At 38.7% G+C, this 57,671-nt stretch carries 49 protein-coding genes and 1 other RNA gene (1 of these 50 only partly in view); 14 read left to right on the top strand and 36 right to left on the bottom strand.

Translation table 11 applies throughout. From position 1 onward, the window contains the following. Positions 1-688: 688 nt before the first annotated feature. The 4 genes from nrdH to nrdF are packed head-to-tail and all read left to right on the top strand — an operon-like array spanning position 689 to position 4,429. On the top strand, positions 689-913 hold the full coding sequence (nrdH, locus tag J7R13_RS05345; RefSeq protein ID WP_208437791.1) for a glutaredoxin-like protein NrdH: 225 nt from the start codon (positions 689-691) through the stop codon (positions 911-913). Next, positions 913-1,311 (top strand): class Ib ribonucleoside-diphosphate reductase assembly flavoprotein NrdI, encoded by a 399-nt coding sequence (gene nrdI, locus J7R13_RS05340; RefSeq protein WP_208437790.1) that lies wholly within the window; start codon positions 913-915, stop codon positions 1,309-1,311. Before nrdH ends, nrdI begins: the two co-directional genes overlap by 1 nt. Next, positions 1,293-3,443 carry a class 1b ribonucleoside-diphosphate reductase subunit alpha gene (gene nrdE / locus J7R13_RS05335; protein WP_208437789.1) on the top strand — a complete coding sequence of 717 codons (2,151 nt, stop codon included), beginning with the start codon at positions 1,293-1,295 and terminating at the stop codon, positions 3,441-3,443. The genes nrdI and nrdE overlap by 19 nt, the downstream gene beginning before the upstream one ends. An 11-nt stretch (positions 3,444-3,454) precedes the next feature. Continuing rightward, a complete protein-coding gene (gene nrdF / locus J7R13_RS05330; RefSeq protein ID WP_208432677.1) occupies positions 3,455-4,429 on the top strand; it encodes a class 1b ribonucleoside-diphosphate reductase subunit beta in 975 nt (324 codons plus the stop codon). Here nrdF and prmC read toward each other — a convergent pair. The 4 genes from prmC to secA form a co-directional block, all read right to left on the bottom strand. Next, positions 4,426-5,292, bottom strand: a complete 867-nt coding sequence (gene prmC / locus J7R13_RS05325) for a peptide chain release factor N(5)-glutamine methyltransferase (RefSeq protein ID WP_208437788.1) — start codon at positions 5,290-5,292, stop codon at positions 4,426-4,428. The genes nrdF and prmC overlap by 4 nt on opposite strands. Then, a complete protein-coding gene (gene prfA / locus J7R13_RS05320) occupies positions 5,289-6,368 on the bottom strand; it encodes a peptide chain release factor 1 (protein WP_208437787.1) in 1,080 nt (359 codons plus the stop codon). Before prfA ends, prmC begins: the two co-directional genes overlap by 4 nt. A gap of 193 nt (positions 6,369-6,561) precedes the next feature. Then, positions 6,562-7,059, bottom strand: a complete 498-nt coding sequence (locus tag J7R13_RS05315; protein WP_004858594.1) for a Fur family transcriptional regulator — start codon at positions 7,057-7,059, stop codon at positions 6,562-6,564. After that, positions 6,998-9,715, bottom strand: a complete 2,718-nt coding sequence (gene secA / locus J7R13_RS05310) for a preprotein translocase subunit SecA (RefSeq protein WP_208437786.1) — start codon at positions 9,713-9,715, stop codon at positions 6,998-7,000. The genes J7R13_RS05315 and secA overlap by 62 nt, the downstream gene beginning before the upstream one ends. A 421-nt stretch (positions 9,716-10,136) precedes the next feature. On the opposite strand from secA, the gene J7R13_RS05305 reads away from it, so the two are divergent. The 3 genes from J7R13_RS05305 (at position 10,137) to mutT (ending at position 13,000) form a co-directional block, all read left to right on the top strand. Next, a complete protein-coding gene (locus J7R13_RS05305) occupies positions 10,137-11,090 on the top strand; it encodes a peptidylprolyl isomerase (RefSeq protein ID WP_208437785.1) in 954 nt (317 codons plus the stop codon). 132 nt (positions 11,091-11,222) lie between these two features. Next, on the top strand, positions 11,223-12,455 hold the full coding sequence (argJ, locus tag J7R13_RS05300) for a bifunctional glutamate N-acetyltransferase/amino-acid acetyltransferase ArgJ (protein ID WP_208437784.1): 1,233 nt from the start codon (positions 11,223-11,225) through the stop codon (positions 12,453-12,455). A 131-nt stretch (positions 12,456-12,586) separates the two neighbouring features. Continuing rightward, positions 12,587-13,000: an 8-oxo-dGTP diphosphatase MutT gene (gene mutT / locus J7R13_RS05295; protein ID WP_208437783.1), complete on the top strand. Its 414-nt coding sequence runs from the start codon at positions 12,587-12,589 to the stop codon at positions 12,998-13,000. A gap of 1,237 nt (positions 13,001-14,237) precedes the next feature. Here the strand turns inward: mutT and J7R13_RS05290 are convergent. The 4 genes from J7R13_RS05290 to J7R13_RS05275 all read right to left on the bottom strand — a co-directional run bounded on the left by J7R13_RS05290 (position 14,238) and on the right by J7R13_RS05275 (position 18,761). Then, positions 14,238-15,104 carry a C40 family peptidase gene (locus J7R13_RS05290; protein WP_208437782.1) on the bottom strand — a complete coding sequence of 289 codons (867 nt, stop codon included), beginning with the start codon at positions 15,102-15,104 and terminating at the stop codon, positions 14,238-14,240. 159 nt (positions 15,105-15,263) lie between these two features. Beyond that, positions 15,264-16,637, bottom strand: coding sequence for a leucyl aminopeptidase family protein (locus tag J7R13_RS05285; RefSeq protein ID WP_208437781.1), 1,374 nt, complete (start codon positions 16,635-16,637; stop codon positions 15,264-15,266). Positions 16,638-16,650: 13 nt separating this feature from the next. Then, a complete protein-coding gene (gene coaA, locus J7R13_RS05280) occupies positions 16,651-17,595 on the bottom strand; it encodes a type I pantothenate kinase (protein WP_246786286.1) in 945 nt (314 codons plus the stop codon). A gap of 176 nt (positions 17,596-17,771) precedes the next feature. Continuing rightward, complete coding sequence (locus tag J7R13_RS05275) at positions 17,772-18,761, bottom strand: asparaginase (RefSeq protein ID WP_208437779.1); 990 nt, start codon at positions 18,759-18,761, stop codon at positions 17,772-17,774. 221 nt (positions 18,762-18,982) lie between these two features. On the opposite strand from J7R13_RS05275, the gene hslV reads away from it, so the two are divergent. Both hslV and hslU read left to right on the top strand, forming a co-directional pair. Further along, the gene (gene hslV / locus J7R13_RS05270; RefSeq protein WP_007551861.1) at positions 18,983-19,564 is read left to right on the top strand and encodes an ATP-dependent protease subunit HslV; all 582 of its coding nucleotides are present in this window, start codon (positions 18,983-18,985) and stop codon (positions 19,562-19,564) included. Continuing rightward, the gene (hslU, locus tag J7R13_RS05265) at positions 19,565-20,875 is read left to right on the top strand and encodes an ATP-dependent protease ATPase subunit HslU (protein ID WP_208437778.1); all 1,311 of its coding nucleotides are present in this window, start codon (positions 19,565-19,567) and stop codon (positions 20,873-20,875) included. 19 nt (positions 20,876-20,894) lie between these two features. On the opposite strand, the gene J7R13_RS05260 is transcribed toward hslU, so the two are convergent. The 3 genes from J7R13_RS05260 to rpsO all read right to left on the bottom strand — a co-directional run bounded on the left by J7R13_RS05260 (position 20,895) and on the right by rpsO (position 24,674). Further along, complete coding sequence (locus tag J7R13_RS05260; protein ID WP_208437777.1) at positions 20,895-21,890, bottom strand: class I SAM-dependent methyltransferase; 996 nt, start codon at positions 21,888-21,890, stop codon at positions 20,895-20,897. Between the two features lie 71 nt (positions 21,891-21,961). After that, on the bottom strand, positions 21,962-24,163 hold the full coding sequence (pnp, locus tag J7R13_RS05255) for a polyribonucleotide nucleotidyltransferase (protein ID WP_208437776.1): 2,202 nt from the start codon (positions 24,161-24,163) through the stop codon (positions 21,962-21,964). A gap of 241 nt (positions 24,164-24,404) precedes the next feature. Then, positions 24,405-24,674 (bottom strand): 30S ribosomal protein S15, encoded by a 270-nt coding sequence (gene rpsO, locus J7R13_RS05250; RefSeq protein WP_004858631.1) that lies wholly within the window; start codon positions 24,672-24,674, stop codon positions 24,405-24,407. 343 nt (positions 24,675-25,017) lie between these two features. Here rpsO and J7R13_RS05245 point away from each other — a divergent pair, with 343 nt between their 5' ends. Next, positions 25,018-26,646, top strand: coding sequence for an MFS transporter (locus J7R13_RS05245; protein WP_208437775.1), 1,629 nt, complete (start codon positions 25,018-25,020; stop codon positions 26,644-26,646). Between the two features lie 402 nt (positions 26,647-27,048). Here J7R13_RS05245 and truB read toward each other — a convergent pair whose 3' ends face one another. The 24 genes from truB to J7R13_RS05125 all read right to left on the bottom strand — a co-directional run bounded on the left by truB (position 27,049) and on the right by J7R13_RS05125 (position 52,170). Then, complete coding sequence (truB, locus tag J7R13_RS05240) at positions 27,049-28,008, bottom strand: tRNA pseudouridine(55) synthase TruB (protein WP_208437774.1); 960 nt, start codon at positions 28,006-28,008, stop codon at positions 27,049-27,051. A gap of 4 nt (positions 28,009-28,012) precedes the next feature. After that, positions 28,013-28,420 (bottom strand): 30S ribosome-binding factor RbfA, encoded by a 408-nt coding sequence (gene rbfA / locus J7R13_RS05235; RefSeq protein ID WP_004858639.1) that lies wholly within the window; start codon positions 28,418-28,420, stop codon positions 28,013-28,015. Between the two features lie 127 nt (positions 28,421-28,547). Beyond that, complete coding sequence (gene infB / locus J7R13_RS05230; protein ID WP_208437773.1) at positions 28,548-31,070, bottom strand: translation initiation factor IF-2; 2,523 nt, start codon at positions 31,068-31,070, stop codon at positions 28,548-28,550. Then, positions 31,067-31,702, bottom strand: a complete 636-nt coding sequence (locus J7R13_RS05225) for an RNA-binding protein (RefSeq protein WP_208437772.1) — start codon at positions 31,700-31,702, stop codon at positions 31,067-31,069. The genes infB and J7R13_RS05225 overlap by 4 nt, the downstream gene beginning before the upstream one ends. After that, a complete protein-coding gene (nusA, locus tag J7R13_RS05220; protein ID WP_208437771.1) occupies positions 31,703-33,334 on the bottom strand; it encodes a transcription termination factor NusA in 1,632 nt (543 codons plus the stop codon). It lies immediately after the preceding gene. A 47-nt stretch (positions 33,335-33,381) separates the two neighbouring features. Then, positions 33,382-34,008, bottom strand: coding sequence for a ribosome maturation factor RimP (gene rimP / locus J7R13_RS05215; protein ID WP_208437770.1), 627 nt, complete (start codon positions 34,006-34,008; stop codon positions 33,382-33,384). Between the two features lie 151 nt (positions 34,009-34,159). Beyond that, positions 34,160-34,861, bottom strand: coding sequence for a tRNA (guanine(46)-N(7))-methyltransferase TrmB (locus J7R13_RS05210; RefSeq protein ID WP_208437769.1), 702 nt, complete (start codon positions 34,859-34,861; stop codon positions 34,160-34,162). Beyond that, positions 34,858-36,126, bottom strand: coding sequence for a methionine adenosyltransferase (metK, locus tag J7R13_RS05205; protein ID WP_208437768.1), 1,269 nt, complete (start codon positions 36,124-36,126; stop codon positions 34,858-34,860). Before metK ends, J7R13_RS05210 begins: the two co-directional genes overlap by 4 nt. A 128-nt stretch (positions 36,127-36,254) precedes the next feature. Then, entirely contained in the window at positions 36,255-36,668 is a 414-nt protein-coding gene (locus J7R13_RS05200; RefSeq protein WP_208437767.1) for a helix-turn-helix domain-containing protein, read from the bottom strand. Between the two features lie 146 nt (positions 36,669-36,814). Beyond that, positions 36,815-38,431 (bottom strand): apolipoprotein N-acyltransferase, encoded by a 1,617-nt coding sequence (gene lnt / locus J7R13_RS05195; RefSeq protein ID WP_208437766.1) that lies wholly within the window; start codon positions 38,429-38,431, stop codon positions 36,815-36,817. After that, entirely contained in the window at positions 38,412-39,431 is a 1,020-nt protein-coding gene (locus J7R13_RS05190; protein WP_208437765.1) for a hemolysin family protein, read from the bottom strand. Before J7R13_RS05190 ends, lnt begins: the two co-directional genes overlap by 20 nt. Positions 39,432-39,531: 100 nt before the next feature. Beyond that, a complete protein-coding gene (gene ybeY, locus J7R13_RS05185; RefSeq protein ID WP_208437764.1) occupies positions 39,532-40,008 on the bottom strand; it encodes an rRNA maturation RNase YbeY in 477 nt (158 codons plus the stop codon). Positions 40,009-40,020: 12 nt separating this feature from the next. Beyond that, entirely contained in the window at positions 40,021-41,130 is a 1,110-nt protein-coding gene (locus tag J7R13_RS05180) for a PhoH family protein (protein WP_208437763.1), read from the bottom strand. 161 nt (positions 41,131-41,291) lie between these two features. Further along, entirely contained in the window at positions 41,292-42,677 is a 1,386-nt protein-coding gene (gene miaB, locus J7R13_RS05175) for a tRNA (N6-isopentenyl adenosine(37)-C2)-methylthiotransferase MiaB (protein WP_208437762.1), read from the bottom strand. Between the two features lie 31 nt (positions 42,678-42,708). Further along, complete coding sequence (gene rimI, locus J7R13_RS05170) at positions 42,709-43,203, bottom strand: ribosomal protein S18-alanine N-acetyltransferase (protein ID WP_208437761.1); 495 nt, start codon at positions 43,201-43,203, stop codon at positions 42,709-42,711. Continuing rightward, complete coding sequence (gene tsaB, locus J7R13_RS05165) at positions 43,196-43,888, bottom strand: tRNA (adenosine(37)-N6)-threonylcarbamoyltransferase complex dimerization subunit type 1 TsaB (RefSeq protein WP_208437760.1); 693 nt, start codon at positions 43,886-43,888, stop codon at positions 43,196-43,198. Before tsaB ends, rimI begins: the two co-directional genes overlap by 8 nt. Before the next feature lie 565 nt (positions 43,889-44,453). Beyond that, on the bottom strand, positions 44,454-45,482 hold the full coding sequence (locus J7R13_RS05160; protein ID WP_208437759.1) for a YeiH family protein: 1,029 nt from the start codon (positions 45,480-45,482) through the stop codon (positions 44,454-44,456). Positions 45,483-45,551: 69 nt separating this feature from the next. Further along, positions 45,552-46,157: a recombination mediator RecR gene (gene recR, locus J7R13_RS05155; protein ID WP_208437758.1), complete on the bottom strand. Its 606-nt coding sequence runs from the start codon at positions 46,155-46,157 to the stop codon at positions 45,552-45,554. Positions 46,158-46,193: 36 nt separating this feature from the next. Next, positions 46,194-46,517 carry a YbaB/EbfC family nucleoid-associated protein gene (locus J7R13_RS05150; protein WP_208437757.1) on the bottom strand — a complete coding sequence of 108 codons (324 nt, stop codon included), beginning with the start codon at positions 46,515-46,517 and terminating at the stop codon, positions 46,194-46,196. 14 nt (positions 46,518-46,531) lie between these two features. Then, positions 46,532-48,472, bottom strand: coding sequence for a DNA polymerase III subunit gamma/tau (locus tag J7R13_RS05145; protein ID WP_208437756.1), 1,941 nt, complete (start codon positions 48,470-48,472; stop codon positions 46,532-46,534). A 223-nt stretch (positions 48,473-48,695) separates the two neighbouring features. Continuing rightward, positions 48,696-48,793: signal recognition particle sRNA small type (ffs, locus tag J7R13_RS05140), an RNA gene on the bottom strand. A gap of 952 nt (positions 48,794-49,745) precedes the next feature. Continuing rightward, entirely contained in the window at positions 49,746-50,153 is a 408-nt protein-coding gene (locus J7R13_RS05135; RefSeq protein WP_208437755.1) for a hypothetical protein, read from the bottom strand. Positions 50,154-50,578: 425 nt separating this feature from the next. Beyond that, entirely contained in the window at positions 50,579-51,442 is an 864-nt protein-coding gene (locus J7R13_RS05130) for a prephenate dehydratase (RefSeq protein ID WP_208437754.1), read from the bottom strand. Then, positions 51,439-52,170, bottom strand: coding sequence for a 3-deoxy-manno-octulosonate cytidylyltransferase (locus J7R13_RS05125; RefSeq protein WP_208437753.1), 732 nt, complete (start codon positions 52,168-52,170; stop codon positions 51,439-51,441). Before J7R13_RS05125 ends, J7R13_RS05130 begins: the two co-directional genes overlap by 4 nt. 106 nt (positions 52,171-52,276) lie before the next feature. Between J7R13_RS05125 and J7R13_RS05120 the strand changes: the two genes are divergently transcribed. Further along, positions 52,277-52,840, top strand: a complete 564-nt coding sequence (locus J7R13_RS05120; RefSeq protein ID WP_208437752.1) for a c-type cytochrome — start codon at positions 52,277-52,279, stop codon at positions 52,838-52,840. 480 nt (positions 52,841-53,320) lie between these two features. On the opposite strand, the gene J7R13_RS05115 is transcribed toward J7R13_RS05120, so the two are convergent. After that, on the bottom strand, positions 53,321-54,067 hold the full coding sequence (locus J7R13_RS05115) for a molybdopterin-synthase adenylyltransferase MoeB (RefSeq protein ID WP_208437751.1): 747 nt from the start codon (positions 54,065-54,067) through the stop codon (positions 53,321-53,323). An 88-nt stretch (positions 54,068-54,155) separates the two neighbouring features. Here J7R13_RS05115 and gshB point away from each other — a divergent pair, with 88 nt between their 5' ends. From gshB to pstC, 3 genes are all read left to right on the top strand, one after another. Beyond that, complete coding sequence (gene gshB / locus J7R13_RS05110; protein ID WP_208437750.1) at positions 54,156-55,094, top strand: glutathione synthase; 939 nt, start codon at positions 54,156-54,158, stop codon at positions 55,092-55,094. 157 nt (positions 55,095-55,251) lie between these two features. After that, positions 55,252-56,295 carry a substrate-binding domain-containing protein gene (locus J7R13_RS05105; protein ID WP_004858699.1) on the top strand — a complete coding sequence of 348 codons (1,044 nt, stop codon included), beginning with the start codon at positions 55,252-55,254 and terminating at the stop codon, positions 56,293-56,295. A 62-nt stretch (positions 56,296-56,357) separates the two neighbouring features. Next, positions 56,358-57,671, top strand: partial view of a phosphate ABC transporter permease subunit PstC gene (pstC, locus tag J7R13_RS05100; protein WP_208437749.1) — the 5' portion only. Its footprint extends 147 nt past the window's final position; the window shows 1,314 of its 1,461 coding nt (coding positions 1-1,314); the start codon lies at positions 56,358-56,360; the stop codon falls past the right edge of the window.

The following is a 57,671-nucleotide window of genomic DNA, read 5'->3' as shown; positions in this document are numbered from 1 at the left end:
ACCTTTGCTTATTTAGCTCGGGAATCTATGTAATAATATAACGTTTGTCAACAAAATGTTATATTATTACATATGTTTTAGAAGTTGAGAATCTCAGTGGGAAGATCGTGGAAAATTCAAAATAATGGTTGAATTCTCCTTGACGAAAGAGAGAGGGTGTATACTATATATAGTATCAAAATGATTGGTGATTCTAAATAAGCACAAGTGAGGGTATAGTGTGTTTCGTTTGGTGTCTAAATTATTTCCATAATATGATCGCGAAGAGTTTATTGACCAAGAGTAGAGTGGTGTTTCTGTTCGAATGTTTCTCTTGGGGGAATTTCCTTTCGTTTTTGTGAGTTGATTTTATCATGAAAGAGTAAGACTAAGCATTGGGGAAGCAGCTGCTGGGGACATTAGTTTTTAGACAGCAGGAGGGAATTGTAATGCAAGCAAAAGATTGTTTTATAACTGGGATGCTTTGCCATTTAAGTTATAGAATGATCATTTATTCTCATCATAATTTTGAAATTATTTGATGGGGATTTCAGTTATGTTCAGAAAGCTATGTGTTGTTTGAACAAGAGTATGACCGTATGTGTTTGTGTACAATCGCTGTTTTTTGTTATTCTTGAGTATCTATTAAAATTATCAGAATTAATACCCTTTGAGGGGTGTCTTTTTAAAATTATGAAAGTTGAAAAAAATGTCGATCACTATTTATAGCAAGCCATCTTGCGTTCAATGCGACGCTACGCGTCGCGCCTTTGATGCTAAGGGCATTAATTATCGTGTTGTAGACATTTCCCGCGATGAACAAGCGTATATTTTTGTTCAATCTCTGGGCTATCGTCAGGTTCCTGTCGTCGTTTGTGGTGAAAATCATTGGTCTGGTTTTAGACCGGATATGATTAGTGGTATTTGTGTTTAATGGGGCTTATTGTTTATTATTCGAGCGCAACGGGTAATACTGAACATTTTGTCTCTCAACTTGATCAACGAATCCTCAAGATTGATAAAAAAAAGCCGTCTGTGTTAATTGATGAACCTTATATATTAGCTGTTCCTACATATGCAGATGGTGAAGGGAGAGGGGCTGTGCCGAAAGCGGTTATTCGTTTCCTCAATGAGAGAGAGAACCGCAAGTTTATTCGTGGTGTCATTGGTGGTGGGAATCGCAATTTTGGTTGCTATTATAATTTAGCGAGTAAAATTATTGCTGAAAAATGTTTTGTGCCTTGTCTGTATCGTTTTGAGTTACGTGGAACTGATGAAGATGTTATTTGTGTGAAGAAGGGATTGGAAAGATTTTGGAAACAATCGGTATAGAACAATCACAGAAATCAGGTCAGATCATGGATTATCATGCGTTAAATGCAATGCTTAATCTTTATGACGAAGATGGTCATATCCAATTTGATATGGATCGGCTTGCAGCACGGCAATATTTTCTTCAGCATGTTAATCAAAACACGGTTTTTTTTCATAATCTTAAGGAAAAAATAGATTACTTGATAGAAGAAGGTTATTATGAAAAAGCTTTGTTTGAGCTTTATGATTTTTCTTTTATCAAAAGACTTTTTAAACGCGCTTACGCATTTAAGTTTCGCTTTCCTACTTTTTTAGGCGCATTTAAGTACTATACGAGCTATACACTGAAGACTTTTGATGGAAAGCGCTATCTTGAGCGTTATGAAGACCGTGTTTGTCTTGTCGCTTTATATTTAGCACAAGGGAATAAGGCACTTGCTGAAATTTTTGTGGATGAAATTATTACAGGCCGGTTTCAACCCGCAACACCGACATTTTTGAATGCGGGAAAAAAGCAACGTGGTGAATTAGTATCGTGTTTTTTGTTACGTGTTGAAGACAATATGGAATCGATAGGTCGTTCAGTCAATTCAGCTTTACAGCTTTCGAAACGCGGTGGGGGTGTGGCACTTTGTTTAACCAATTTGCGGGAAGCAGGGGCACCAATTAAGCAAATAGAAAATCAATCTTCAGGTGTATTGCCTGTGATGAAACTTTTGGAAGATTCCTTTTCTTATGCCAATCAACTTGGTGCACGGCAAGGGGCTGGTGCTGTTTATTTACATGCACATCATTTAGATATTATGAAGTTTTTGGATACAAAGCGCGAGAATGCTGATGAAAAAGTCAGAATTAAAACGCTTTCGCTTGGTGTGGTAGTTCCTGATATTACTTTTGAGCTTGCACGTAATAATGAGGACATGTATCTGTTTTCACCTTATGATATTGAGCGCGTTACAGGTAAACCTTTTAGCGATATTTCTTTAACGGAGCATTATCGCTCTTTTGTTGATAATGCAAAGATTCGTAAAAAGAAAATAAGTGCGCGCGTTTTTTTCCAGACATTAGCAGAAATTCAATTTGAATCAGGTTATCCCTATATTTTGTTTGAGGATACTGCCAACCGAGCTAACCCGATAGCTGGGCGTATAAGTATGAGCAATTTATGTTCAGAAATATTGCAGGTAAATGAGGCGAGTGAACTGGAAACGGATTTAACTTATCGCACTGTTGGTAGTGATATATCCTGTAATCTTGGTTCAATGAACATTGCAAAAGCGATGGAAAGCAGTGATTTTGGTCAAACGGTGGAAGCTGCTGTTCGTGCTCTTACTGCTGTTTCCGATATGAGTGATATTGCTTGTGTCCCTTCCATTGCGAAAGGTAACGCTGAAAGCCATGCAATTGGTTTGGGACAAATGAATTTGCATGGTTTCTTAGCGCGGGAGCGGATCTATTATGGGTCTCCAGAAGCGATAGATTTCACCAATATTTATTTTTATATTGTGACATACCATGCAATACGTGCTTCCAATTTAATTGCACGCGAACGTCAGGAAATGTTTGCAGGGTTTGAGAAATCAGCTTACGCAGATGGCAGTTTTTTTGCAAAATATATTGAGAAAGAATGGAAGCCACAATTTGCGCTTGTGCAAGAGCTCTTTACACGAAATAATATTATTATACCAGACCAAAAGGATTGGCAGGAACTCAAGAATTTAGTTGTTGAGTACGGGCTTTATAATCGCAATCTGCAGGCCGTTCCCCCTACAGGGTCTATTTCCTATATTAATCATGCGACATCTTCTATTCATCCGATTGCTTCAAAGATTGAGATTCGCAAAGAGGGGAAGATTGGACGTGTTTATTATCCTGCTCCTTACATGGATAATACGAATTTAAATTTCTACCAAGATGCTTATGAGATTGGTCCTGAAAAAATTATTGATACCTATGCTGCTGCCACACAACATGTTGATCAAGGTCTTTCATTAACGTTGTTTTTTCCTGATACTGCTACCACGCGCGATATTAACCGCGCACAAATTTATGCTTGGAAAAAAGGTATAAAGAGTATTTATTATATACGGTTGCGGCAAGTAGCGTTGAGTGGAACAGAGGTAGATGGCTGTGTTTCGTGCAGTCTATAGGAGATAATCATATGACAAAGATTACAACCAAAAATCCTGTTGTGTGTGCTATCAATTGGAATAGATTGCATGATGAGAAAGATCTTGAAGTATGGAATCGTTTAACTGGAAATTTTTGGTTACCTGAGAAAGTTCCTCTTTCTAATGATATTCCTTCATGGTCAAGTTTGACAGAGGAAGAACGTAAGCTGACGATTCGTGTTTTTACTGGATTAACTCTCCTAGATACGATTCAAAATACTGTAGGAGCCATTTCACTTATGGCTGACGCAATAACAGAGCACGAGGAAGCAGTATTGACGAATATTGCATTCATGGAAGCGGTTCATGCACGGTCTTATTCTTCTATTTTTTCAACCTTATGTTCGACGGTAGAGGTCGATGATGCGTTTAGGTGGTCAGAAGAAAATATTCATTTGCAAAAAAAGGCTAGATTAGTGCTTGAGCGTTATGAAGCGGATAATCCGCTAAAGAAAAAAATTGCTTCGACTCTGCTGGAAAGCTTTTTATTTTATTCTGGTTTTTATTTGCCCATGTATTGGGCCAGCCGTGCTAAATTGACCAATACAGCTGATCTCATTAGGCTTATCATCCGTGATGAGGCTGTACATGGTTATTATATAGGCTATAAATTTCAATTGGGGTTTGCAAAACTTGATGACGTTCAAAAGCAGGAAATTAAAGATTTTGCTTTTAACTTACTCTTTGACCTTTATAATATTGAATGCAAATATACTGAAGATCTTTATGATGCACTTGGATTGACAGAAGATGTTAAAGTTTTTCTTCATTATAATGCAAACAAGGCCTTAATGAATCTGGGTTTTGAAGCTCTTTTCCCTCCTGAGGTGTGCCGTGTTAATCCCGCTATTTTAGCAGCTTTGTCACCAAGCGCAGATGAAAATCATGACTTCTTTTCAGGGTCTGGCTCTTCTTATGTTATTGGTAAGGCGGTTGCTACCACAGACGATGATTGGGAATTTTAATGATTGCATACAAAAAGAAGTGCGCGGGGTATTCCACTTAAGTCTTTGCGCATTTCTAGACATTGGAAACCATTCTTTTCAAATAAGTCGCAGACTTCTTTTTCTTGAGAGCGACCGATTTCAACAGCAATATAGCCGTTGTCTTTTAGATATTTTTCTGCTTCAAGAGCGAGCTTTCGATAAAAATCAAGACCATCTTTCCCACCGATCAGTGCGCCCAATGGATCATATAGACGCACTTCCTTTGCAAGGTTTTTGATATCCGTTTCCGGAATATAGGGTGGATTGGAAATAATAAGATCAAATTGACCTGTGACAGAGTGAAACCAATCGCTAAGAAGAGGTGTAAAGCGGTGCATAACATCCGCATTCTTTGCATTTTTTGTGGCTGTTTTAAGGGCATCTTCAGAAATATCGACAGCTACGGCATAAGATTGGGGAATTTGTTTGAGAATCGCAATGGCAATAACGCCACTTCCTGTTCCCATATCAAGCAGTGTTGTTTTTCCTGATTTTTCACACTGTTTTTTGAGGAGAGGTAAAACAAGATCCACCAGTGTTTCTGTGTCGGGACGTGGTTCTAATGTATCTTGAGATAATGTGAAGGATATGCCATAGAATTCCCGTTTTCCGATAATACGGTAAACTGGTTCACCAGCAATACGTCGTTTGATAGCGTTTTCTAAGTGTATTCTTTGCTCAAAAGACAAACAAAGATCTGGTTGGAGAATTCTATCAGATGTATTTGTACCTGTTATCCATTCAACGAGTATTCTTGCATCAAGGTTGGCTTCAGAAACTCCTTGGATACGTAATTCTTCTTGAGTTTGTCGGATGATATTGTTGAGAGAATGTTTGGTCATCCATGATTGTCCATTTTCATAAGGAGTGCTGTCTGATGGTCGGATATGAGTGCATGAATAAGTTCATCAAGATCTCCTTCCAATACGCGGTCAAGCTTGTAAAGAGTGAGATTAATACGGTGATCCGTGATACGTCCTTGTGGAAAATTATAGGTACGAATTCGTTCTGAACGATCACCAGAACCGACTTGATTTTTACGGGAGGCTGAACGTTCACTTTCCGCTTTTTGTCGTTCGATATCGAACAAGCGCGCCCGTAGAATTTGAAGCGCCCGTGCTCGGTTTTGGTGTTGTGATTTTTCTGCTTGTACAACCATAATTCCCGTTGGAATATGCGTAATACGAACAGCTGAATCAGTTGTATTGACATGCTGTCCTCCTGCTCCAGAGGCGCGCATCGTATCAATACGAATATCTTCTGGACGAATTTCAATATCAATTTCTTCAGCCTCAGGAAGTACTGCAACGGTGGCAGCAGACGTATGGATACGTCCACCTGTTTCTGTTTCAGGTATGCGTTGCACACGATGAACACCTGATTCAAATTTTAGTTTAGAAAAGACACCTTTTCCTGAAATGGTTGCAATAATTTCTTTATATCCACCAACTTCCCCTTCATTAAGCGAAACGACTTCAACTTTCCAGTTATGAGAAGCGGCATAACGTTCATACATGCGAAAAAGATCACCGGCAAAAAGCGCTGCTTCTGATCCTCCTGTTCCTGCTCGAATTTCAATAATAGCACTTTTTTCATCAGCAACATCTTTAGGCAAAAGAAGAATTTGAAGTTCTTGCTCAAGTTGTTCCGTTTTCTGATATAATAATGGTAGCTCTTCTTGAGCAAGGTTACGCATTTCTATATCTGTTAGTTTATCACTGATCATAGTTTCGAGTTCTGTTATTTCTGTATGGAGAGCATTTAATGTTCGTATGAAGGTAACGATTGGCTGTAATTCTGCATATTCAGAAGCTAATTTTACATAAGTTTCAGCATTTGGATTTTTAGCCATTTGGCTTTCAATTATTTCAAAGCGTTTTTCAAGCTGTTTCATACGATCTTGTGGCAAAGAAACCATGATAATATTGGCCTAATTTGTTATAATACTTTTATTGTAATATTGATGATTGAGTATTTATAGCATCATATAAAAAGGAGTAATAAAGCAGAAAAACTTTCTTGCCAATGAAAACTGTAGGTTCTTAAGGAGAACTTGTGAAAAATTTGCTTTGCATGAAGAGATTTTTGATTATACGTGCGAAACCGTCACTTTAAAAACTGCGTTTTTTCCCATAAAGTTCAAGGCGATGGTGAATAATATCATAGCCAAGAGATTTAGCAATTTCCTCTTGCAGTTTTTCAATGATATCAGAATGAAATTCAATAACTTGCCCTGTTTCCACATCAATGAGATGATCATGGTGTTGCCCATCTGCTTGCTCAAAACGGGATGGTCCACCACTAAAAGTATGACGATGAATTGTCCCGTTTTCTTCTAATATTTTCATGGTTCTATAAACGGTCGAAAGCGAAACGCTAGAATCTATTTTGTGAGCGCGCTGAAAAATTTCAAACGCATTTGGATGATCATTTGTGTCGGCCAAAATATCAAGAATAATGCGTCTTTGACGTGTTACCCTTAGACCTGCGGTGCGTAATTCCTGCTCATAGTTTCGCTTTTTATTCATCTTCTTAATTGTTTGTTTTTCAAACGAAGGCGCCATGACAATGTTTGTATTTTTTCTCTGAACCACAAGGACAACGCTCATTACGTCCCACCTTTCCCCAAGTGGTTACATCGTTTGGATCACGGTCTTCTGGGTTAACAATTCTATTTTCTTGTGTTTGTGCCCACAGGATTGGAGCATTTTCTTTATCTTGATCATTTGGAACAGAGTTATCAGCATCTTCTTGCTCAAGGTTGAGTGGTTCTGTGGATTGCTGAACGATCTCGAAACGCATGAGTTTGGAAGTAACGATTCTGCGTAAATTTCTAAGCATGCTCTGGAAAAGTTCAAATGACTCCGTTTTATATTCGTTGAGGGGATCCCGTTGTGCATAACCACGGAAACCAACGACAGAACGTAAATGGTCTAAACTTACCAGATGTTCACGCCATAACATGTCAATGGTTTCAAGTAATATAGCTTTATGAAAATAAGCCATAATTTCTGGAGAGTAGCGTTCAGTACGTTCGTTTTCAAGTTTGGTAACAGCATCTGATATGCGTTCTAAAATTTGTTCTTCAGCAATTCCATCTTCTTTTGCCCATTCTTCTACTGGAAGCTCAAGATTGAAGAGTTGGTGAATTTCCCCTTGTAGTGCTTTCACATTCCATTTCTCAGAATATGTTCCAGATGGGACATAGGCTTCTACGAGATCTTCGACCACTTCATTGCGCATTTCAAGGATCATGTCTGTTAAATCATCTGCATTCATGACTTCCATACGCTGTTCAAAAATAACTTTGCGTTGGTCATTCATGACATCGTCATATTTTAACAAATTTTTACGAATTTCAAAATTTCGTGCTTCAACTTTTTTTTGCGCTTTCTCGAGGGCTTTATTAATCCATGGATGTATAATAGCTTCATCTTCCTTCAATCCAAGCTTTTGCAACATACCATCCATACGGTTGGAGCCGAAGATACGCATGAGATCATCTTGAAGAGAAAGAAAAAATTTGGAACGACCAGGATCGCCTTGACGACCAGAACGTCCACGCAGCTGGTTATCAATACGACGGCTTTCATGGCGTTCAGTAGCGATGACGTAAAGACCACCAGCAGCTAATGCCTTTTCTTTGAGTTGTTGAACATCTTTTTTAATTTCTTCAACTTTAGCTGTCCGCTCTGCTCCATCGGGCATATCCTGTAATTCTTGCCGGATACGCATTTCAACATTACCACCAAGCTGTATGTCAGTACCGCGACCAGCCATGTTGGTTGCAATGGTTAAAGCTCCAGGAACCCCTGCTTGCGCAATGATGTAGGCTTCTTGCTCATGATAGCGGGCATTTAAGACTCTAAAATCGGAAATACCCTCTTTGCGCAAACGTTCTGCTAATTGTTCTGATTTTTCAATAGAAGTTGTTCCAACAAGAATAGGCTGCCCTTTTTCATGTGCTTGACGGATATCACGCACAATAGCACGATATTTCTCTTCTGCTGTTCGATAGATTTCATCATCTTCATCACAACGTTGTACTGGTAAGTTTGTGGGAACTTCTACAACCTCAAGACCATAAATATTACTGAATTCTTCGGCTTCTGTTGCGGCAGTTCCAGTCATTCCCGACAATTTTCTATACATACGAAAATAATTTTGGAAAGTAATGGAAGCAAGAGTCTGATTTTCTGGTTGAATAGCAACATGCTCTTTAGCTTCTAGGGCTTGATGAAGCCCTTCAGAATAACGCCGTCCTGGCATCATACGACCTGTAAATTCATCAATGATGACAATTTCACCATTGCGAACAATATAATCTTTGTCACGGACAAATAACTTATGGGCTTTTAGAGCGTTATTGATATGATGGACGATAGCAACATTTTCTATGTCGTAAAGACTTTCACCTTTAAGATGTCCGGCTTGTTCGAGCATTCTTTCGATTTTTTCAGTACCGACTTCGGTAAAGGTTGTTGTTTTTTGTTTTTCGTCTATTTCATAGTCTTCTGGAGTCAATGCAGGAATAAATGTATCAATAAGGTTGTAGAAGTCGGTACGATCTTCTAGAGGACCAGAAATAATAAGGGGAGTCCTTGCTTCATCAATGAGGATCGAATCAACTTCATCAACAATTGCGTAATGATGTCCACGCTGGACCATTTGACTACGATCAAAAGCCATATTATCGCGCAGATAATCGAAACCCAGTTCATTATTTGTTGCATAGGTGATGTCGCATGCATAGGCTGCTCGGCGTGCTTCATTATCAAGATCATGAAGAATCACACCGGTTGTTAGCCCCAAAAAACTGAAGATTTTTCCCATTGTTTCAGCATCACGACTAGCAAGATAATCGTTTACCGTAACGACATGAACGCCTTTTCCTTCTAATGCATTGAGATAAATTGGCAGAGTTGCCATTAATGTTTTACCTTCACCGGTGCGCATTTCAGCGATACCGCAGTCATGAAGCACCATTCCACCAATTAGCTGTACATCAAAAGGACGCATATCATAAACACGTTTAGCCGCTTCACGAACAGTTGCAAAAGCTTCTGGTAGGAGTAAATCAACGGTTTCACCTTCCATAAGACGTTTACGAAACTCATCAGTTTTTTGGCAGAGTTGTGCATCGCTTAATTTCACGAATTGCTCTTCCAATGCATTAATTTGTACAACTTTTTGGCGAAGTAATTTGAGACGTCGCTCATGAGCTGAACCAAAAAATTTACGTGCAAAGACACCTAAACCGACCATCTCTGGCCCTTTCTCTTAATTGTTGTCACTTTTTTTGGGTAGTCCATATGCTATCCTCATACTCTGCAACCCCCAAGACATTTAATATAACTGGATGAAAAGGGTACAGTTATATTTGTTGGTGTGCAATTTTTCATTTTAATTGTAAAGTAGAGATAAGAGGCTAAGAGCACTGTGTCAACTTTAGTAATGCTGTTTAGTTGAGACAATACAAAGTAATTTAGGATATAATACGTCATTTTCCTATATTATTATGTTTTCTATGAGCACTAGATAGGGTAGAATAAACTAAGATGAAAGGACAAGTTTATTCTTTTTTAAATAAAATTACTGATTTATTTATCTACGTTTAGAGATTAGAATGTCACGGTCAAAGAAAATAAGAATCTTAAACCTGCCTTCATTTTTAAGGAGTATATTTATGAAATTCAACTTTATCACACTGTTTTTGGCATCAACCTTATTGACGAGCACAAGTTTAGGGGTGATAGCTCAAGAAAGTTTGAATTCACCGTCGAATGATTTAAAGACTTTGGAGAAAACTTCTGAAAAAACAGTTGCTCCTTCTCATGTTATGGCAGTTATTGATGGGAAGGATATTACAGCAGGGCAATTGGATGAGTTAGCGCTTGAAATAAATCCTAATTTAGGGCGTTTTCCTGATGAACAACGCCGTGTAATGGTGTTAAAAGCTTACTTAGATATGCAGGCGCTTGCTAAAGCAGCAAAGAACAAGGGTATCGATAAAACTGAAGCTTACGATAAACGTATGGCAGTTATGCGTGATAATGTTTTGCAGCAACTTTATTTTAAACAGACGATAGTTGACCAGATTTCTGATACTGATTTGGAAGCTCTTTATAATAAAGAAGTTGCGGCTTTACCCAAAGAAGATGAAGTTAAAGCACGTCATATTTTAGTTAAAACGAGAAAAGAAGCAGAGGCTGTTATTAAGCGTTTAAATAAGGGAGAAAGTTTTGAAGAGATTGCAAAAAAGAGTTCAACAGATGGTTCCGCCGCTGTTGGAGGCGATCTTGGTTATTTTAGTCATGGTCAAATGGTTAAGCCTTTCGAAGATGCTGCGTTTGGTTTGAAAGTTGGAGAATACACTACAAAGCCTGTTGAAAGCCCTTTTGGCTGGCATGTTATTAAGGTGGAAGATCGTCGTTTGAAACAACCTCCTGTATTTGATGATGTTAAAGAGGTATTGCGTACACAACTGATAAAAGAGCGCTACCAAAAACTGATTGTTGATTTGCGCAGCAAGATAGATGTGAAATATCCTGATCCTAATGTTATAAAACTTATGCAATCACTTAATCAAAATGGGACGCCACTTCCGGATGAAACATCTAATGAAGAAGACACGGAATAGTGAGGAAGCAGCGGATAGTATCTTTGCTGAGTGATCTGATAGATTAGTTTTATTCAAAAAGCTCAGCAGTTGTTTAGGAGAGATCATCTATCTATAATCGTTCATCTTATTTATTTTTATGGAAAGCATACAGTGGCTTTTAAAATATCTCCTTTATCTCCTCAAAACATACAGGATCTTCCGCCGTTATCTGGTGTGCGGATAGCAACAGCTGAAGCTGGGATTAAGTATAAAGATCGTATAGACCTTCTTTTCATCGTATTCGATAAACCAGCAAGTGTGGCTGGCGTTTTTACGCGTTCAAAATGCCCGTCTGCTCCTGTAGAACATTGCCGTGCTTCGCTTCCTCACGGGATTGCAAGGGGTGTTGTTGTTAATTCTGGGAACGCAAATGCTTTTACGGGACGTAAAGGAAGGCACACAACAAATGAAATCATGTGTGCAGCAGCGAGCGCTTTGAAGGTTAGAGAAAATGAAATTTTTATAGCTTCTACAGGTGTTATTGGTGAGCCAATGGATGCATCGGGTATTGTGAGTCTTTTACCAAGTATGGCACAGATAGCAGAAGAAGGGAATTGGTTGGAGGCTGCAAAAGCCATTATGACGACCGATACGTTTCCAAAACTTGCAACGTGCAGATTTGATTGTGGGGGGGAGACTGTTACTATTAATGGGATTGCAAAAGGTGCTGGTATGATTGCACCAGATATGGCAACGATGCTTTCTTTTGTCGTAAGTGATGCAAAAATTTCTTCGGATATACTTCAATCCATGTTATCTGAAGCGGTTCAGGGTTCTTTCAATTCGATTACTGTCGATAGCGATACCTCAACATCAGATACACTCATGGTGTTTGCGACAGGAAAAGAAAGTTTTCCCTGCCTTACTCATAAAACCGATCCGCGTTATGAGATATTTTTAAAGCACTTGAGCACGCTTTTGCATGAACTTGCATTACAAATTGTTTGTGATGGTGAAGGTGCTCGTCATTTAATTGAAGTTAATGTGACAGGTGCGACAACAGATAATGCTGCGAAGATTATTGCCCGATCAATTGCAAATTCACCACTTGTAAAAACAGCTATTGCCGGTGAAGACGCTAACTGGGGGAGAGTGGTTATGGCAATTGGTAAGGCAGGTGTTGAAGTCGATCGTGATCTATTGACTATTTGGTTTGGTGAACATCGTTTGGCTTTCAATGGCGAACGTGATCCTGAGTATTGTGAAGAGACAATAGACGCCTATATGCAAGGGAAACATATCGTAATTCGCGTTGATATTGGTCTAGGCAGTGGTAAGGCGACAGTTTGGTCTTGTGATTTGACGAAGGAGTACGTTATGATCAATAGCGATTACAGAAGCTAACTAGTGTACCATAAATTTGACATCGCATATCTGGATATTTTTTTAGAGGATGAAATGTTTTAATTCTTTCGTCTTAGAATAGAGGGGATTATAAGAAGAGATGGTTGTCTTTATCCCTTTTGGAAAGTTATATGCGTATGAAAAGTTCACTTCTTCTTGTTGTTGCATGCGCATTGTTAGATAAAGATAGTCGTATCTTGCTTACAGAACGTCCTCAAGGGAAGTCACTGGCTGGTTTATGGGAGTTTCCTGGTGGAAAGATTGAGCAAGGTGAAACTCCAGAAGCATCATTGGTTCGTGAGTTAGAAGAAGAGCTTGGTGTTCATGTTCAGCCAGGTGATTTGTTACCCTTAACATTTGCAAGCCATAGCTACGAAACATTTCATCTTTTAATGCCATTGTATCTTTGTTCTCATTATGAGGGTATTGCGCAAGGACGAGAGGGACAAAATTTGAAATGGGTTTTTATTGATGATCTTGATAAATATCCTATGCCTGATGCTGATAAACCATTGATTCAAATATTAAAAAAAATCCTTCTTTAATAAGTCTGTGAGAAGAAAATATTGTGTGCAGATCAGAGGTGTGTATTTTATAAACATTGATGATGGGGAAGAGTCAAAAGGATTTTTTTGCTTAATAAACTGTTCACTCATTATTATAATATATATTAAAATCAACATATTGATTTATAATCATAAATTATCCTTTTTGTATTAAACTATTTACCTTAATGCTGCACTATTTTATTGTTTTAAAGGCTCTTTCTCTAAATAAAAAAAATATTCGAAAACAAGTCAATAGAGGGATCAGTATATTAGTTTTAGAAAAAGATATAACCATAAAGGTAGAAGTTATTGCATGGTTTATTCGCTTCTTTTTTTGTATAGCGTTACAGATTTCAAAAGTATGCAAAGCAATATTTTGAAATAATAAAGGATATGCATTATATTATGGTTTATTTTCTCGTATTCTATAATAGAATATAAGGCCTTCATAAACATCAGCATGCTGCTATATTATTCATCCGCATATTTATTAAAAGAATTTTACCTTATGTTCATTTTATCTCTTAGCATTATCGATGCATGTATAATACAAATACACGGATAGTTGCTATTTTTATGTTTGTAAAATTATAAGTTAATTTTATCATATTTTTTTACCCTTAAATATTATACATGCTCTTATATTTTAACAGTTTATGAGTCATCTATTTTATTTGTCTGACCGCTACTTTTCAAATTACACGCAAACCTATTTACTAAACTGCCATGGAACAATTTTTTTATTCAAGATGAGGATGTGTGGAACAGTAACCAATATCAAGAGATCTAATTCAAGCTATATAATGATATTTTATGTTTAATATCAATATATTATATGTAAAATACGATGACTTTAATGAAAACTACTCAGGAAACTGGCTGACAAATTTTTTCAATATCCGAAAAACAGTGAATGTTGATAAAAATTTTGAACAAATGCTATTGTCAAAACATTAATAGAGAAAGTTGGTAAAAGAGGATGCGTTCTGTAGAGTGCACGTTGGAAAATCTTATTCTCTAACCTCTATTTGCACGTCCAACACTTTAAAAAACACACAAAATCAAAAAACTTTATGTATAAAAAAGTACAATACTCTTAAATATCAAAGTTTAGGAAATGACTGAGCAATGCATCGCATTTGATATAAATTCAATTTATGAAAGTGTTCTCACGTCGATACGAAGCAAACAGCTAACAATAGCCCACATCATTATATTCATGTAAAAGCATGCACTATATTCCCAGCGTGGGACGGCGTCTTTCTATGGGATATCGTTGATATTTTTGAGCAATACGTGTAACTGCTTTTTCCAGTGGTTCGACCATAACATCCATAGAGGAACCATTTGCATGAATGATATTTTCATGATCAACCATAATAGCGACATGACCTTTCCAGAAAATCAAATCACCTCGTTGAAGTTTATCATTGTCTGAGAGTTGATTTCCTATAGTTTTTTGTTGCATGTCAGTATCGCGTAAAACCACTTGACCAGCCATGATCATAGAAAGCTGGACCAGTCCTGAGCAATCAACTCCAAAACCACTGGTTCCACCCCAAAGGTAAGGTGTATGGATCAACATTTCAGCAACCGTAACATAATCTTTATACACTTGGCCAATCGGACTGAGATGACTGCTAATGATTGCTTTCCCGCTTTCAAGTATAGAATACTTGGTTTCACGGACTTCAACTTCGTTAACAACGTTTACCTTACTTCCTATGGATAAAGGACATTCCACTGGCCCACGCAAGTCAGCTTGCAAATATAGAAAAGTACGGGGGGCTGAAACAACATGTGTTTGTTTTACGGTTGATGTACAAAGCGCTTTTGTATCAATATAGCCAACATAACCATCTTTGAGAGATTGTCCCCACGACATAACGTTCCCGTGTTCAAAGATACGAAGTTCTTCTCCCAATAAGCACTCTGTCTGCATTTCACTTTTTTTATTATTTTCTTTAAACAGTCCAGCAACAGGTACATTAACGCGTCTTATTTCACCTTGCACAAAACGCTGAGCTTTAACTTCTTTTTCAAGACGTTTGTCTGCTATATCATCTCTGAATGCATTTAATCTCCGATCTTTAGAGAACATTTTTTTATCCTTCATTTTTTGTTTTTTACCTTTAAATGGGCTCATGATAATTGATATTAGTAGGACTTTTATCCTGAAATAAATTACAGAACACAATTAAAGGTGAAGAAAAATCGCTCTTAAAGTTCAAGAATTGTCCATTTATGTGTTTATTTTATGTCAAAATTCTTTTTTAAAGAGATTATAAAGGGCACGAATAGCTTGTGCAGAACCACCGACAGGATAGCCTGGTTTTTCTTTTGGAATCCATCCATAAAGATCAAAATGTGCAAAATGTTCAGCTTTTTCAACAAAAGAGTTAAGAAATAAAGCAGCGACTATGGAGCCAGCAAAGTTATTTCCAGTTATATTGTTAAGGTCAGCAATTGGTGATGATAACATTTCTTGATAAGGTTTCCAAAGTGGCATTTGCCAAAGAGGATCGAAAACAGAATGAGAAGATTGTAAAATTTGTTGCGCCCATAGTGAATCATTACAATAAAATGCGGGAAGATCTGGTCCTAGTGCTATACGTGCTGCTCCTGTTAAAGTGGCCATACAAAGCATGAATTGTGGACTTTCTTCATCACCATAGGCAAGTGCATCGGCAAGAACAAGCCGCCCTTCAGCATCTGTATTGCCAACTTCAATACTTAAACCTTTACGACTTGGAAGAATATCACCTGGTCTGTAAGCATTGGCAGAAATTGCATTTTCAACGGCTGGAATCAAAACTCGTAGACGGAAAGGTAATTTTGCATCCATAATAAGTTTAGCTAACCCCAAAACATGAGCTCCTCCTCCCATGTCTTTTTTCATGAGCAACATGTTATTGGCTGATTTAATATCAAGACCTCCAGTATCGAAGGTTACGCCCTTGCCAACCAACGTTATTTTGGGGTGATTTTCTTGCCCCCAATGTAACTCAATTAGTCGTGGGGCAGTGCTGCTGGCGCGCCCTACGGCATGAATCATCGGAAAATTATGTGTTAAGAGGTCATCTCCACAAATGCTTTGAACATGAGCACCGTAAGTTTTTCCCAGTTGGCGTGTTTTTTTCTCGAGGGTATCAGGATTCATATCATTGGCTGGAATATTGATGAGATCACGGACAAAAAAGACAGTTTTATAAATTCGTTGAAGCTCATCGAGATCAACCGTATCGTTGACGTAGATTGATAACGATTTGGAAGAAGAATTTTGACGATAGCAGTTAAATTGATAACTTCCAAATGCCAATCCAAGATAGCTATTTATTTCATTGGAGGCTATTCCTCCTAAATGCCAATGTCCAGCAGGAAGGTTTTTAGCGAGAAGTCCTGTGATAAAAGGTTCGTCTCCATTGCCAAGTCCAAAGAAAACTTTTTTTAAATGCCCTGTTTCATCAGGAACGAAGAGTATTTGACCCGCTTTGCCAGTGAAATCATTAACTTTCATCCAGGCTGTTGTTGCTGGATCAAGAGCTAAATCTGTAAGACATCTCGGATTTACCAATAAGATGGGGTAACTATTATCGACACGTGTTGAAGTAAAATGAATGTGATGTAAATGCATATTTATGAAATCCCTATAGTCGTCGAAGTGCAACATATTCGACCAAGTGGTTTTTTCCCTTTCGTAGAATGAGATTAGACCGTGGTCGTGTTGGTAATATATTTTCTTGTAAATTTTTCAAATTAATCGTTTGCCAAAGGTCCTCAGCGATTTTTGAAACTTCCTTTTCATTGAGGTGTGCATAACGATGAAAATAAGATTCAGGATTTTGAAAAGCTGTTTTACGTAAGCGTTTGAAGCGTTCCAAGTACCAGTGACGAATGACTTCTGTGTCAGCATCTACATAGATTGAAAAATCAAAAAAATCTGACACGAAAGGAATGATTTTTCCATCCTTAGGAAGGTCATTGACCTGTAACACATTAATTCCTTCAACAATTAAGATATCAGGACGATCAATGATAATTGTTTGATTTTCCAGAACATCGTAGGCCATATGCGAATAAAGTGGCGCACTAACATTGCCAATACCGGCTTTTATAGCAGAAAGAAAGCACAGCAATTTTTTAATGTCATAGGAATCAGGAAATCCTTTACGATTCATACGATTTTTTTGCTGTAAGACAGAGTTGGGATAAAGAAAACCATCCGTTGTAATTAAATCAACTTTAAGACTGGATGTCCAACGTTTCAAAAGTTCTTGAAGAATACGAGCGGTAGTTGATTTTCCTACCGCAACAGAGCCAGCAATCCCAATGATAAAAGGAGTTTTCCTAGTTCCTTCTTGATGTAAAAATTCTTGACGCTTATGAAAAAGTTCCTGTACTGCTTCAACATGACATGATAATAGACGCGATAAGGAAAGGTAAATACGTTGTACTTCTTCAAGATCAATGGGATCATCAATGGAGCGTAAACGTTTAATTTCATCAAAAGTCAAAGTAAGCGGTGTATCCGCACGAAACTGAGACCATTCTTGTGCAGTAAAGATACGATAGGGTGAATATCTATCAGAAATGGATTTGACCAAGTTATCTTTCTGATCAATTTTTGAGAGGATCGTATCAATCATTTTATTGGTCGAGAACCTTTTTGCTACAGTAATTGATTAAGGATAGACAAACAGGCATGTTTTATCTTCAAATGAATTTCATTTTGCATGTTTCCTTCTTTAAAATAATAGATAAGCTTTTGTTAACTTATAGTCCAGTCATTCCAGTGTGCATTGATTTGCGCTAATGAGTGTCCTTGTGCCAAAAAAGCCCATAAAAGTAAACGTGCTTTTACTGCTGATAAATAACCAGACATGAGGGCGCCAGAAGCAATCATATCGACTTCTGAGCCTTTATAGCCATAAGTTGAGCGGGTTGTTGAGCCAGTATAAGTCCGACTAGCGATAATGATTGGCATTTTTTGTGTATATTGTCGCACGATGTCTGCTTCTTCAAAACTGCAGTGTCCTGATCCAAAACCAGCAATGACAAGCCCAGCATAATGCCCACTTTCAAGGCAAAATTTTATTAACTGCGTATCAGAGGATAAAGAGGAGTATAAGAGTGCAACTTGGTGATCATAGTTTTTGGGAAGGTCAAATGTTGTCGGGAAAAAATGTCGATCATTAAAATAAACCAGTTTTCCTTCCAAAATAGTGCCTAGAACACCTGCCAGACCTGACTGAAATGTCTCAATTTTGACAGTATGGCTTTTCTGGACCCAATAAGGTGAGTGAATGGTATCATTGATTACAACCAAAACGCCTCTGTTTCTACTTTGTGGATGAGCAGCGACGCGAGTTGCTGCTAAAACATTAGCTGGTCCATCAGCACCTGCTTCACTAGGTATACGCATAGCACCAGTTATAATGAGCGGTTCCACTTTATCCCAATAAAGGGAAAGAAAAAAAGCTGTTTCTTCCAGTGTATCAGTACCTTGGGTTAAAACAATACCTTCTGCGCCAGCATTTATTTGTTGTGTTGCCCACTCTATTATTTCAAAAAGAATGTTGAAAGATAAAGATCCACTTGGTAATTGTGTGAGTGTTTGCGCATGTATATTAGCAATTTTATTTAAATCAGGGACACTTTTTATGAGGATATCTGAGGTTAATGTAGGTTGCATTTGGCCAAAATTGTCAGCGGCCATTGCAATTGTTCCTCCCAATGTTCCTATTGCTATTTTTTTCATAATTTTTCCTTTAAAAAACGCAAATAGTATACAAAAACTATTTAGCAACAATTTGCATTGATAACAATGATATCATTTTTTTATTTCAACAAATTGAATTGCACTGAATCATTGTGTTTTGCAGTATATGTTCTTAAATAGAGACGATAGTGATTGGATTTTACATTTGATGGAAAGAAATCAGTATTTAAGAACAGAGATCAATATTAAGGAGTCTCCTTATGGCAGAACATAAGCCAGATATAATGTATGGTACAACTATTATTACCGTACGAAAAGGTGGCAAAGTTGTGATGGCCGGTGATGGACAGGTTTCACTTGGGCAGACAATTATGAAAGGCAATGCACGTAAAGTTCGTCGTCTTGGGAAGGGCGGAGCGGTTATCGCTGGTTTTGCAGGTGCTACAGCAGATGCTTTCACTTTGCTGGAAAGATTAGAAACGAAGCTCGAACAATATCCTGATCAGCTCATGCGTGCTTGTGTAGAACTTGCAAAAGACTGGCGAACAGACCGCTATTTGCGTCGTCTCGAGGCTATGATGCTCGTGGCTGATAAGAAAATAACTTTAGCTTTAACAGGGCTTGGTGATGTCTTAGAACCGGAGGATGGAGTGATGGCAATTGGTTCTGGAGGCAATTTTGCTCTTTCGGCTGCTCGGGCACTCATGGATATAGATTTAGATGCAGAAACTATTGCCCGTAAAGCTATGAATATTGCCGCTAAAATTTGTGTTTACACCAATGATCATTTTACGATTGAAACATTGGATGCAGAATTATCTTCTTTAGAGAAAGCTATTTGAATGTGTGTTGTATTTTCCCCTCGTGAGACTGTTTCTGAACTTGATCGTTTTATTATTGGCCAAAATGATGCCAAGCGTTCTGTTGCCATTGCATTGCGCAATCGATGGCGTAGACAACAGCTTGATGGTCCAATGCGTGAAGAGGTTATGCCAAAAAATATTTTGATGATAGGACCAACAGGTGTTGGTAAAACAGGTATAGCGCGTCGATTAGCAAAACTTGCTGGAGCACCTTTTGTTAAAGTAGAAGCGACTAAATTTACTGAAGTTGGTTATGTAGGACGTGATGTTGAGCAAATTATTCGTGACCTTGTTGAGATAGCTATTTCTCTTGTGCGTGAAAAAAAACGGGATGAAGTTAAAGTAAAGGCTCATGTTAATGCTGAAGAACGTGTTTTAGATGCCCTTGTTGGTAAGACCGCAAGCCCCGCTACCCGTGATAGTTTTCGCAAAAAGTTGCGTGAAGGTGAATTGGATGAGAAAGAGATTGAAATTGAAGTAGCAGATAATAACAGCAATAGCGCTTCAACCTTTGATATTCCTGGTATACCTGGTGCGCAAATGGGAATTATGAATTTGTCAGATATTTTTGGTAAAATGGGAAGTCGTACAAAGGTCCGCAAAACGACAGTAAAGGATGCTTTTAAGCCTCTCATTGATGATGAATCTGAAAAGCTCCTTGATCAAGATCAAATTATTCAAGAAGCACTCCGTGTTACTGAAAATGATGGAATTGTTTTTATTGATGAGATTGATAAAATTGCAACCAGAGATGGTGGAGCTGGTGCTGCCGTTTCGCGTGAGGGCGTTCAACGGGATCTTTTGCCTTTGGTTGAAGGAACAACAATTGCCACAAAATATGGTCAAGTCAAAACAGATCATATTCTCTTTATTGCGTCAGGTGCCTTTCATGTTTCCAAGCCATCTGATTTGTTGCCAGAACTTCAAGGGCGTTTGCCTATTCGCGTGGAGCTAAATGCTTTGACAAGGGAAGATTTACGACGTATTTTAACTGAACCTGAAGCCAGTCTGATTAAGCAATATATTGCTTTAATGGCAACAGAGGAGGTTCATTTAGAAATTACCGATGATGCGATTGATGCTTTAGCGGATATTGCTGTGGATTTAAACGCAAGGATTGAAAATATAGGAGCACGTCGTTTGCAAACGGTGATGGAGCGCGTTTTAGATGAGATTTCTTTTACGGCGCCAGATAAAGCGGGTACATCATTTAAAGTTGATGCCGCTTATGTTAGGCAATCGATAGGTGAGCTTGCTGCTGATGTCGATCTTTCACGTTTTATTCTGTAGAATTATCACTTGTTTTCGTTTAACGGCATGCTTCGATAATTTTGAAGCCATGGGTTTGTTCATGTATCAATACCGAGCGGAAAATATTTTTTAACAATGTTTCATAAGGTAGATGGCGGTTAGCAACAAGAAGCAGATTGCCACCTAGCTTTAGGCATTTTGCAGCATTTATAATAAAATGCTGCCCTAATGAAACATCTGTAGTCTGTTGCGTGTGAAACGGTGGGTTTGAAATGATTGTATCATACAGATCTGTGATTGGCTCATGTACAAGATCATGCCAATAAAAATGAATCTGACGAGAATCCGTCATTTGTTCGAGGTTTTGTTTGGCTGCTCTCAAAGCGTTATAATCGGCTTCATAGAGGTCGAGAGTCGTTAGTTTTTCACTTCCAAGTGCAGCGTAAGAAAGAAAACCCCAGCCAGCTCCAAAATCGGCAGTTTTTCCAGAAATAACTTTGCACATATGGGAAGCAAGTGTGGCGGATCCCAGATCAATACGACCATGTGAGAACATGCCAGAAGCTGTTTGAAATTTATTTCCAAAAGTGAGAGGTGGTGAACGCCACTGTGCAATATTCTGCTTTTTTATTTGTGGTGGAACCTGAAGCCAGAATACCAATCCATGGTTTTTGGACAACTTTCCAACGATGGGGACAAGCGTTTTGACCCATTTCATCATTGAAGCAGCACCAGCAGTTTTATTTCCACCGATAACAATCCACCCATTAGGTTTAACACATTCTAATAAATCAAGAAAGCAATTTTGGTTAAAACCACGATATTTGCTTAAATGTAAAAGTGCACCATCATAGGTAAAAGTTTTATCTATTTGAGGGGAGCAGTGAAATCGAGCATTGGTAAATTTTAAAAAGTCCGGTCGCCAAGGGGTTATAACTTTCAAGTTTTGCGCCCATTCTGGAGCAGGGACTTCCGCTAAACCAAAACTCACCCAAGATTGGCCTCGATTGGGAAGAGGAAGATCATGGTTTTCAAAAGGTAAAAACAGTAACACATGTAGCTCTTTTAAAGAAAAATGCCATTCTGTTATTAGGATGGCATTTTATTTCATAACAAGAGGGAAGATCACTCTTTTTGTTTTTTATGACGGCGCTTATTTTCGGATTTATTTTTTTCATCCATGCCTTTTTCGTTTTCTTCTTTTATTGACCTATCACCTGCAATTTCTTCACCGGTTTGTTGATCGACAATTTTCATCGATAACCGAACTTTACCGCGCTCATCAAAGCCCATTAATTTAACCCAAACTTTATCACCTTCTTTAACAACATCTGTTGTTTTTGTAACGCGTTCTGATGCAAGCTGAGAGATATGGACAAGCCCATCACGTGAGCCAAAGAAATTTACAAATGCACCGAATTCTGCAGTTTTTACAACTGTTCCTTGGTAGATAGCACCGACTTCGGGTTCATCAACAATGGAATGGATCCAACGTTTTGCTGCCTCAATAGTTTTAGCATCAGCAGAGGCAATTTTAATTGTACCATCATCTTCAATATTGATTTTCGCTCCAGTTTGTTCAACGATTTCTCGAATAACTTTACCGCCAGAGCCGATAACATCGCGAATTTTATCAACAGAAATGTTCATAACTTCGATGCGTGGAGAAAACTCGCTGAGCTCAGCACGTGCACTGGTCAAAGCTTTAGCCATTTCGTTAAGGATATGGATTCGACCACCTTTGGCTTGTTCCAGTGCGATTTTCATAATTTCTTCAGTAATGCCATCAATTTTAATATCCATTTGCAAGGCAGTAATACCATTTTCTGTTCCCGCTACTTTAAAATCCATATCTCCAAGATGATCTTCATCTCCTAAAATATCAGACAGAACAGCAAAGCGTTCACCTTCTTTAATCAACCCCATAGCAATACCTGCAACAGGGCGTGCCAAAGGAACACCGGCATCCATAAGAGCAAGTGAAGTACCACAAACAGTTGCCATGGAAGATGATCCATTTGATTCAGTAATCTCTGAGACAGCACGAATAGTGTACGGAAAGGATTCCTTAGTTGGCAACATAGGATGAAGTGCACGCCACGCCAATTTGCCATGTCCAATTTCACGGCGTCCAGGAGAGCCAAGACGTCCTGTTTCACCCACTGAAAATGGCGGAAAATTGTAATGAAGAAGGAATGTTTCCTTATACATACCTGTTAAGGAATCAACATATTGTTCATCTTCACCAGTTCCTAGTGTTGCGACGACAATTGCTTGTGTTTCTCCACGGGTAAAGAGAGCTGAGCCATGTGTACGGGGCAAGATACTCACTTCTGATTGGATGGGACGTACTGTTGAAAGGTCACGCCCATCAATACGTTTTTGTGTATCAAGAATGTTTCCACGAACAATTTTTGCTTGCAACTTTTTGAAAACGGTTGCAATTTGGTCGGCACTGAATTTACAATCTTCTTCTGTTTCTGGCATAAATTTATTGATGACTTCTGTTTTTAGTGCATCAATCGCGGTATAACGTTCTTGTTTATCGGTAATTGTGTAAGCCTTTCGTATATTTTGTTCTGCCATTTCCAGCATAGCTTTTTCGAGATCAGAGAGATCTTCAGGAACAAAATCGCGTGGATCTTTTGCAGCAGCTTCGGCAAGCTCGATGATGGCATCAAGAACAGGTTGAAAGCCTCTATGCCCAAACATAACGGCACCCAACATAATGTCTTCTGGTAATTCTTGTGCTTCTGATTCAACCATCAACACAGCACTTTCAGTTCCGGCTACAACAAGATCAAGTTTTGATTCGGGCATTTCATCAATATGGGGATTGAGAACGTATTGTCCGTTACAATAGCCAACACGGGCACCAGCAATGGGGCCCATAAAAGGAACACCTGACAAGGTTAATGCTGCAGAAGATGCAATCATTGCAAGGATATCGGGATTATTTTCGAGATCATGCTGTATAACGGAAACAATGACCTGCGTATCATTTTTATAACCATTGGCAAAGAGAGGACGGATTGGACGGTCAATCAAACGTGAGATCAATGTCTCACTTTCGGTTGGCCGGCTTTCACGCTTTAAATAACCACCTGGTATTTTACCAACAGCATATAGTTTTTCCTGATAATTAACGGTGAGAGGAAAAAAGTCTTGATCCGGTTTTGGATTTTTTGCTGACACAACGGTTGCTAAGACAATGGTCTCTCCGTAAGTAGCAATCACTGCACCATCAGCTTGACGTGCTATTTTTCCTGTTTCAATGGTCAGTGGACGACCGGCCCATTCAATTTCTATCTTGTGCGTTTTGAACATTTCTTATCCTTAATGACCAGTGTTCACATCTTTGAGAGCTCACATTCTGGGTTTACGTGGCATATTTTAAAGCTATAGGCAGGACAACAAGACACTTCTGTTTTTTGCGAGAAGAGAGAAGTAAATCGCAATTTAAACACGAAGAAACTAGCAATCCTGCCCCATGATGATTACTTGTCAGTTTTTAGAGTTTTAACTAAAAAAATGGGTGGTTTTTTTAATACCACCTCTCATTTTTCTTTTAGCGACGCAAACCTAACTTTCTGATAAGTGTTTGATAACGATTTTGGTCAACCCCTTTAAGGTAATCAAGAAGGCGACGGCGTTGAGACACCATTTTTAAAAGACCACGACGAGAATGGTTATCCTTTTTGTGAGATTTAAAATGGTTAGTTAAATTAGAAATACGTTCAGAAAGTACAGCGACCTGCACTTCTGGTGAACCTGTATCACCGACTTTATTTGCATATTCTGCGACAAGAGCTTGTTTACGTTCAGCTGTAATCGACATCATATTATCCTTTCAAAAAACAAAGAAACAAAAGTCACCCACAGCCGAGATGTCGTTCAGCAAGGGTCTGCGAGGAAACAAGAAGAGTTGAAGACTCTTACCTGCTTTAGCATTTATACAGGAACGGAGGTTAAAATACTAGTCCTTAAAAGCATCTTGAAAACCTTCTTTCAATAAAGGATTTTGTTTTGAAATATTGATTTTAACAGGATTTTATGAGAAGTCTTAAAGAATTATGCATCCTTTTGATACAAAAGAAAATAAGACTTCCCCTATAAGGTTACTGCTTTACAAAGTGTGTGTATGATAACAAAAGCGATAAATACCGATTTGGAGAAAAAAGATGCAGAGCATTTCAACATTAGAACTTTTTCGTAATTCGGTATTTCGAAATTTATGGTCGTCCACACTCATTTCTAATTTAGGGGGGCTTATACAAGCTGTAGGGGCAGGGTGGTTAATGGCGTTGATTAGTTCTTCGCATTCTATGGTTGGACTTGTTCAAAGTGCTACAACATTACCACTTGTTATGTTTTCTCTGATGGCAGGAGCATTAGCTGACAATTTTAATCGTCGCCAAATTATGTTGTACGCGCAGATTATGATGATGGTTATATCAATGAGTTTAGCTATTTTATCCTATATGGGCTTTCTAACACCTTGGCTTTTATTATGCTTTACGTTTTTGATTGGGTGTGGAACTGCTTTTTATAATCCTTCTTGGCAGGCAACAATAGGAGACATCGTGAGCAGGGAAAATATTCCTGCTGCTGTTAGTCTAAACAGTGTTGGCTTTAATTTGATGCGTAGTGTAGGTCCCGCTATTGGTGGTGCCATTATTGCTACTTTAGGCGTAGCCGCCGCTTTTTTGTTCAATGCGATAAGTTACATTCCTTTAATTGGTGCTTTGTTTTTCTGGAAACCGAGCTATGAAAATAACACATTGCCACGGGAAAGAATTTTAGGAGCTGTTTCAGATGGTTTGCGTTATGTTGCGATGTCGCCTAATCTTCTGAATATTATGGTCAGGGCGTTCCTTTTTGGTATTGGAGCGATTTCTATTTTAGCACTTCTGCCAATTGTTGTGCATAAAATTCTCGGGGGAAGCGCACTTCTTTATGGTACATTGCTCGGTTGTTTTGGTTTAGGAGCAATGACAGCTGGTATTATTAATGCATCTGTACGGTATTATTTTCGTTCAGAGACGATTGTTGCAAGTGCATTTATTGGTTTTGCCTTGTCTTGCTTTTTTTTAGCAATAAGCCGTTCACTGATTATAAGCCATATTGCCTTATTTCCTGCAGGTTTATGTTGGGTTTTAGCGTTGTCACTGTTTAATACATCTGTACAGCTTTCTACACCGCGTTGGGTTGTTGCACGTGCTTTAGCACTTTATCAAACAGCTTCTTATGGAGGGATGGTTGTTGGAAGTGCAATTTGGGGAGTCTTGGCTGATGGTTATTCCCCAACTATTGCTTTGAGTGTTTGTTCTCTATTCTTGATTGTTGGAGCTTTTGCGGGAATAAAGTTTAGAATTCAGGAAATTCCCCAGATAGATCTAGATCCACTTGATCATTTTAGAGAACCGGAGCTTTTATTGGATCTAAAAGCACGAAGTGGTCCAATTATGATTATGATCGATTATCAAATTCACGAAAATGATCTTGAAGAATTTCTTAAAGTAATGACACGTCGTCGCCATATTCGTTTACGTGATGGTGCTCGCCAATGGGTTCTCTTACGCGATCTTGAAAGACCTGAATATTGGACAGAAGCTTATCATATGCCAACGTGGGTCGATTATTTGCGCCATAATCATCGTCGGACAAAAGCAGATGCAGAGGTCAATAAGCTTCTGCGACACTTAAATCGTATGCCAAATGGTATAAGAGTACATCGTATGATTGAGCGACAAACAATACCACATGCCAGCGAGATGCATTTAAAGCCCTCCGCTGATCAATTACCTTGATGGCAAGAGGGCTAAAACAGTTGTTTTGCAATCTATTAAATATATGTAATACTATTGTATGAATAAATTTGTTAGGATGAACAGGACAGCAGAAATTTTAAGATGCTCAATGAGTGTTTTATACAGTTGGTAAATTGAGGACAGATTTTTACTGAACGAATAGTCTAAGGTCATCAGTATTGCAATTTGTTTAAACTAAAGCCTAAGTTTTCTATCCTGCAGAATCTTCTTAACACTACAGCATATGCACGTATATCTAGTAATGATTAAAGAAACGATTTAAAATGACAAAGACAAATTCTTGCACTTTATTGTGCAAGCTAAGTTTGGGTTTACGAACACATCACTGCTTTAGATTCTGATGCACGTTATCATAAAAAGGTGATTGTGAGCAAGAACGGATTAAATTGTGAAAATCCGCTTTGGCTTGAACAAACTTTTATCAAGAGTACCTATAGCAAGAAGTTGGCCTTTGTAGATGACGCAAACCTCTCCTTCATTAATAGATGCATTGTAATCATGGAGGGGAACTGGATTGCCCATCATAACTCTCTGTGCTTCGATTTCGCTAAGTGTATAATGAGAAAGACAATCCAGTGCAGCACCTGTTTTAATTAAAAGTGCATCAAGTGTTGAAAAATCTCTTTTGGGAGGAGCATCATTTTCATTTGTTAAACTTTTATCCAGTGTTACTGCTTTTAGTTCCTCCCATTTGATGAGATCATTTTCACAAAAAGGCTCTACTGCGATACGTCTTAAATCAGCAATATATCCATAACAACCGAGGTCACGTCCCATATCGCGTGCTAAGGAGCGCACATAGGTTCCTTTTCCGCAGGTTATTTCAAAGATAGAACGCTCGCTGGTAGCAATTTCTATTAATTTAAAAGTTTTTACTTCCACTTGGCGTGGTGGAATTTTAACAATTTCACCCTCACGTGCTAGATCGTAGGCACGGTTACCGGCAATTTTAATTGCCGAAAATTGTGGAGGTGTTTGCAAAATAATACCTGTATATTGAGGGAGAAGGGCGAGTATTTCTTCGCGTGTTGGACGTTTGAGAGATGTCTTTGTTACCTCACCTTCTAAATCGTCTGTTGAACGCTCTTCTCCCCAAACGATATGAAAACGGTAGGTTTTTGTACCCTGCATAACGTAGGGAACGGTTTTTGTTGCTTCACCCAATGCAATTGGCAGGAGACCAGAAGCAAGAGGATCAAGTGTACCTGCATGTCCTGCTTTTTGCGCATGAAAGAGCCATTTGATTTGTGAGACAGCTTCTGTTGATCTCATTCCTTTTGGTTTATCAAATATGACCCAGCCAGAGACGGAACGGCCTTTTTTTTTGCGTTGCCGTGCCATATTTTTAATCCTCAAGTTCATCACTATGGTGAAGATCGCGTGCTACCTCAGGTGAGCGAAGCAGAGCATCAATTTTTGAAAAATTATCAAAACTACTATCAAGTCGAAAACGTAGTTCAGGCATATATTTCATCTGTCGCAACGCGTGACTGATTTCTCCACGGATAAAACGGCTGTGTTTATTGAGGATATCAACGACATCAACATGAGATGTGCTTTTAACAGTGCTGAGAGGAGAAACAAAGCAGATAGCAATTTTTAAATCTGGTGACATGCGCACTTCAGAGATAGAAATCACCATACCTTTCAAGACATCATCGAGTAAAATACCACGCTGTAGTATATGAGATACTGCGTGGCGTACTTGTTCTCCTACTCTTAGCTGCCGTTGTGATGGTTCTGCATTTTTCATCGAAGTCTTACCTTTGTTACAATTCCTCTTCCTTTGATTACCTTAAAGGATAAGAAAGAACAGAGGCATTGTGCATAAAATTCAATAACTTTTCTCATTTTACAGGGAATAAAGCCACCGGATTATTTTACAATGTGCGATTAATATGTTCGATGCGGAAGGTTTCAATAGTATCTCCTGCACGTATATCGTCATAGTTTTCGAATGCTATTCCACATTCTTGACCACTTTGTACTTCATTGACTTCATCCTTAAAGCGTTTGAGTGTTTTAAGTTTTCCTTCGTGAATGACAATATTATCACGGATAAGGCGAACACCAGCTCCCCGTTCTATTTTACCGTCTGTAACGCGACAACCAGCAACTTTACCGATTTTTGTGATATTAAAGACTTCCAGAATTTCAGCATTACCAAGGAAAGTCTCACGCTGTTCTGGTGAGAGTAATCCTGACATGGCAGCTTTTATATCGTCAACAAGATCGTAAATAATGTTATAATAGCGAATTTCAATTCCTTGTGTTTTAGCACAATCACGCGCCTGTTTATTGGCTCGAACATTAAAGCCAATCACAGCAGAGTTGGAAGCTTCAGCAAGAGAAATATCACTTTCAGTGATACCTCCGGCACCAGAATGCACAATGCGTGCACGTACTTCTTCATTTCCTAGTTTTTCTAATGCTGATGCGATTGCTTCAATTGACCCTTGTACGTCTCCTTTAATAATAAGGGGAAATTCTTTAATGCCAGTGGTTTGTAATTTGGTCATCATCTGTTCAAGAGAACCGCGAGAACTCGTTTGTCGGGCTACAGCTTTATCACGTGCTAATCGCTGACGGTATTCAGCAATTTCGCGTGCTTTTGCTTCATGAGTGACAACGGCAAAACGGTCTCCAGCTTGCGGTGTTCCTTGCATACCTAAAATTTCAATGGGCGTAGAAGGAATTGCTTCTTTAATGTGACGACCATGATCATCAATCAAAGCACGTACACGACCCCATTCATTGCCGGCGACAATAATATCAGAAGGATGCAATGTTCCTTTTTGAACAAGAACTGTTGCAACAGATCCACGTCCTCTATCCAGTTTTGCTTCAATAACAACGCCCTCTGCGGTTCGTTGAGGATCTGCTTTCAGATCAAGAATTTCAGCTTGGAGGAGAATAGCTTCGAGAAGTTTATCAAGATTTTGACCGGTTTTAGCAGAAACTTCGACTTCTAAAGTCTCCCCCCCCATGGTTTCAACAAACACTTCGTGTTGTAGAAGTTCTGTACGCACTTTTTGCGCATCAGCAGCTGGTTTATCAATTTTATTGATAGCAACGATAATCGGTACACCAGCTGCTTTGGCATGATTAATTGATTCAATCGTTTGTGGCATGACACTATCATCAGCAGCTACAACTAGAACGGCAATATCCGTAACACGAGCTCCACGAGCGCGCATAGCCGTGAAGGCAGCATGTCCAGGTGTATCAATAAAGGTGATTTTTTGACCATTTTGCTCCACTTGATAAGCGCCAATATGCTGTGTAATACCACCTGCTTCACCAGAAACAACATTTGCTTTTCGAATAGCATCAAGCAGAGAAGTCTTTCCATGGTCGACATGGCCCATAATTGTTACGACAGGTGGACGCTGCCGCATGTTTTGAGAATCATCAGCTATATTAAAAATGCCTTCTTCTACGTCAGATTCCAAAACACGTTTAACAGTATGACCAAATTCAACGGCGATGAGCTCAGCAACATCTGCATCAATAACATCGCCAGGTTTCATCATTTGTCCCTGTTTCATCAGAAATTTAATTACATCAACAGAGCGCTCAGTCATACGCTGCGCAAGTTCTTGAATAGTAATGGTTTCAGGAAGAATAACTTCGCGAGAAATTTTTTCCCTTGGCTCTTGGTTTTGTGCACGTTTAAATTTCTCTTGCCTACGACGCATTGCAGCCATTGAACGTCCACGTGCGTTACCTTCTTCGTCTAAAGCGCTATTGAGGGTTAACTTTCCACGGCGTCGCTCATCAGCACCTTTTACAACTTTAGGGGCACGCACTTCTGGTTTAACAGGGCTAGTCCGTCGGTTATGGCGTTCGTCTTCTTTATTGTCATCTGCTCTACGTTTTTCAATCACAGTTGTATTTTTAGGCGTGATAGGAATGTCTATCGGTTCTATAATAGAAGGAGTAGAGCTAAGAGGTGGAGACTCTACTAGCAGACTTTTTTCTTCTTGCTGTATTTCTGTGTCTTGAATCGACTGCCGCAAACTTTCTTCACGTTCTTTTGCACGTTTTGCTTCTTCTTCAGCTCGTTCACGCGTTATTTTTTCTTGGATATGTGCTTCTTCTAACGCACGAAGTCTTGCTTCCATTTCAGCCGAGGAAAGATTGCTTTTAGCGACAGGTTTACTCGGATTTGCTTCTTCGAATCGTGGTTTAGAGCGTTGAGGAGCCACATGTGGTTTGGTAATTGGCTGTTGTATTTCAGTTTTTTCATCAGGTCGTGTAATTTTGCGTCGTTTGGTTTCGACAACCACAGCTTTTGTACGGCCATGGCTAAAATTTTGTTTGACCGTGCTCGTTTCTAGGACTGACCGCTTTAAGGTTAGTGTCCTCTTAACTGTTATTTTGTCGTTATTATTTTCACTCATTGTACTTCCTTCACGGCTTGAGCCGTCATCTCACCAGGCTTGCTGTGCTTGTCATCACGATAGGCGAGCAGTTTATGTATTGTTTTGAGAAATCCTTCAGCAGCCTTAGTATCCAATAAGGCTACGTGCATTACAGGATTAGCGCCAAAAGCCACCCGCATTTCATCAATTGTAAATAAAGATATGGTTTTTATATTCCGGTTTGTTTGTTGTTGCATTGTATGGATAGCTTGTGCAATTTTTCGTTTTCCATCTTCTGTTGATTCCTTGGCATGAAGTACGAGAACGACTTGACCAGAGCGGATAGCAGCATAAACTTTTGTTGCTCCCATGACAACGGCACCCGCTTTCCTCGCCATAGAAAGACTTGAAAGGGCAGATTTTAGCAAAAGTGTATCAACAATACGTGCAAGATTTGGTACAACCTCAACATCTGTTTTAAAACTTTTATTAAAAGCTTTCTGTTTAGTTGCTGCTTCAATGACAGAATGGCGAGCAGAGACCCAAACACCACGCCCAGGCAATCTGGCTTTAAGATCAGGGACAATTTGATTATTGGGACCAATAACAAAACGGATCAGCGTCTCTACTGAAGCGTTTTTTCTTGTCACAATGCAGGTCCGTTCATTCATTTAAAGTGTATCCACGTTCAAATTATCTATTTTTTCATCTTTTGCAGAGTTTTCACTTTCTGCGGGAGTTTCTGTAACAAGATCAACTTGATCTATCCAGCCTGCTTGCACACGTGCGGCTAAAACCATAGCCTCTGCATCAGCACGTGTAATATCAAATGGGGTTAGGACACCAGAAAAATTCTGTGTTTGCCCTTCTTTACGTTCTCTCCATCCTGCCAAATCGTCAACTGCATAGCCTGCAAAGTCCTCCATTGTTTTTACACCATCCTCACCAACAGCAACCAACATAGCACTTGTCATGCCAGGAAGTGTCCGCAATTCATCAGAAACACCGAGTTTCTTGCGTTTTTCATCAAGTTCTTTTTCTTTACGTTCGAGATATTCGCGCGCACGGCTTTGGATTTCAGCAGCAGTTTCATGATCAAAACCATCAATAGAAGCGATTTCTTCAAGATCAATATAGGCAATTTCCTCAATAGAAGAAAAGCCTTCTGAGGCCATAACTTGTCCGATCATTTCATCAACATCTAAGGATTCCATAAACAGTTTACTGCGTTCAGTAAATTCTTTTTGACGGTTTTCAGACTCTTCCTGTTCCGTTAAAATATCAATATTCCATCCTGTTAACTGTGAAGCTAAACGAACATTTTGTCCACGCCGTCCAATAGCAAGACTGAGTTGGTCATCAGGTACAATGACTTCGATACGTTCTGCATCTTCATCGAGGACGACTTTAGAAACTTCAGCGGGTTGTAGCGCATTGACGATAAATGTTGCAGCATCAGGAGACCAAGGAATAATATCAATTTTTTCACCTTGTAATTCTGCAACAACAGCCTGTACGCGACTTCCTCGCATTCCAACACACGCACCAACAGGATCAATGGAACCATCGCGTGAAACAACAGCAATTTTAGCACGTGAACCAGGATCACGCGCAACGGATTTAATTTCTATAATACCATCGTAAATTTCTGGTACTTCCATGGTAAAAAGCTTTACCATAAATTGAGGATGTGTGCGTGAAAGGAAAATTTGCGGACCACGCGATTCACGGTGCACGTCATTGACATAAGCACGAATACGGTCTCCATAGCGAAAGGATTCACGTGGAATTAATTCATCACGGCGTACGATAGCTTCACCACGACCTAGATCAACGATAACATTACCATATTCTACACGTTTTACTGTACCAGAAATAATCTCACCAATTTTATTTTTAAATTCTTCGTATTGTTGGTCACGTTCCGCATCGCGTACTCTTTGTACAATAACCTGTTTAGCAGATTGCGCTGCGATACGTCCAAAGTCCATAGGAGGTAAAAGATCAGCAAAAAAATCACCAATTTTTGCATCTGCTTGGCGTTTAAGTGCATCGGAGAGAGTAATTTCAGTTGTATAATCTTCAACGACATCAACAATTTTAAGCAGGCGTTGTAACTTAATTTCACCTGTTTTGGAATTGATTTCGGCGCGAATATTAGTTTCTTGACCATAACGAGAACGTGCTGCTTTCTGAATAGCATCGGCCATTGCAGAAATGACAATGTCACGGTCAATTGACTTTTCACGTGCAACAGCGTCTGCAATTTGCAGAATTTCAAGCCTGTTAGCGCTTGTAGCCATCAATTTTCTCCTTCTTTGTGCCACACGACGGGCATTTCCCAGTGATATTAATTCTTGCGATTTGACGTCTGTTTTGAGACGTTAAGACTATCTTCGGGAATGAGTTGTTGATTTAAATCTTTATTTTTTTTCAACGCGTCGCGAATAAGTTCATCAGTAAGCACCAAATGCGCATTTGTGATATCACAAAAGGGAATAAAGGTGTACATATTTTCTCCATAAGCGGCTTTATCGGTGTTTAAAATAAATCCATCTTGCGTGATATTTGTAAGTGTTCCCCGAAATTTTTGGCGCCCATCAATTTTTATTTTGGTTTCAATTTTTGCAATATGCCCTTGCCATTGAAAAAAGTCAGATTTTCTTACCAGTGGACGATCAATGCCAGGAGATGAAATTTCTAAATGATATTTGCGTTCAATAACATTTTGTACATCAAGAAGGGGTGAAATAGTTCGACTAACAGTTTCACAATCTTCTACGGTCATAGAGCCATCAGCACGCTCAATCATAATCTGAAGCGTTAAACCATTTAAACCAAGAAGTTTTACGCGCACCAAACGAAAACCTAAAGGTTTAAGCAATGGTATGATAAGAGCGGCAACGCGGGCTTCAATACCATCCTCTCCAAATAGGCGTGGTTCGTCAAGATCGCTTATTTTTTCAGCTTCGTTCATACAATCTATCCAAGTCATTTTCATCAGTTTTATGATATTAAAAAAGAGCGGGTCCAACGGCCCACTCTTCATCATAAGACCAAGAATTTAGTTATTGATACTCTTAAATTCAAAATTTTTCAAGTTGTTTATAAGAAAAGCATTTTATCGATTATTTCTTGATAAAAGTAAGATAGGCGGGTGTCCGTCCTTCGCGTAGAGCTTTTGCTTCATAACGGGTACCTATCCATAGCGGGTAAGAGGTTTGCCAGTCCTTAGGGCTTTCTACTTCCCACTCAAAGCTGCTATGCTGTGCACAATAGTAGAGGGTCCAGTTTATATAACTCTCTATATCGCTAGCAAAGCGGAATTTTTTACCTGTTTTAAGAACGCGAGCAAAACGGTTAAGATTTTTTATGTTGATGAAGCGTCGTTTCCAATGTTTCTTTTTAGGCCATGGATCAGGATAAAAAAGGTCTATTCCATCAAGTGATGCACTTGGAAGCCAATCAAGGAGCTGTGTGGCGTCATCATCGTAAAGGCGAATATGGTTTTGATGCTGTTTATGTTGTTCAAGAGACATCAACATTTTTGCCATGCCATTGATAAAGGGTTCGACGCCAATAAAACCAGTTTGTGGAAAATGTTTCATTTCATGAAGTAAATGTTCACCTCCACCAAAACCAATTTCAAGCCGAACTTCTCTTACTTTACTGGGAAATAAGGTTGTTAAGTCTAAGGGCGGGAGGGTATTTAAATCAATGTTAAGGGTTGGGAGAAGCATTTCTATATGTGTAAGCTGATTGTTTCGTAGCCGCTTTCCTTGTCTGCGACCAAAAAAAGCTTCACGCCTACGTGTATTATAGTCAATCATGGCACTTTAACCATTGTTTGAAGTGTTTTAATCAGATCGGTTTTTTCCCATGAAAACGAACCATCACGTTTTGGTTTACGTCCAAAATGACCATAGGCAGCTGTTTTTGTATAAATAGGCTTATTGAGGTCAAGGTGTTTTCGAATACCAGTTGGTGAAAGATCCATTATTTTGCGGATGGCCGCTTCAAGAATTTTTTCATCCACTGTTCCTGTTCCATGGAGATTAAGATAAATGGATAAGGGTTGCGCAATGCCAATTGCGTAGGAGAGTTGAATAGTACATCTTTCTGCTAAACCAGCTGCAACAATATTCTTAGCGAGATAGCGTGCAGCGTAAGCTGCAGAACGATCAACTTTTGTCGTATCTTTGCCTGAAAAAGCACCTCCACCATGGGGGGCTGCACCTCCATAAGTATCAACAATAATTTTGCGTCCTGTGAGTCCTGCATCACTTTGAGGACCACCAATCACAAATTTTCCTGTTGGGTTGATGTACCAACGGCATTGATCAGAAATAGGAATATCATGTAAAGCTTGACGAATATAAGGTTCAACCACTGTACGGACTTTATGAGAATCCCAACTTTCATCTAAATGTTGTGTTGAAAGAACAATGGACGTTACCTCTATAGGTTTTCCATTTTTATACCGTATTGTTATTTGGCTTTTTGCATCTGGTCCTAATTTAGCAGTTTCTCCTTCTCCTTTATGGCGGGCTGCGGCGAGAAGTTTTAAAATCTTATGAGCATAATAAATCGGTGCAGGCATGAGATCGGGTGTTTCACGGCAAGCATATCCGAACATGATACCTTGATCACCTGCGCCTTCTTCTCCATTTCGATCCGTAGCGTTATCAACTCCGCGTGCAATGTCAGTTGATTGAGGGCGTAACAGAACATCAATTTTAACAGTTTTCCAATGAAAACCTACTTGTTCATAACCAATTGCACGAATAGCACGGCGTGCTACTGCACGGAAACGCTTAGGATTGATGAGTGGAGCGCCAGTTTCATCATAAATAAATTCTCTATTTTTATCTCTTTTTAAGAGTGTATCGGGAACACGTGCCTCACCAGCAATAACAACACGGTTTACACTGACGAGGGTCTCACAAGCGATTCTTACTAGCCATGGATCCATACCGGTTTTTTTAGCTTCTTTATAAATCATATCAACGATTTCATCGGAAATACGATCACAAATTTTGTCAGGATGACCCTCCGATACCGACTCACTCGTAAAAAGATAATCTTTATGCGGCATAGGAACTCCTTCAAAAAAACACGAACATTTATTAATTGCCTAATTAAAGCTGCTCCTATTTGCCAATCCCATGACAAATCGTCAATGCTGATTTATAAGATGAGTGAGAGAAAAAATGTAATTTTTATTTACAGCTTGGTTGTCATATCTTCTTCAGAAAGTGCTTTTGCCAAGTCAATGATTTTTCGACGCACTTTAGCATCGGAGATGTTAGTAAAGGCGCGCATTAGCTGGATTCCTTCATTACTAGAGCAAAAATCCATAAAATCACTGTCGCTTTCAGCAAAACCTTCCACTTGTTGTGTATTAATGCCTTTGTCAAAAAAATAAGAAACAGGAACATCCATAATTTCTGCAATTGCTTGAAGACGACTCGCACCAATACGATTTGTACCTTTTTCATATTTTTGAATTTGCTGGAAAGTGATGCCTAGCTTTTCACCCAATTTCTCTTGGGTAAGTCCTAAAATGTTACGACGTAAACGAATACGGGTTCCAACATAAATATCTATAGGATCAGGTTTTTTTCTAGTCTCGGTCATAATGCAACTCTTTATTTTCAGGACTCCGCTTCCAAACCAACATCAGATTTATTTGAGGCCGGTTTATCATATAATTAAAATAATATGTAACACTTTTTCCCAATGTTACTGGCACACGCAACGTAATACCGTACGTGGGTATCTGATCATTTAAGCTGTTTTGTAGAACCAAAACTGATGCGGCACAATAGCATAAGAATGAATAAGATGAAAGTAGAGAAAATTCTGTATTCATTGCTTCCTATGGGGGTAATGGGTGATGGAATCGGTGAATCAATAATGCCGATAGCATTTGGTTGGAGAGCTACAATGATTCGTCCATAAGAATCAATAACGGCCGATATTCCATTATTGGCTGCTCGTATGAGGGGGATTCCTAATTCAACGGCACGGAGCTGTGCTTGTTGAAGATGTTGGTATGGGCCGGGTGTTACGCCAAACCATGCATCATTAGTAACATTAATGATTGCTTGAGGAGAGGGGCCTTTAAAAGTCATTTCATTGGGAAATATTACTTCATAACAAATCAGCGGAAGATAAGAAAACCCATTTGGCATCATGACAGTTCTACGCACACTGGCAGCACTATATCCACCAATAGTATCAGCGAGGGCACGCAATCCAATTTTTTCTAATAAATTTTGATAGGGAAGATATTCACCAAAAGGAACCAGGTGAAGTTTATCAGAAGTGTTTAAAATATTACCTTTATTGTTAATAACTGCAATTGTATTAAAATATTGTATTTGCTCATTAAGGGGATCATTATTAGCACGTATAGCACCAATGATAGCCCATTGTTTAGGTTTTAGAAGAGAGGCAATATGCATTGTGGTTACAGAGTTATCAGAGAGAAGGTAAGGAATGGATGCTTCGGGCCATACGATAAAGTCGGGTTTTGGATTTTGATCGTCTGTTGGTGTTGCACTTAAGCGCATATGAGTGGCAAATATAGCTTCTCGTGTCGTATTACTTAATTTTATGTTTTGCTGGATAGAAGGCTGAACAATGCGCACCCAGTAACTATTTTTGGGAGCATTTGCTGTATTGGCTGCAGTATTGAGACGATAGAATCCAAAACCACTGTGGATTAATATAAGCGATATACAAAGAAAAAGTGCGGTTTTCTTTTTTTCATCCGTTAATAAAACAGTGGGTAAACTGTAAACTAAAACAGCAAGAATATTCATTCCGTAAAGCCCTACAATTGCATCTAATTGCATGAGTATAGGGGTCGGCATAGCTGTATAACCAAGGGCATTCCATGGAAAGCCTGTGAATAGGATAGCGCGCAACCATTCTGCCAGTCCCAGAGCAAAAGCTAAGACAAAGAAGCGTGCTATTCCTTTTGTCCATAATAAACTCACAATGAAACCAGCAAAAAACCAATAAAGAGAAAGGTAAAGAGGAGGACCAAAAATAGCAAATGGCACCGCCCAACCAAAAGCAACAGGGTCTGTTAACAAAGCATTACACATCCACCAAAGGCTGCAAATAAAGTAACTAAAGCCAAAGATTCCACAACTTAGAGCGTAGGTGAGAAAGCGCTTTTTATTATTTTTGATGGTATAGATTGAATCAAGGAGAATGATAAAGATGGGAAAAGTTAAAAAACAGAGAGGTGTTAAATAAAAGGGTGGAAGTGCAAAAGATGTTAATGCACCACATAGAAACACCCACATCTGCCTTTTCCAACCGGTCACGGAAAACAAAAAAAGTGTGAGATTATTTAAAAACGCTTGATTATTTTTCGAAGGAGGCATTTTTTTTAAAACTCTCGTTTTCAGGAATACGAAAAATGCGCAAACGTTTAATCCGGCGTTTATCAGCTTCTAAAATACGGAATCGATAACCAGGTACGGCTTCAACGACTTCACCTTTTGCAGGAATTCGGTCAAGAATGGAGACAATCAGACCACCAATGGTATCAACTTCATCACCATGTTCCCCTACAATGAAATCAGGACCAAGGGCTCTTTCCACATCTTCTAGTTCAGTTTTTGCGTCAACAAGCCATCTATTATTGGGTTCGCGCACGATAGCATTGTCAACATGATCATGTTCATCTTCGATATCACCAACGACTAATTCGACGATATCTTCCATAGAAACTAAACCGTCTGTGCCACCATGTTCATCAATAACCAAAGCCATCTGTGTTCGTGTGGTTTGCATACGTGTGAGTAATTTGCTTGCTGGCATAGAACTAGGGACAAAGAGAACTGTTCGAATCAGGTCCAATTCACCGATTGGGGTACGCAAATCCGTATGGTTTAACTGAAGTGAATCAGATTTCTGCTCTGTTTGGGGTGAGTTGATAATAAAACGAGTTATATAATTAAGGATATCGCGGAGATGGATCATGCCCCGCGGATCATCTAAAGTTTCAGCATAAACAGGTACGCGGGAATGTCCAATTTTTGCAAAACATTTAAGGGCTTCTCCAAGGGAAGTGTTTATTTCCAATGCCTCAATTTCAGAGCGTGGAATCATAACATCATCAACCCGTGCTTCACGCAGACGCAAGATATTATGAAGCATAGTACGTTCTTCAGGTGAGAAGAGGGTTGTGTCTTTTTCATTGTTAGCGGTGAGTGCAACGGTAAGATCATCACGCAATGACGTATAATTGCGACCTCGTAAAAATGAAAACAAATGATTTATCAGGGAGTATTTTTCCGTATGATTCGCTTGCTGAGAGGGCTGCTCTTCAATATTAGAAGATGTTTGACTATTATTTTGTGCATTTATTTTGTTTGACATGATTTTGAAATCTTCTAAACTTTCCTTTTATAATAGAGGCATAAGAGGCTTTAAATTTTTATGATAGCGATATTGATTTAAAAACTGAGTTTTTATCATTTTAAGCCAATTCAGTATAGGGATCTTTTATGCAAAGCTTTTGAAGAATTTCTTTTTCAAGCTTTTCCATTTGATCAGCCTCCTCATCTGTTTCATGATTATAGCCAAGAAGATGAAGAACACCATGCACGATCATATGCGTCAAATGGTCCTGAAATAATTTTCCTTCTGTCGATGCTTCAAGTGCAACAATTTCTCGCGCAATAATGATATCACCGAGTATGAGCCCAGGAGTCTGCCCAACTTTAAGTGGAAAGGCAGGAAAGGATAATACATTGGTGGGTTCGTTTTTATTACGCCATTGCGCATTGATCTGTGCCATATGTTTATCATCCGTAAAAAGCAGACTAACTTCACTTACAACATTTTCTAAAGAAAGGTGATGCATTGTTGTTGTTAATGCTTTTTCAGTGATATTATAAAGCATTTTTTCATCATTCCACCCAGAGTTCTCAATAGTTATATCAATAGTAATCATGACAAATCGAATTTATTTTTTTGATGGAGTGTTTGAGGATGGCATTTTTTTCATTTGTATAGCAGAATCATGATCATAAGCACGGACAATAGCGGCTACAAGGGGATGGCGTACAACATCTTTTTCATCAAAACGAATGATCGCAATATTGTCTACATGTGAAAGAATGCGTATTGCTTCGATTAAACCTGATTTTTGTCCAGTAGGCAAATCAATTTGACTTACATCACCGGTTACAATCATACGCGTTCCTTCCCCAAGACGGGTGAGAAACATTTTCATTTGCATGGGAGTAGTATTTTGCGCCTCATCCAGAATAACAGCTGCGTGGGCAAGCGTTCGCCCGCGCATAAAAGCGAGAGGAGCAATCTCTATGACACCAGAAGCTAAAATGCGCTCGACTTTTTCGACGGGAATCATATCATAAAGGGCGTCATAAAGTGGGCGTAAATACGGATCGACTTTTTCTTTTAGATCACCGGGAAGGAAGCCAAGATGCTCTCCAGCTTCAACGGCAGGACGTGAGAGAATAACTCGTTCAATGATACCACGCTCCAAAAGCATTGTAGCATGAGCAACGGCAAGGTATGTTTTGCCTGTTCCTGCTGGTCCTACACCGAAAACAAGTTCATTATGGCCCATTGCTCGTATATAGGCATCTTGTGTTGGAGTTCGGGCATGGATTGTTTTCTTATAAGTACTTAATCGTGCAGGAATACGTTTTTTTACAGGTTTGGTTGTTGTTGGGGCTTTTGGCTGTTCCTGTAGAAAATTTGCCATGGCAATAGCTCCTTCTGTATCTGATAAAGTGAGCTCTTGATGTGTTTTGGCGCGTTCATAAAGTTGCTGTAATACATATTGCGCGCGTTTTATAGCAGCAAGATTTCCCTGAATTAAAACTTCATTACCGCGTGGATGAATGCTAAGTCCGAATTTTTGTTCGATATAAGTAAGATTTTCGTCGAATTTACCGAACACCGTTTTTGCATATTTATTATTTTCAAAAATTAAAACAACACAGTTGGTACCCGATGCACTTGTTTTTCCTAAAATATCAGCACTTTCAGGATAAGCATTTATTTTCTCTTTAACGTGCTTTATTTTTTCGGTTGAAGCTTTCAACCTATTCTCCCATATTTACATAAGTGTTGTACATTTTCTTTGGTAAACTTTATAAAAAACAATTATCTTTCATAAAGTATAGGCCTTAGATGTAATCATTTTCTTGAAAAATAAAAGGGTTTTCTAAAATCTCTATTTTAAATAAGGTATCAGAAATATATCTACACATTTTTTGCATTTGCTGTTTCACCGACAAAACTATTTGAGCTTGCATTTTTAATATGAATTGGCATTACAGTTCCTGTAGAGGCCTCTGTATTTACGACTACAGGTAAAAGCCAAGGTGAGCGACCTACCATTTGTCCAGAATGACGGCCAGCTTTTTCGATGAGAACATCGGTTGTTTGACCAATTTTAGAACGCAAAAATGCGTTTTGCTGCTCAAGAAGAAGAACTTGTAAGTGTTGAAGTCGAGCATCCTTTACAGCTTCATCAACATGATTTTTCATTGTTGCACCAACTGTTCCGGGACGAGGTGAATACTTGAAAGAATAAGCTGAGCTGTATTGCACTTGTTTAATAAGTTTAATGGTTTCTTCAAAGTCTTCATCTGTTTCTCCTGGAAATCCTACGATAAAATCGCCTGAAAAAGCAATATCAGGTCGTGCGGTCCGAATTTTTTCGATAAGCTGAAGATAATGAGTACTTTTATGTTGGCGGTTCATTGCTTTTAAGATGCGATCGGAACCTGATTGGACAGGGAGATGCAGATAAGGCATCAATATGTCAAGATCTCGATGTGCAGCAATAAGGCTGTCATCCATATCTCGCGGGTGGCTGGTTGTATAACGTAGACGCTTTAAACCATCCAGTTTGGCGAGATGATAGAGAAGATCACCAAGACGCCAAGTTCTTCCATGGGCACTTTGTCCATGCCAACCATTTACATTTTGTCCAAGGAGCGTAATTTCTTTGACACCAGCTTCAATGAGTTGGCGTGCTTCCTCAGTAATTTGCTCAACAGGTCGTGATATTTCAGCACCGCGCGTGTAGGGTACAACACAAAAAGTGCAAAATTTGTCACAGCCTTCCTGCACTGTTAAAAATGCACTAACACCTCGTTTTCTTACAGCACGTTTATTGTGAGGCGGCAAATGAGCAAATTTATCTTCGACAGCGTAGTCTGTTTCTATAACTTTTTTGCCTTGTTTGGCTTTTTCTAACAAGTCTGGTAAACGATGATACATTTGCGGACCAATGACGAGATCCACGTTTGGAGCACGGCGCAAGATTTCGCTACCCTCGGCTTGTGCAACACAACCGGTCACACCGACCATCAGGGGCTTGTCAGGTGCTCGTTCTTGACGCATCACGCGCAAACGACCAAGGTCAGAATAGAGTTTTTCTGCTGCTTTTTCACGAATATGACAGGTATTAACAAGAATAAGGTCAGCGTCATTTGGTGTTTGTGTCGTAATATAACCTTGTGAACTAAGACTATCAGTCATTCGTTGACTGTCATAAACATTCATTTGACACCCATAGGTTTTGATAAAAACCTTTTTAGGAGCAACAGGGGACTTATTTTTAGAATTTATTTTATTCATAGCGCATGTCTAAATGTTTTTTACGCAAATCTCAATCTGTTGTTTGCTTAAAAGTTTTTTTCATAACGATTGCATCTATGCGACTGTTTTTTGATGGGTAATAAGCAGGGCGTCTAGCAATTTTTTGAAATTGGAAACGCTTATAAAGATTCAAGGCAGAAAGATTTGTCTCTTCTACTTCTAGGAAAAGTTTTACGGTGCGTTCATGATGCAGATGGCGAAGCGTGCTGTCAAGAAGTAAAGTACCAATTCCTTGTCGACGAAAATGAGGGTGAACAGCAATTGTGATAATTTCTGCTTCATCAAGAACGAGGCGGCATAGACAAAAGCCTAAAATTTTCTCAGGTTTTCCAATGAGAGAGGCTTTGTATCCGAAGATAGAGTGATCTATTAAGAAATTATCAAAAGCTTGTTCTTCCCAAGCAGGAACAAAACAATGCTTATGAATTTTTTGAAGGGAAACACTATCATCAGCTTGTAGTGGAGCAATCCAAAAATTCTTTTTTTTCAGTGAGAATTTAGACATAGTTTTTTCGTGGTAAGGAAAAACCGGTTTGTTGTTTTGCGTCAGCATTGCGTAAATAGAGTGGGCGGGGCGGATCTTGAGGTTTTTTGTTTGCAGCAAGATGGGCATAGTTTACAATATCCGCTGCTTCGCAGAGAGTTTGGTCTCGTACGATTTTTTTATTTACCTTATTGTCTTTAATGTACAGTGCAATAGTATCAGCCGCTGGACCGGTTAATCTTGTTTTTTGCGGTAAATCTTCTATGATACTTTCAATTGTTTTTAATCCAGGTAGCCCTAAAGGCGTGAGATCTTCATTGAAGTTTTGATGGTAGAACATGTTTCTTCCAGCTTCGATGACAACGGTGATTGCTGATACAGTATTTTTATTGGTTATTGTTTGTGCTGCCAATGCTTCAAGGGCACTTACTCCAACAGCTGGTATTTCGAGTGCTAGTGCTAAAGCACGTGCTGTTGAAACACCAACACGCACACCGGTGAATGATCCTGGTCCAACATTGACAGCGATACGGTCAACTTGGTTAAGGGTGATATTGGTTTGCTCAGTTATTTGTGCAATGTATCCAATAAGCTTTTCAGCATGCCCTTTGTGTATGCGCTCATTGATACGTGCAACGACGGATTCATGATGAGTGAGCGCAACGGCGCAATAAATTGAAGCAGTATCTATAGCAAGGATATACATAAAAATATTTTAGTTGAATAATATGATAAACAAAAGAACTACTATGTTTTTTGTTTTTTTATTTTGTTAGTATATTTCACAATATTTTAAGAAGGTTCCTCGTGTCAATAAGCAACGATATCTTTTTCATTAAATACGATGGATGATGATTTAATCTTCATTGTATCCTGTTGCAACACACAGTAAGCAAAGGCAATTTAAAAGTGAAAAACTGTGAAATCATATTTATGTTTTCCAATAAGAGCATATTCTATAAGTTTTTTATAAAAACTTGATTTTGCTTAGAGCAGCAAAAAATAAAAAAATAGTATTTTTTTGATGAATTATGCATTTTTGTACCATACTGCTTACAACCAATTGTATGCTGAAAAGCAGTTGAATAAGAAATTTAACGCTTGCTATTATTAACATCAAAGTGCATTCGCTCTTTTATATAAAATGATAAAGGACTTTTTTTGCAATCTTAACCTAGTCTTATAATAAAGACTGTTTCAGTGTTCATAAACCTCTTTAGAGGCGTTTGCAAACTTTGCTGAAAAAAGAAAAAGTATTTTAATGTGCTATTTCAAAAAGTTATATGACTCATACCACTCAATTGTATCATGATAAGGCTGCAAATTCCGAGGATAAGTATGGAACAAGTCGAAGCAAAAATGACACGCCATCCTGCTTTTTTTAACGAGTGGATATCAACGCCTAATCCTAATGCAGCCATTGAAATGACAGTCAACAACTGAGCAATCAGTTTGATGGGATTAATAGCTTTTTCAGGGATAAGACCACTTGAGCGAACAAGCATCATGATAATAAAACCAATAATAAACCATGGGACGAGGGTGTGTAGACGCAAGCGTGTTTGTGCTGATCGATTATAGATGATTGACAAAGCGAAAATAAGAGGTCCTAACATTAAAACCCGCACCAGTTTAACCACGGTTGCAATTTGAACACTTACAAAAGAGACAGATGCTGTTGCTGCTAAAACCTGTGGTACAGCATAAACAACCATGCCGGCCAGTACACCGTATTGGCTAAATGACAAATTCAGAAGCGGATGTAAAAAGGGTAGAAATAAAATAATAAGAATCCCTAAAAGAGCAGTGAAAGCAATTGAGGCAGCTACATCGTCATGTTTTGCTTTAATGACAGGTGCAACGGCGACAATGGCTGAATTGCCACAAATAGCATTCCCACAAGCGACTAACATTGCTAAATGTGTAGAAAGCCCGAAAAGTCGGCCGATGGAGAAACTGAGGATAATTGTTACAAATATAACGAATATGATGCTAGCAAGCAAATTCCAACCAGCGGAAAGAACTGTGTTAATGCTAATGCTTGCTCCTAAAAAAACAATAGCAATTTCGAGAAGTGTTTTTGCACAAAAGATGATACCTTTTTGAAAATATGTTGGCAAAGTAAAACAACTACGGGCAATAGATCCCAAGAGAATTGCCAAAACAAGGCTTTCAAGCCACGCTTCTGCGAAAAGCTGTTTTTCTATAACTTCTAAGCCATAAGCTAAGGCTGATATGAGTAAACATACTAGAATACCAGGACCAAAGTTGTTTAAAAGTGAGAGATTTTTCTTTATCATTTTAATATTGCCCCCTAAAAAGAAATGATAGTGAATAAAGAAAGAGAGAACAGGTAAAAGAAAAAAATTTTAGAGATTTGTTCTCGCTTGTAAAGCTGCTGCTAAAGTTCCATCATCAAGATAATCGAGTTCGCCTCCCACAGGTACTCCATGTGCAAGTCGAGTAATTTTAACGGAGAAGTTAGAGAGCTGGTCAGTGATGTAGTGAGCAGTTGTTTGTCCTTCAACAGTAGCATTGACTGCTAGAATAATCTCTGTAATTGAGTTTTCTACAACGCGTTGTATTAAGGAAGCGATTTTGAGTTCGTCAGGACCTATCCCATCTAAAGCAGAAAGACGTCCACCCAATACATGATAACGTGCTGCTAAAGTTTTTGCGCGTTCAAGAGCCCACAGATCAGCAATATCCTCAACAACAATAATTGTTGCATCATCGCGACGTGGATCTGTACAAATCGAACAAGGATTAATTGTATCTACATTTCCGCAAACAGAACAAATGCAGACTTTGTCTACTGCTGTCTGTATTGCGGCTCCTAAAGGTTCCAATAATGTTTCTTTTTTTTTGATAAGGTGAAGAGCAGCACGGCGCGCTGAACGCGGTCCAAGACCTGGTATTCGCGCTAAAAGCTGAATAAGACGCTCAATTTCAGGTCCTGCAATGTGTTTAGACATATTATTGTTCCAAGGGATTAAACAAAATTTAGCTCATTAAAGCGGAAGTTTAAAGCCTGACGGCAGTGGTAGCCCTGCTGTTATGCTTTTGGTTTTCTCTTCTATAGCTGCTTCAATTTTTGCTCTAGCTTCATTATAGGCTGCCATAATCAAGTCTTCAAGTATTTCAACTTCGTTAGGTGTGAGTAATGAAGGATCAATTTGCACTGCTGTTATAATATTTCGGCCATTTAAGGTGATACTGACAAGACCACCACCTGCAGAGCCAATTACTTGAAGTTTTGCTATTTCTTCTTGAATTTTCTGCATTTTCTCTTGCATTTCTTTGGCTTTTTTCATCATGCTCATCATGTCACGCATAGAAATGAGTATCCTTATTCATCGTTGATATTATTTTCATTTTCAAAAGTTTCGGTATTTTTAAAAGTATCAGGGGACAAATCAAGATCGTTTTCTTGTTTATTTAGGCGAATATCGACAATTTTTGCTTCTGGGAAATGGTTGAGTATTTTCACGATATCAGGATCTGCCTCTGCATTGGAAAAAAGCTTTTTTTGAATAGCTAAATTTTCTTCTTGTAAGGTTGGTCCTCCTCCTTCATTGATACAGGTTATAACCCAGGGTTTTTCAGTCCATTGGGAAAGCATTTTTTCTATATCACGAGCAAGTGAACGTGGAGCATTTTCAGCAAGTCTCAAGGTAATATGCCCCGGTTTAAAAGAAACAGGATGAACAAATTCTTGAACAAGAATTTTGAAAGGAATCTCATTATACTGTTCAGCTAATTTAACAATATCGTGCAAGGAATTGATAACGATGGTTTGCTGTTCAGCAATTTCTGCTGTCGTTTCTGTAGAGGAGTGTGATAAATTTGTAGTGTTTTTAGAAATTTCAACAGTCTTTGAAGTTTCAGGAGTGTCTGTTATTGCAGGGGCTTTAGTGCTTTCCAGAGTTTGAATTTTGATTAGATCTTTTGATTTTAAAGCTTGGTCTAATTGGTTTCCCAAGGGTGTTTTGAAATCTGTTTGATTGGCTGGTGTGTTTGAAACGTTTGGGGAAGAATGAGCATATACAGCTGTTACTCTTGCCACATTGTTGGCATTTGTAGACTCTTGATGAGAAGAATTTTGAATGGTTGTGAGTGGTATTTTTTCTTGGTTAAGCTTTTTCAAAGCTTCATCAAGAGTTGGTAGATCAGCAGTGTGAGCAAGACGAATAAGCAACATTTCTGCCGCTTGAAGCGGACGTGCAGTTTGACTAACTTCCTGTAAGCCTTTGAGTAACATTTGCCAGTTTCGGGATAAAACAGGGATGGAAAGTTTTTGTGAAAAATCTAAGCTTCTTAAACGTTCATCTTCAGTAAGTGAGAGATCTTCAGTTATCTCTGGAGTAAAACGTAGACGTGTAACCAGATGATTGAAATCAGCCAATTCTGTCAATATAGTGAGAGGATCAGCACCTGCATCATATTGGCTGCGTAATTCATGTAATGCATTTACAACATTACCCTTCATGATAAATTCAAAGAGATCAATAATACGTGCTTGATCAGCTAAGCCTAACATAGCACGCACTGCAAGAGCACTGACGTTGCCATAGCTATGCGCAATTGCTTGATCAAAAATGGATAATGCGTCACGTACAGAGCCTTCTGCAGCGCGGACAATCATGGAGAGTGCTTGATCTTCCACTTCTACGTTTTCACGTTTTGCAATTTGGCGCAAATGCGCGCTCAAGATTGTTGATTCAATACGCCGTAGGTCAAAACGCTGGCAACGCGAAAGAATCGTAATAGGAACTTTGCGAATTTCTGTCGTTGCAAAAATAAATTTTACATGCGCTGGTGGTTCTTCAAGTGTTTTTAATAAGCCATTAAATGCTTGCGTTGAAAGCATGTGCACTTCATCAATAATATAAACCTTATAGCGTGCAGAAACAGGACGGTAACGTATTTGTTCAATAATTTCACGAATATCATCAATACCCGTATGCGACGCTGCATCCATTTCTATAACATCGATATGGCGTCCTTCAATGATTTGTGTACAATGTTCACCAAGTGTATTCAATACGGTCGTTGGTTGGTCAATATCTTTTGTTTTGTAGTTGAGTGCACGTGCCAAAATACGCGCAGTTGTGGTTTTTCCTACTCCACGAATTCCTGTTAACATCCATGCTTGTGCAATGCGGCCTGTTTCAAAAGCATTCGTAAGGGTACGCACCATAGCTTCTTGACCAATGAGGTCAGAGAAATTTTGAGGTCGATATTTGCGAGCAAGAATACGATAGGTCGTTTCTACCGGCATATTTTCCATCAATGATTCCAACTTTGAAGCTCTTTATACGCACATTTCGATAACACGAAAGCACAGGTTAATACTATAGACTAATATAAAAGGATTTTTTCTCAATCAATTTATTTTTTAAAAAATTGGCCAATTTGCTTAAAAACAGCCTTTGCTTGCTGCATGCATAACACAATTCTAAAAGTTGAGGACGCTTCACTGAAAAACAATAAAATACGATTCTCTCAGCAAGAAAGGAGGCTGGTACGATGACCCGTACCAAGACTCGTTAGGGCTGCTTCTTTCCAGATCTGACCCGGTTGGCGAGCAGTTCGTCCACCACCAACCTCCCAAACTCATATTGTCGATTTAAAATGAAAAATCAAGCTAAGAAACGAGAAATATGACAAGAACAATAAAGAATTTTCCCTTTGAGTTTAATGTCCTGTACTATGGGCGACAAATAAGATGGGAATTCATCGATTTTTATTGGAGTAGTTCACCATATTTGCTTGCTATGAATAAAGTGCTTATTTTTCTCGACATTAAGGAAACGCTCATTAGCTAAAATCCGTCTCGAGGGGAGAGGAGCATTTATTTTTCTGAAGTTGTTCAATGAATTATGGGAAGTTTGCAACAGAAAAAAGGAGGGGATAAAGTATACACGTTAATTTAATGAGCTGAAATTAGAAAATTTAGGGAAATATTGTTGCCAAATAGTGCAACGCAATCTGTATCATATCGATTTAAATGGCTGATGAATTCTTTAAAGGTTAGAGAAAAGTAAAATTAATCTTTCTTTAAAGTAAGTTTCAATGGATGTGGCATAAAACACAATCCATTTATAAGTTTTAGCATGAATAAAATAAAATGAGACTCAGATTTCTCATATGTGTTGAGGCACTCAGTTTACTAGTAGCAGAACATAATATATCTTCTACTTTACTACATTATTACTATATTTGGAAGATATAGAACAAACTTACAAGACCAAAGCAGTTTTTCGTTACTTCTCTGCTGATGTATGTGATTTATAATAGTTTGTAGCAATTTCGAGATGTTTCAACTGCAAAGATGGATACGTTATGCTTATTAAAAAAATTACTCTGAGTACGAAAATACAAAACAGTCTAATTTGCTACAAAGTTTACTTAAATATGTAATTTTACCGTGCAAATACGGAAACCAAACTTTCCAAGAAATCGGGATTTAAAGGCTTAAGAGGCCCGATTTCTCAAAAAAAGTTTACCGGAGCAATTGAGGCGGTTTCTCAAAAAAAACTTAGGGATTCTTGGAAATATTATCAATCGTAATCCCCTGTATCACAATTTGTTCCAACAACTTTTTTCTTAGTAATATTTTTAAAAATATAATTTCCTGATGAAGGGAAACTTATATCGAGAGATTTTACATTTTTAAGTGTAAAGATCTTATGTTCTTTATCATGTGTTATTTTCTTTTCATCGTCAGCAACAATTTTTAATTTGTTTAAGTCAGAAGGGACAGAGTACGATAAAGCAAAAGATGCTTTTTTAGGCTTAAATGTTTTGCAAGAGTATTCAACGCCTTGATGTTTTGTATCAGACGTACCAATCGTAACACTTTCGTCCGGCGAAAAATTCCATTTTTTCTCACTAAATCCAGCAAATGCCACGCTGGAGAAAACGAGTATACTAGTGGTTAATATTCCTTGAATGAAGATCTCTTTCATTATTTTTCCCCTTTTATATTGAATACGGTTGATCATAACGCAGGTTTCGTAAATATAAAAGATCAAATTTAACGCAAACAGTATATTTAAATTGTATTTTCAGCTTTTTGAGCGTTACCTAAATCCAAGATAATTGAAAGTATTATTGTCTGATATATTCTGATAGCAATTTAAATTATTTTATGACGTTTTTTAAGAAGATTTACGGTCTTCCTTTGAAATAAATTGCTATAGAAGATTATCTTTTTTCTCAAAGAGCATTCTGTTATATGAAGAGAATGGGATAGTCAAAGAAAATCTTGTGTTTGGTGCTTAATGTTTTTCTGTGATAAACTTATATCCTTTATTACGTGATGCATAGAGGAGTGTTATCGGAATAGTTTGAGCGTTTTATGAATAGATGCTGTTGTTCATTTTGATTTTTTTCATATATGCGGAGTTCGATCGTTTTTAGCTGGGTAAATGCCAATAATGCGAAATTCGGCAGAAAAGAAAGCCAGTTCTTCCAAGGCGAGTTGCATCATGGGATCTTCAGGATGTCCTTCTATATCGACGAAAAACTGTGTTGCATTGAAATTCCCACCAATTTGGTAACTTTCTAATTTTGTCATATTAACACCGTTTGTAGCAAAGCCACCCATAGCTTTATAAAGGGCAGCTGGCACATTGCGTACTCTAAAGAGAATGCTCGTGATAATTTTTTCGCCATTTTGGGGCTTTGGTACATATTGTTGAGAACGCGAAAGTATGACAAAACGGGTAATATTATGGGGACTATCTTCAACATTTTTTTCAAGAATATTAAGCCCATAAAGTTCTGCTGCAATCAGAGGAGCCAAGGCTGCTTGTGAACGTTTTGCATTTTTTTTAATAAACTTTGCAGCTCCAGCTGTATCAGCGGCAGCGACAGGTATCCAGCCATTTTTACGTATGATTTTACGGCATTGTGCAAGGGCATGTGTATGGCTGTGGACGGTTTTAATTTCATCATGCGTGACACCGGGCAAAACCATTAGTTGAAAATGGATAGGCAAAAAATATTCACTAATAATATAAAGGGACGATTGTGGTAAAAGGTGATGAATATCCGCAACACGGCCAGCAAGAGTATTTTCAATAGGAATCATAGCAAGATCAGCCTCTCCGTTTTCCACGAGGTTGAGTGCGTCTTCAAAAGTGGCAGAGGGTACAGCATCCATATTGGGAAACATGTTGAGGCATGCTGTATGAGAATTGGCGCCATATTCTCCTTGGAAAGAGATTTTATTGGTTTTTTTAAATGTTTTCATGCTAAAATTTTGCGGACTCTCTCAAGATCACGTTGTGTATCAACGCTTAAAGGAATTGTATTGATTATTTCTACATCGATACGCATATTATGTTCTAAAGCGCGTAATTGTTCAAGCTTTTCGCGTTGTTCGAGCGCAGACGGTTTGAGCGTTACAAATCGCTCAAGCGCTTCACGTCGATAGGCATATATTCCAATATGATGGTAAAGAGGACCATCTCCATAAGGGGCTGTGGCGCGGGTAAAATAAAGAGCACGCAGGCGATTTTGAGAAAATGGTGTACCAATAATTTTGACGACATTGGGATCTGTTTTTTCATTTTCCTCAACGATTTTAGCACCTAAAGTTGCAATATCAGTGGAACTATTTTCTAGGGGTTTTAAAGCGTTGATGATTTCACTAGGAGTTATTGTTGGTAAATCACCTTGGACATTCAAAATAGCATTGTAACGTTGTTCAGGATCAATATGAGTTAAAGCTTCATAAATGCGATCAGATCCAGATTTATGATGGCTACATGTCATAATACATTCATACCCGTAAGCAGTGACGACTTTAGCGATATCGTTATGATCTGTTGCAACGATAGTACGTCCGAGTGCAGCTTTTTTTGCTTGTTCAGCAACGTGAACAATCATCGGCTTTCCAGCAATCTCAGCGAGAGCTTTTTGGGGTAGACGCGTTGAATCTATCCGAGCGGGAATAAGAATAATCGGTTCAAGAGTCATTTGCAAAGTTCCAAAATTCCGCATGTAATGCATTTATAATGTTGTTTATTACAGGGAAAAAGCTTAAACTGAAATTAGTAATCAAAATATGAACGTTTGAGTTTTTATGAAGCGCTCGACAGTTGTCTATTTTATTTTTTCTTGTCTATTTGTGCTGATTGTTTTGGTGGGAATCTCCATACTTAGCAATATGATCTATGATCATTCTACATTGGTTCAACAGTCTCATACAATTAAAAAGCATGATGTAGTTAAGGAGAAACAACAGGTGTCTAACAGTCTTTTGTCACTGAATGACCGCCTTCAACAAGGCAGTCTTGAAAATGGGCGTAAAGTTTTTCGCCAATGTGCTATATGCCATACCTCTGGTCGTAATGAATCAGGGCGTGTTGGTCCAGTGCTTTGGGACATAGTAAACCGTCCTTTAGCGGCGGCACAAAATTTTCCTTACTCACGGGCATTACGCGGGAATTCTGATCAAAAATGGGATTTTATAACTTTGGATCGTTATTTGCAATCACCACGTAAAGCGTTTCCAGGAACAACCATGTCCTTTCGTGGGATCAACAATGATCAAGAGCGTGCTGATCTTTTGCTTTATTTACGCAGTCTATCCGATAATCCTGTTCCCTTAATGGGTAATGATAATAAAGCAGATGAGCCGAGCTAATATGCTAAGAGGATTAACTTGGGGAAGAGGTATGATTAGTTTTCGTTTGTAATTTTGGTTTCAAAGATTCACCAAGAGAATTGTTATTGATGCATCATCTAAAATTGGCCCAATACAAAAGATGCAAATAAAAAATGACAGCTTTCGTTCCTCGGCATTTTTTACTGATTATACCAATACTATCTGGTATCGGAATAGTAACGTTCATTATCATCCAATTTATGCTTGTGAGCCAAAAATGATGTTTGATGTAAATGTGTAGGTACAGAATTATTGCTCTTTTACGTCATTTACAACCAAAATATCATTTGGGTTATTTGTTTATGAGTCATAATTTGAAGGTTGTTAAAGGACTTGCAAAGAAGTGATTGTCACGCGCAATGGAGAAATAGTTAAGCATGGTTCTGCCGATAGTATTTTTTCTCATTACCAAAATTCTTATATGCAAACCTTTATAGTTGCTGTATTCGCATTGGAATTTTACCGTTTATAGGTAATGATATTAAATTGCGCAGACAATCCATTATAAAGGAGGATTTTTCCCACTAAAGGTTCACCAATGTTTGTGATAAGTTTAATGACTTCCATTGCTTGTAGTGTGCCGATGACTCCAGGTAAAGCACCGATGATTCCGGTTTCAGCACAGGACGAAATATTTCCAAAAGCTGGTGGTTTGGGGAATAAATCGCGATAGTGAGGGTTATTGTCTTTATAAGGCATGAGTACCGTTAGGGAGCCATTAAAGCGTCCTACAGCTCCACTTATTAAAGGTTTTGCACAGTGGGCTGCGTGATCAGCAAGTAAATAGCGAGTGGCAAAATTATCACTACCATCAACAATGATTTGGTAGTCGTTGAGGAGTTCATCTACATTACTTTCTTTTAAGCGTAAATTGTGTTTTTCAACGGTAATATGGGGGTTAATTGCTTCTATAGTGGTTTGGGCGCTGTCAGTTTTTTTTTGGTTGATTGCTGTTGTTTTGTGAATAACTTGACGTTGTAAATTGGAAAGCGAAACAATATCATCATCAACAATTCCGAGGGTGCCAACGCCTGCGGCTGCCAAATAGGTGAGGACAGGAGCACCAAGACCACCTGCGCCAACCACAAGAACGCGTGCAGCTTTCAATTTTTGTTGTCCTGCACCACCAATTTCAGGCAAAATGATGTGGCGTGCATAGCGTTCGATTTCTTCGTTGCTTAATTTTGTATCAGCTTCTTGTTTCATAGGTTTTCTCTTGTCATAGTTTTTTTATTGTTTACAAAGTTTATGGCACATAGACTAGTCCGCTTTCAGTTATAGGGAGGTTTTGTTCATGAAAATTGCCATTCAGATGGATCATATTTCCACGCTCCGGATTCAAGGAGACACAACATTTGCACTTGCTTTAGCAGCGCAAGAACGCGGACACACTCTTTTTCATTATACACCCGATCGTTTATCTATGCGCGATGGTTGTGTAATTGCACGATTAGAGGCATTGACGGTGTATGATGATGAGGGGCACCATTATCAATTGGGGAAGCCTGTTCGCACGGAATTAATGGATATGGATGTGGTACTTTTACGCCAAGATCCCCCCTTTGATCTCAATTATATCACTACGACTCATTTGTTAGAGCGTATTCATCCTAAGACGCTCATTGTGAATGATCCAGCATGGGTGCGCAATAGCCCAGAAAAGATTTTTGTTACTGAATTTTCTGATTTGATGCCAGAAACATTAATTACGAAGGATATTGAAGAAATAGCAGCCTTTAGAGCTACATTTGGCGATATTATTGTGAAGCCACTCTATGGCAACGGGGGAGCCGGTGTTTTTCACTTGAAACAAGATGATCGCAATTTGGCATCGTTGTTGGAAATGTTTGCCCAAAGTTACCGCGAACCTTTTATTGTTCAGCGTTATTTAGATGCAGTACGAAACGGGGATAAACGGATTATTTTGCTTGATGGTAGGCCTGTTGGAGCGATTAATCGAATTGCTGCAGAAACAGATGTTCGCTCTAATATGCATGTTGGAGGTCGCGCGGAAAATATTGATTTAACAAAACGTGATTATGAGATTTGCGAACGCATTGGTTCAACTTTGCAGGAACGTGGTCTTCTTCTTGTGGGCATTGATGTGATCGGAGATTATATAACAGAAATTAATGTGACGTCTCCTACTGGAATTCGTGAAATTAAACGTTTTTCTGGTACGGATATTGCTCATCTTTTCTGGGATGTTGTTGAATTCAAACATTCAAATTAAATTTGTTAAAAAAGGAAGCAATATGGTTTTGTCAGAAAAATTATGAATGTTGCTTTTTTATATTTGTTATGTTGCAAATGTGAATTACAATTTAAATTATCATATAATGCGAGCAAGAGGCTTTGATTCACAGATTCACATGTTAAGGAGTGCAGAGATGAAAACAGTGTTAACAGTTGGAGTGGGACTATTTTTCGCACTTGTGTTGACAAGTATGGGCAATGCGCGTGATCAAATTCAGATTACTGGTTCATCTACAGTTTTACCTTATCAAAAAATTGTTGCTGAGATATTCGGAGAAACTTACCCTCATTTTAAGGTTCCAGTTATAGAATCGGGTGGAACAGGAGTTGGTATTAAGGAGTTTTGTCGTGGTGTTGGAGAGAACACTATTGATATCGTTAATGCTTCGCGAGCGATGAAGCCAAGTGAATTGCAGTCTTGTTTTGATGCTGGTGTAAAAGATGTTGAGGAAATACGCATCGGGTATGACGGCATTGTTTTTGCAACAGATATAAATGGCCCTGATTGGAAATTGCTGCCAGTAGATGTCTATAGGGCACTTGCTGCTCAGATTATTGTAGACGGGAAATTGCAGCCCAATAACATTTCTAAATGGAACGCCGTCAATAGTGCTCTTCCTGATTGGACGATAGCAGCTTATATTCCTGGAGAAAAGCATGGAACGCGTGAAGTTTTTGAAGAAAAATTACTGGCTGCGGGCTGTAAGTCCAGTGGAGCAGTTGAGGCGATGAAAGCTTTGGGAATGGATGATAAGGCGATACATGCTGCTTGTGTCGCAGTGCGTAGGGATGGAAAGGCTATTGATATTGATGGGGATTATTCTGAAACATTTGCACGTCTGACTTCTAATAAAACAGGGGTTGGTATTTTTGGTTTGTCTTTTTATCAAAATAATGCTGATAGGCTAAAGGTTGCAGATATTAATGGTTTTGCGCCAACTGTTGAAACAATCTCTCATGGTAAATATCCAGTTTCTCGTCCACTTTTCTTCTATGTTAAGAAAGCACATTTAAGTATTGTTCCAAGTTTGCGCGAATATGTCGACTTTTTTCTTTCTGATCAAATGATTGGTCCAGATGGCCCATTGGCTGAATATGGTTTGATTGTTGCTTCTGAAAAAGAGCGCCAAGCGCAGCGTTCTGCTTTTTCTGCTGGTAGAGTGATGACTTTGAAATAATTTTCTGGATTTGCGGTGTGGGAATTTTCTGTGCTGCTTTTTTATAAAAATTGAAAGACAATATGCGCATTTCCTTCATTATTTTTCTGTTATTGCTTCTTGGTTTTATTGGATTTTGTATTTCTTATATGCGTGCTCGCACTTTTGAATACGCACAATACAAAATGCACTCTCGTGCCTATTATCACGGCTGGTGGACATTTTCGATGACTGTTATTCCAGCTCTTGTTTTTTTAATTCTTTGGGATGGTGGGAGTGCAATTTATTTAGAGTATAGTGCCTCTCGAGAGGTTTGGGCATATAGCGCGTATGTGAAAGAGTTTGTAGATCATGACTTTATTTTGGGGATTATCCGCAATTTGGTTAAAATGATTCATCGCTTGGAGGGAGATTTTGCTACGGCTTCGTATGAAGAAGTGCGGGCACAATTATTCGCCAAAGGCTTTGTTTTGCCTCATGAAACATCAGATGATATATTAAGGATAGCACAGTCATGGGTTAATTCTTCTGAAAAGTTGCAGTTTATTGGACGTAGTGCCCTTTTTATCATTGCGGTTTTAGGTCTTATCTATGGAATTATGCAAATTGCTCCGCGTCAGCGTGCACGCAATAAGGTTGAGTGTTTGATTATTATTGGATTGGTTTGTGCATCTATAGTCGCGGTTTTGACGACAGTAGCCATTGCATTCTCTATGTTTTTTCAAACGATGAGTTTTTTTCAGTCTGTACCCTTTTCAAATTTCTTTTTTGGAACGGTTTGGGATCCCCGTTTTTCAGCTAGCGGTTCGGGTAATGGAGTGGGACAATTTGGTCTCATACCACTCCTTGCCGGTACACTTTATATTGCATTTGTAGCAATGATTTTTGCTGTTCCTATTGGATTATTTTCAGCTCTTTATATGGCCGAATATGCTTCTACTCGATTGCGATCAATTGTGAAGCCATTGTTGGAAGTGCTTGCTGGTATTCCAACCATTGTTTATGGTTTTTTTGCTTTGAAGGTTGTAGGTCCATTTTTACGTGATCTCTCTATTTCTCTCTCTGGTGGTGTTGGTTTTATTATGGCTCAAAGTGTTTTGACTGCTGGAGTTGTGATGGGAATTATGTTGATTCCTTTTGTTTCTTCTTTGTCCGATGATGTTATTACGGCTGTTCCGCGTTTTTTACGCGAAGGCTCTTATGGTTTAGGAGCAACGCAATCTGAAACGATTAAAAAAGTCGTTCTACCGGCAGCACTTCCAGGAATTATGGGAGCCATTTTATTGACAGCATCGCGTGCAATTGGAGAGACGATGATTGTGGTTTTGGCGGCAGGTGTTGCAGCGAATTTAACGTTTAATCCATTTGAAGCAATGACTACAATGACGGTTAAGATT

This window comes from Bartonella taylorii 8TBB (assembly GCF_902825155.1).
Lineage (GTDB): Bacteria > Pseudomonadota > Alphaproteobacteria > Rhizobiales > Rhizobiaceae > Bartonella > Bartonella taylorii_A.
The sequence above is the reverse complement of the archived record's forward strand: the minus strand, read 5'-3'. Positions and strand labels throughout refer to the sequence as shown.

Excerpts from the sequence above, each read along its gene's own strand:
- nrdH (WP_208437791.1), top strand. The coding sequence starts at position 689 with ATGTCGATCACTATTTATAGCAAGCCATCTTGCGTTCAATGCGACGCT.
- nrdI (WP_208437790.1), top strand. The coding sequence starts at position 913 with ATGGGGCTTATTGTTTATTATTCGAGCGCAACGGGTAATACTGAACAT.
- nrdF (WP_208432677.1), top strand. The coding sequence starts at position 3,455 with ATGACAAAGATTACAACCAAAAATCCTGTTGTGTGTGCTATCAATTGG.
- prmC (WP_208437788.1), bottom strand. The coding sequence starts at position 5,292 with ATGACCAAACATTCTCTCAACAATATCATCCGACAAACTCAAGAAGAA.
- prfA (WP_208437787.1), bottom strand. The coding sequence starts at position 6,368 with ATGGTTTCTTTGCCACAAGATCGTATGAAACAGCTTGAAAAACGCTTT.
- J7R13_RS05315 (WP_004858594.1), bottom strand. The coding sequence starts at position 7,059 with ATGAGCGTTGTCCTTGTGGTTCAGAGAAAAAATACAAACATTGTCATG.
- secA (WP_208437786.1), bottom strand. The coding sequence starts at position 9,715 with ATGGTCGGTTTAGGTGTCTTTGCACGTAAATTTTTTGGTTCAGCTCAT.
- J7R13_RS05305 (WP_208437785.1), top strand. The coding sequence starts at position 10,137 with ATGAAATTCAACTTTATCACACTGTTTTTGGCATCAACCTTATTGACG.
- mutT (WP_208437783.1), top strand. The coding sequence starts at position 12,587 with ATGCGTATGAAAAGTTCACTTCTTCTTGTTGTTGCATGCGCATTGTTA.
- J7R13_RS05290 (WP_208437782.1), bottom strand. The coding sequence starts at position 15,104 with ATGTTCTCTAAAGATCGGAGATTAAATGCATTCAGAGATGATATAGCA.
- J7R13_RS05285 (WP_208437781.1), bottom strand. The coding sequence starts at position 16,637 with ATGCATTTACATCACATTCATTTTACTTCAACACGTGTCGATAATAGT.
- J7R13_RS05275 (WP_208437779.1), bottom strand. The coding sequence starts at position 18,761 with ATGAAAAAAATAGCAATAGGAACATTGGGAGGAACAATTGCAATGGCC.
- hslV (WP_007551861.1), top strand. The coding sequence starts at position 18,983 with ATGGCAGAACATAAGCCAGATATAATGTATGGTACAACTATTATTACC.
- hslU (WP_208437778.1), top strand. The coding sequence starts at position 19,565 with ATGTGTGTTGTATTTTCCCCTCGTGAGACTGTTTCTGAACTTGATCGT.
- pnp (WP_208437776.1), bottom strand. The coding sequence starts at position 24,163 with ATGTTCAAAACGCACAAGATAGAAATTGAATGGGCCGGTCGTCCACTG.
- rpsO (WP_004858631.1), bottom strand. The coding sequence starts at position 24,674 with ATGTCGATTACAGCTGAACGTAAACAAGCTCTTGTCGCAGAATATGCA.
- J7R13_RS05245 (WP_208437775.1), top strand. The coding sequence starts at position 25,018 with ATGCAGAGCATTTCAACATTAGAACTTTTTCGTAATTCGGTATTTCGA.
- truB (WP_208437774.1), bottom strand. The coding sequence starts at position 28,008 with ATGGCACGGCAACGCAAAAAAAAAGGCCGTTCCGTCTCTGGCTGGGTC.
- rbfA (WP_004858639.1), bottom strand. The coding sequence starts at position 28,420 with ATGAAAAATGCAGAACCATCACAACGGCAGCTAAGAGTAGGAGAACAA.
- infB (WP_208437773.1), bottom strand. The coding sequence starts at position 31,070 with ATGAGTGAAAATAATAACGACAAAATAACAGTTAAGAGGACACTAACC.
- J7R13_RS05225 (WP_208437772.1), bottom strand. The coding sequence starts at position 31,702 with ATGAATGAACGGACCTGCATTGTGACAAGAAAAAACGCTTCAGTAGAG.
- nusA (WP_208437771.1), bottom strand. The coding sequence starts at position 33,334 with ATGGCTACAAGCGCTAACAGGCTTGAAATTCTGCAAATTGCAGACGCT.
- rimP (WP_208437770.1), bottom strand. The coding sequence starts at position 34,008 with ATGAACGAAGCTGAAAAAATAAGCGATCTTGACGAACCACGCCTATTT.
- J7R13_RS05210 (WP_208437769.1), bottom strand. The coding sequence starts at position 34,861 with ATGATTGACTATAATACACGTAGGCGTGAAGCTTTTTTTGGTCGCAGA.
- metK (WP_208437768.1), bottom strand. The coding sequence starts at position 36,126 with ATGCCGCATAAAGATTATCTTTTTACGAGTGAGTCGGTATCGGAGGGT.
- J7R13_RS05200 (WP_208437767.1), bottom strand. The coding sequence starts at position 36,668 with ATGACCGAGACTAGAAAAAAACCTGATCCTATAGATATTTATGTTGGA.
- lnt (WP_208437766.1), bottom strand. The coding sequence starts at position 38,431 with ATGCCTCCTTCGAAAAATAATCAAGCGTTTTTAAATAATCTCACACTT.
- J7R13_RS05190 (WP_208437765.1), bottom strand. The coding sequence starts at position 39,431 with ATGTCAAACAAAATAAATGCACAAAATAATAGTCAAACATCTTCTAAT.
- ybeY (WP_208437764.1), bottom strand. The coding sequence starts at position 40,008 with ATGATTACTATTGATATAACTATTGAGAACTCTGGGTGGAATGATGAA.
- miaB (WP_208437762.1), bottom strand. The coding sequence starts at position 42,677 with ATGAATAAAATAAATTCTAAAAATAAGTCCCCTGTTGCTCCTAAAAAG.
- rimI (WP_208437761.1), bottom strand. The coding sequence starts at position 43,203 with ATGTCTAAATTCTCACTGAAAAAAAAGAATTTTTGGATTGCTCCACTA.
- tsaB (WP_208437760.1), bottom strand. The coding sequence starts at position 43,888 with ATGTATATCCTTGCTATAGATACTGCTTCAATTTATTGCGCCGTTGCG.
- J7R13_RS05160 (WP_208437759.1), bottom strand. The coding sequence starts at position 45,482 with ATGATAAAGAAAAATCTCTCACTTTTAAACAACTTTGGTCCTGGTATT.
- recR (WP_208437758.1), bottom strand. The coding sequence starts at position 46,157 with ATGTCTAAACACATTGCAGGACCTGAAATTGAGCGTCTTATTCAGCTT.
- J7R13_RS05150 (WP_208437757.1), bottom strand. The coding sequence starts at position 46,517 with ATGCGTGACATGATGAGCATGATGAAAAAAGCCAAAGAAATGCAAGAG.
- J7R13_RS05145 (WP_208437756.1), bottom strand. The coding sequence starts at position 48,472 with ATGGAAAATATGCCGGTAGAAACGACCTATCGTATTCTTGCTCGCAAA.
- J7R13_RS05135 (WP_208437755.1), bottom strand. The coding sequence starts at position 50,153 with ATGAAAGAGATCTTCATTCAAGGAATATTAACCACTAGTATACTCGTT.
- J7R13_RS05130 (WP_208437754.1), bottom strand. The coding sequence starts at position 51,442 with ATGAAAACATTTAAAAAAACCAATAAAATCTCTTTCCAAGGAGAATAT.
- J7R13_RS05125 (WP_208437753.1), bottom strand. The coding sequence starts at position 52,170 with ATGACTCTTGAACCGATTATTCTTATTCCCGCTCGGATAGATTCAACG.
- J7R13_RS05120 (WP_208437752.1), top strand. The coding sequence starts at position 52,277 with ATGAAGCGCTCGACAGTTGTCTATTTTATTTTTTCTTGTCTATTTGTG.
- J7R13_RS05115 (WP_208437751.1), bottom strand. The coding sequence starts at position 54,067 with ATGAAACAAGAAGCTGATACAAAATTAAGCAACGAAGAAATCGAACGC.
- gshB (WP_208437750.1), top strand. The coding sequence starts at position 54,156 with ATGAAAATTGCCATTCAGATGGATCATATTTCCACGCTCCGGATTCAA.
- J7R13_RS05105 (WP_004858699.1), top strand. The coding sequence starts at position 55,252 with ATGAAAACAGTGTTAACAGTTGGAGTGGGACTATTTTTCGCACTTGTG.